The sequence below is a fragment of the Natrialba swarupiae genome (assembly GCF_008245225.1).
Classification (GTDB): domain Archaea; phylum Halobacteriota; class Halobacteria; order Halobacteriales; family Natrialbaceae; genus Natrarchaeobius; species Natrarchaeobius swarupiae.
On record NZ_VTAW01000001.1, the window covers coordinates 168980 to 224098 of the forward strand.

Annotated in this window: 57 protein-coding genes, 3 tRNA genes and 1 pseudogene (1 of these 61 running past the window's edge); 21 read left to right on the plus strand and 40 right to left on the minus strand. The window is 64.0% G+C overall.

Annotated elements, in window-relative coordinates:
- Positions 1-322: 322 nt before the first annotated feature.
- From FYC77_RS00820 to hemB, 4 genes are all read right to left on the minus strand, one after another.
- Positions 323-1009 carry a hypothetical protein gene (locus tag FYC77_RS00820; RefSeq protein WP_149079605.1) on the minus strand — a complete coding sequence of 229 codons (687 nt, stop codon included), beginning with the start codon at positions 1007-1009 and terminating at the stop codon, positions 323-325.
- An 85-nt stretch (positions 1010-1094) separates the two neighbouring features.
- On the minus strand, positions 1095-2369 hold the full coding sequence (gene hemL, locus FYC77_RS00825) for a glutamate-1-semialdehyde 2,1-aminomutase (protein ID WP_149079606.1): 1275 nt from the start codon (positions 2367-2369) through the stop codon (positions 1095-1097).
- Between the two features lie 145 nt (positions 2370-2514).
- A complete protein-coding gene (locus tag FYC77_RS00830) occupies positions 2515-4293 on the minus strand; it encodes an ammonium transporter (protein WP_149079607.1) in 1779 nt (592 codons plus the stop codon).
- A 421-nt stretch (positions 4294-4714) separates the two neighbouring features.
- Positions 4715-5734 carry a porphobilinogen synthase gene (hemB, locus tag FYC77_RS00835; RefSeq protein ID WP_149079608.1) on the minus strand — a complete coding sequence of 340 codons (1020 nt, stop codon included), beginning with the start codon at positions 5732-5734 and terminating at the stop codon, positions 4715-4717.
- Between the two features lie 114 nt (positions 5735-5848).
- On the opposite strand from hemB, the gene FYC77_RS00840 reads away from it, so the two are divergent.
- The gene (locus FYC77_RS00840; RefSeq protein WP_149079609.1) at positions 5849-7360 is read left to right on the plus strand and encodes a hypothetical protein; all 1512 of its coding nucleotides are present in this window, start codon (positions 5849-5851) and stop codon (positions 7358-7360) included.
- A 22-nt stretch (positions 7361-7382) separates the two neighbouring features.
- Here the strand turns inward: FYC77_RS00840 and FYC77_RS00845 are convergent, their stop codons facing one another.
- Complete coding sequence (locus FYC77_RS00845) at positions 7383-7664, minus strand: hypothetical protein (RefSeq protein ID WP_149079610.1); 282 nt, start codon at positions 7662-7664, stop codon at positions 7383-7385.
- 109 nt (positions 7665-7773) lie between these two features.
- Positions 7774-8790 carry an asparaginase gene (locus tag FYC77_RS00850; RefSeq protein WP_149079611.1) on the minus strand — a complete coding sequence of 339 codons (1017 nt, stop codon included), beginning with the start codon at positions 8788-8790 and terminating at the stop codon, positions 7774-7776.
- A gap of 373 nt (positions 8791-9163) precedes the next feature.
- Here FYC77_RS00850 and FYC77_RS00855 point away from each other — a divergent pair, with 373 nt between their 5' ends.
- Positions 9164-9487 carry a 4Fe-4S dicluster domain-containing protein gene (locus tag FYC77_RS00855; protein ID WP_149079612.1) on the plus strand — a complete coding sequence of 108 codons (324 nt, stop codon included), beginning with the start codon at positions 9164-9166 and terminating at the stop codon, positions 9485-9487.
- Positions 9488-9537: 50 nt separating this feature from the next.
- Here the strand turns inward: FYC77_RS00855 and FYC77_RS20280 are convergent, their stop codons facing one another.
- Together FYC77_RS20280 and FYC77_RS00860 are read right to left on the minus strand one after the other, a co-directional pair.
- Positions 9538-9702: a DUF6757 family protein gene (locus FYC77_RS20280; RefSeq protein WP_165875282.1), complete on the minus strand. Its 165-nt coding sequence runs from the start codon at positions 9700-9702 to the stop codon at positions 9538-9540.
- A gap of 44 nt (positions 9703-9746) precedes the next feature.
- Positions 9747-10538 carry a PHP domain-containing protein gene (locus FYC77_RS00860; protein WP_149079613.1) on the minus strand — a complete coding sequence of 264 codons (792 nt, stop codon included), beginning with the start codon at positions 10536-10538 and terminating at the stop codon, positions 9747-9749.
- 150 nt (positions 10539-10688) lie between these two features.
- On the opposite strand from FYC77_RS00860, the gene FYC77_RS00865 reads away from it, so the two are divergent.
- Positions 10689-10976, plus strand: a complete 288-nt coding sequence (locus FYC77_RS00865) for a DUF5789 family protein (RefSeq protein WP_149079614.1) — start codon at positions 10689-10691, stop codon at positions 10974-10976.
- On the opposite strand, the gene FYC77_RS00870 is transcribed toward FYC77_RS00865, so the two are convergent.
- On the minus strand, positions 10973-11167 hold the full coding sequence (locus FYC77_RS00870) for a hypothetical protein (RefSeq protein WP_149079615.1): 195 nt from the start codon (positions 11165-11167) through the stop codon (positions 10973-10975). The two genes, FYC77_RS00865 and FYC77_RS00870, sit on opposite strands and share 4 nt — an antisense overlap.
- A gap of 79 nt (positions 11168-11246) precedes the next feature.
- Positions 11247-12254, minus strand: coding sequence for a DUF5784 family protein (locus FYC77_RS00875; protein ID WP_149079616.1), 1008 nt, complete (start codon positions 12252-12254; stop codon positions 11247-11249).
- A 131-nt stretch (positions 12255-12385) separates the two neighbouring features.
- Here FYC77_RS00875 and FYC77_RS20285 point away from each other — a divergent pair, with 131 nt between their 5' ends.
- The gene (locus FYC77_RS20285; RefSeq protein WP_200840425.1) at positions 12386-12559 is read left to right on the plus strand and encodes a DUF5786 family protein; all 174 of its coding nucleotides are present in this window, start codon (positions 12386-12388) and stop codon (positions 12557-12559) included.
- Positions 12560-12658: 99 nt separating this feature from the next.
- Here FYC77_RS20285 and FYC77_RS00880 read toward each other — a convergent pair whose 3' ends face one another.
- Positions 12659-13612 (minus strand): YkgJ family cysteine cluster protein, encoded by a 954-nt coding sequence (locus FYC77_RS00880; RefSeq protein WP_149079617.1) that lies wholly within the window; start codon positions 13610-13612, stop codon positions 12659-12661.
- A gap of 170 nt (positions 13613-13782) precedes the next feature.
- Between FYC77_RS00880 and FYC77_RS00885 the strand changes: the two genes are divergently transcribed.
- A complete protein-coding gene (locus tag FYC77_RS00885; RefSeq protein ID WP_149079618.1) occupies positions 13783-14025 on the plus strand; it encodes a DUF7561 family protein in 243 nt (80 codons plus the stop codon).
- 184 nt (positions 14026-14209) lie between these two features.
- Here FYC77_RS00885 and FYC77_RS00890 read toward each other — a convergent pair.
- Positions 14210-14299 (minus strand) — tRNA-OTHER (locus FYC77_RS00890).
- 118 nt (positions 14300-14417) lie between these two features.
- Here FYC77_RS00890 and FYC77_RS00895 point away from each other — a divergent pair.
- Both FYC77_RS00895 and FYC77_RS00905 read left to right on the plus strand, forming a co-directional pair.
- Positions 14418-16292 carry a helicase C-terminal domain-containing protein gene (locus FYC77_RS00895; protein ID WP_149079828.1) on the plus strand — a complete coding sequence of 625 codons (1875 nt, stop codon included), beginning with the start codon at positions 14418-14420 and terminating at the stop codon, positions 16290-16292.
- 822 nt (positions 16293-17114) lie between these two features.
- A complete protein-coding gene (locus tag FYC77_RS00905; protein WP_149079620.1) occupies positions 17115-17333 on the plus strand; it encodes a HalOD1 output domain-containing protein in 219 nt (72 codons plus the stop codon).
- A 322-nt stretch (positions 17334-17655) separates the two neighbouring features.
- Here the strand turns inward: FYC77_RS00905 and FYC77_RS00910 are convergent, their stop codons facing one another.
- Together FYC77_RS00910 and FYC77_RS00915 are read right to left on the minus strand one after the other, a co-directional pair.
- Positions 17656-18792, minus strand: a complete 1137-nt coding sequence (locus FYC77_RS00910) for a class I SAM-dependent methyltransferase (protein WP_149079621.1) — start codon at positions 18790-18792, stop codon at positions 17656-17658.
- Positions 18785-20032, minus strand: a complete 1248-nt coding sequence (locus FYC77_RS00915; RefSeq protein ID WP_149079622.1) for a 60S ribosomal export protein NMD3 — start codon at positions 20030-20032, stop codon at positions 18785-18787. Before FYC77_RS00915 ends, FYC77_RS00910 begins: the two co-directional genes overlap by 8 nt.
- A 614-nt stretch (positions 20033-20646) precedes the next feature.
- Here FYC77_RS00915 and htpX point away from each other — a divergent pair.
- From htpX to FYC77_RS00930, 3 genes are all read left to right on the plus strand, one after another.
- Positions 20647-21531 (plus strand): zinc metalloprotease HtpX, encoded by an 885-nt coding sequence (htpX, locus tag FYC77_RS00920; protein ID WP_149079623.1) that lies wholly within the window; start codon positions 20647-20649, stop codon positions 21529-21531.
- A 90-nt stretch (positions 21532-21621) separates the two neighbouring features.
- The gene (locus tag FYC77_RS00925) at positions 21622-21882 is read left to right on the plus strand and encodes a DUF7472 family protein (protein WP_149079624.1); all 261 of its coding nucleotides are present in this window, start codon (positions 21622-21624) and stop codon (positions 21880-21882) included.
- A gap of 42 nt (positions 21883-21924) precedes the next feature.
- The gene (locus FYC77_RS00930; RefSeq protein ID WP_149079625.1) at positions 21925-22320 is read left to right on the plus strand and encodes a hypothetical protein; all 396 of its coding nucleotides are present in this window, start codon (positions 21925-21927) and stop codon (positions 22318-22320) included.
- A 25-nt stretch (positions 22321-22345) separates the two neighbouring features.
- On the opposite strand, the gene priL is transcribed toward FYC77_RS00930, so the two are convergent.
- Positions 22346-23431, minus strand: a complete 1086-nt coding sequence (gene priL / locus FYC77_RS00935) for a DNA primase regulatory subunit PriL (protein WP_149079626.1) — start codon at positions 23429-23431, stop codon at positions 22346-22348.
- 217 nt (positions 23432-23648) lie between these two features.
- On the opposite strand from priL, the gene FYC77_RS00940 reads away from it, so the two are divergent.
- Positions 23649-24518, plus strand: a complete 870-nt coding sequence (locus FYC77_RS00940; protein WP_149079627.1) for an alpha/beta fold hydrolase — start codon at positions 23649-23651, stop codon at positions 24516-24518.
- Between the two features lie 111 nt (positions 24519-24629).
- Here FYC77_RS00940 and FYC77_RS00945 read toward each other — a convergent pair whose 3' ends face one another.
- Complete coding sequence (locus FYC77_RS00945) at positions 24630-24941, minus strand: HalOD1 output domain-containing protein (protein WP_149079628.1); 312 nt, start codon at positions 24939-24941, stop codon at positions 24630-24632.
- 286 nt (positions 24942-25227) lie between these two features.
- Here FYC77_RS00945 and FYC77_RS00955 point away from each other — a divergent pair, with 286 nt between their 5' ends.
- Positions 25228-26574: a metallophosphoesterase gene (locus tag FYC77_RS00955; RefSeq protein WP_149079630.1), complete on the plus strand. Its 1347-nt coding sequence runs from the start codon at positions 25228-25230 to the stop codon at positions 26572-26574.
- A 46-nt stretch (positions 26575-26620) separates the two neighbouring features.
- Here the strand turns inward: FYC77_RS00955 and FYC77_RS00960 are convergent, their stop codons facing one another.
- The 4 genes and pseudogenes from FYC77_RS00960 to FYC77_RS00975 form a co-directional block, all read right to left on the minus strand.
- The gene (locus tag FYC77_RS00960) at positions 26621-27364 is read right to left on the minus strand and encodes a DNA polymerase sliding clamp (RefSeq protein WP_149079631.1); all 744 of its coding nucleotides are present in this window, start codon (positions 27362-27364) and stop codon (positions 26621-26623) included.
- Positions 27365-27444: 80 nt separating this feature from the next.
- A complete protein-coding gene (locus FYC77_RS00965; RefSeq protein ID WP_149079632.1) occupies positions 27445-27687 on the minus strand; it encodes a PRC-barrel domain containing protein in 243 nt (80 codons plus the stop codon).
- 84 nt (positions 27688-27771) lie between these two features.
- Positions 27772-28040: pseudogene (locus FYC77_RS20590) on the minus strand (hypothetical protein).
- 95 nt (positions 28041-28135) lie between these two features.
- A complete protein-coding gene (locus FYC77_RS00975) occupies positions 28136-28501 on the minus strand; it encodes a cupin domain-containing protein (RefSeq protein WP_149079633.1) in 366 nt (121 codons plus the stop codon).
- A gap of 472 nt (positions 28502-28973) precedes the next feature.
- Here FYC77_RS00975 and FYC77_RS20990 point away from each other — a divergent pair, with 472 nt between their 5' ends.
- From FYC77_RS20990 to FYC77_RS00990, 3 genes are all read left to right on the plus strand, one after another.
- Positions 28974-29120, plus strand: a complete 147-nt coding sequence (locus FYC77_RS20990) for a PGF-CTERM sorting domain-containing protein (RefSeq protein WP_394349009.1) — start codon at positions 28974-28976, stop codon at positions 29118-29120.
- Between the two features lie 66 nt (positions 29121-29186).
- Positions 29187-29570, plus strand: a complete 384-nt coding sequence (locus FYC77_RS00985) for a response regulator (RefSeq protein WP_149079634.1) — start codon at positions 29187-29189, stop codon at positions 29568-29570.
- Positions 29571-29742: 172 nt separating this feature from the next.
- Entirely contained in the window at positions 29743-31749 is a 2007-nt protein-coding gene (locus tag FYC77_RS00990) for a histidine kinase N-terminal 7TM domain-containing protein (protein ID WP_149079635.1), read from the plus strand.
- Positions 31750-32189: 440 nt separating this feature from the next.
- On the opposite strand, the gene FYC77_RS00995 is transcribed toward FYC77_RS00990, so the two are convergent.
- From FYC77_RS00995 to FYC77_RS20290, 3 genes are all read right to left on the minus strand, one after another.
- A tRNA-Lys gene (locus FYC77_RS00995) sits at positions 32190-32263 on the minus strand.
- An 81-nt stretch (positions 32264-32344) separates the two neighbouring features.
- On the minus strand, positions 32345-33031 hold the full coding sequence (locus tag FYC77_RS01000; protein ID WP_149079636.1) for a DUF7119 family protein: 687 nt from the start codon (positions 33029-33031) through the stop codon (positions 32345-32347).
- A 35-nt stretch (positions 33032-33066) separates the two neighbouring features.
- Positions 33067-33219 (minus strand): hypothetical protein, encoded by a 153-nt coding sequence (locus FYC77_RS20290; protein WP_200840424.1) that lies wholly within the window; start codon positions 33217-33219, stop codon positions 33067-33069.
- 666 nt (positions 33220-33885) lie between these two features.
- Between FYC77_RS20290 and rimI the strand changes: the two genes are divergently transcribed.
- The 3 genes from rimI to FYC77_RS01015 all read left to right on the plus strand — a co-directional run bounded on the left by rimI (position 33886) and on the right by FYC77_RS01015 (position 35919).
- Positions 33886-34362: a ribosomal protein S18-alanine N-acetyltransferase gene (rimI, locus tag FYC77_RS01005; protein WP_394349007.1), complete on the plus strand. Its 477-nt coding sequence runs from the start codon at positions 33886-33888 to the stop codon at positions 34360-34362.
- Between the two features lie 80 nt (positions 34363-34442).
- Positions 34443-35432, plus strand: a complete 990-nt coding sequence (locus FYC77_RS01010) for an aldo/keto reductase (RefSeq protein WP_149079637.1) — start codon at positions 34443-34445, stop codon at positions 35430-35432.
- Between the two features lie 199 nt (positions 35433-35631).
- Positions 35632-35919, plus strand: a complete 288-nt coding sequence (locus tag FYC77_RS01015) for a HalOD1 output domain-containing protein (RefSeq protein ID WP_162354462.1) — start codon at positions 35632-35634, stop codon at positions 35917-35919.
- A gap of 64 nt (positions 35920-35983) precedes the next feature.
- Here the strand turns inward: FYC77_RS01015 and FYC77_RS20595 are convergent, their stop codons facing one another.
- From FYC77_RS20595 to FYC77_RS01050, 8 genes are all read right to left on the minus strand, one after another.
- Positions 35984-36340 carry an ABC transporter permease subunit gene (locus tag FYC77_RS20595; protein ID WP_238386766.1) on the minus strand — a complete coding sequence of 119 codons (357 nt, stop codon included), beginning with the start codon at positions 36338-36340 and terminating at the stop codon, positions 35984-35986.
- 130 nt (positions 36341-36470) lie between these two features.
- Positions 36471-37388, minus strand: a complete 918-nt coding sequence (locus FYC77_RS20600) for a hypothetical protein (RefSeq protein ID WP_238386767.1) — start codon at positions 37386-37388, stop codon at positions 36471-36473.
- Positions 37385-38413 carry a signal peptidase I gene (locus FYC77_RS01025; protein WP_149079640.1) on the minus strand — a complete coding sequence of 343 codons (1029 nt, stop codon included), beginning with the start codon at positions 38411-38413 and terminating at the stop codon, positions 37385-37387. Before FYC77_RS01025 ends, FYC77_RS20600 begins: the two co-directional genes overlap by 4 nt.
- Positions 38410-39417 carry a SipW-dependent-type signal peptide-containing protein gene (locus FYC77_RS01030; protein ID WP_149079641.1) on the minus strand — a complete coding sequence of 336 codons (1008 nt, stop codon included), beginning with the start codon at positions 39415-39417 and terminating at the stop codon, positions 38410-38412. Before FYC77_RS01030 ends, FYC77_RS01025 begins: the two co-directional genes overlap by 4 nt.
- On the minus strand, positions 39414-40181 hold the full coding sequence (locus FYC77_RS01035; protein WP_149079642.1) for a hypothetical protein: 768 nt from the start codon (positions 40179-40181) through the stop codon (positions 39414-39416). Before FYC77_RS01035 ends, FYC77_RS01030 begins: the two co-directional genes overlap by 4 nt.
- Entirely contained in the window at positions 40178-40423 is a 246-nt protein-coding gene (locus tag FYC77_RS01040) for a hypothetical protein (protein ID WP_149079643.1), read from the minus strand. Before FYC77_RS01040 ends, FYC77_RS01035 begins: the two co-directional genes overlap by 4 nt.
- Before the next feature lie 11 nt (positions 40424-40434).
- Entirely contained in the window at positions 40435-41973 is a 1539-nt protein-coding gene (locus tag FYC77_RS20295) for a SipW-dependent-type signal peptide-containing protein (protein WP_202911744.1), read from the minus strand.
- Between the two features lie 178 nt (positions 41974-42151).
- Complete coding sequence (locus tag FYC77_RS01050; protein ID WP_149079644.1) at positions 42152-42964, minus strand: SipW-dependent-type signal peptide-containing protein; 813 nt, start codon at positions 42962-42964, stop codon at positions 42152-42154.
- A gap of 323 nt (positions 42965-43287) precedes the next feature.
- On the opposite strand from FYC77_RS01050, the gene FYC77_RS01055 reads away from it, so the two are divergent.
- Positions 43288-43884 carry a DUF7344 domain-containing protein gene (locus FYC77_RS01055; protein ID WP_238386768.1) on the plus strand — a complete coding sequence of 199 codons (597 nt, stop codon included), beginning with the start codon at positions 43288-43290 and terminating at the stop codon, positions 43882-43884.
- A 444-nt stretch (positions 43885-44328) separates the two neighbouring features.
- On the opposite strand, the gene FYC77_RS01060 is transcribed toward FYC77_RS01055, so the two are convergent.
- Positions 44329-45168, minus strand: a complete 840-nt coding sequence (locus FYC77_RS01060) for a hypothetical protein (protein WP_149079645.1) — start codon at positions 45166-45168, stop codon at positions 44329-44331.
- Between the two features lie 469 nt (positions 45169-45637).
- Between FYC77_RS01060 and FYC77_RS01065 the strand changes: the two genes are divergently transcribed.
- A complete protein-coding gene (locus tag FYC77_RS01065) occupies positions 45638-46210 on the plus strand; it encodes a DUF7344 domain-containing protein (RefSeq protein ID WP_149079646.1) in 573 nt (190 codons plus the stop codon).
- A 148-nt stretch (positions 46211-46358) separates the two neighbouring features.
- On the opposite strand, the gene FYC77_RS01070 is transcribed toward FYC77_RS01065, so the two are convergent.
- From FYC77_RS01070 to rpl18a, 6 genes are all read right to left on the minus strand, one after another.
- Positions 46359-46433: transfer RNA gene (locus tag FYC77_RS01070), tRNA-Arg, on the minus strand.
- Positions 46434-46526: 93 nt separating this feature from the next.
- Positions 46527-48353, minus strand: a complete 1827-nt coding sequence (locus tag FYC77_RS01075; protein WP_149079647.1) for a Coenzyme F420 hydrogenase/dehydrogenase, beta subunit C-terminal domain — start codon at positions 48351-48353, stop codon at positions 46527-46529.
- A complete protein-coding gene (locus tag FYC77_RS01080) occupies positions 48343-50028 on the minus strand; it encodes a nitrite/sulfite reductase (protein ID WP_149079648.1) in 1686 nt (561 codons plus the stop codon). Before FYC77_RS01080 ends, FYC77_RS01075 begins: the two co-directional genes overlap by 11 nt.
- A gap of 527 nt (positions 50029-50555) precedes the next feature.
- Positions 50556-51905 (minus strand): signal recognition particle-docking protein FtsY, encoded by a 1350-nt coding sequence (ftsY, locus tag FYC77_RS01085; RefSeq protein ID WP_149079649.1) that lies wholly within the window; start codon positions 51903-51905, stop codon positions 50556-50558.
- A 10-nt stretch (positions 51906-51915) separates the two neighbouring features.
- Positions 51916-52365: a prefoldin subunit alpha gene (gene pfdA, locus FYC77_RS01090; protein ID WP_149079650.1), complete on the minus strand. Its 450-nt coding sequence runs from the start codon at positions 52363-52365 to the stop codon at positions 51916-51918.
- Entirely contained in the window at positions 52362-52538 is a 177-nt protein-coding gene (gene rpl18a, locus FYC77_RS01095) for a 50S ribosomal protein L18Ae (RefSeq protein WP_149079651.1), read from the minus strand. The genes pfdA and rpl18a overlap by 4 nt, the downstream gene beginning before the upstream one ends.
- Positions 52539-52711: 173 nt before the next feature.
- On the opposite strand from rpl18a, the gene FYC77_RS01100 reads away from it, so the two are divergent.
- Positions 52712-53023 carry an ASCH domain-containing protein gene (locus FYC77_RS01100; RefSeq protein ID WP_149079652.1) on the plus strand — a complete coding sequence of 104 codons (312 nt, stop codon included), beginning with the start codon at positions 52712-52714 and terminating at the stop codon, positions 53021-53023.
- A gap of 244 nt (positions 53024-53267) precedes the next feature.
- On the opposite strand, the gene FYC77_RS01105 is transcribed toward FYC77_RS01100, so the two are convergent.
- Both FYC77_RS01105 and FYC77_RS01110 read right to left on the minus strand, forming a co-directional pair.
- A complete protein-coding gene (locus FYC77_RS01105; protein ID WP_149079653.1) occupies positions 53268-54074 on the minus strand; it encodes a DUF7847 domain-containing protein in 807 nt (268 codons plus the stop codon).
- A gap of 127 nt (positions 54075-54201) precedes the next feature.
- Positions 54202-55119, minus strand: the final stretch of a protein-coding gene (locus tag FYC77_RS01110; protein WP_238386769.1) for a GAF domain-containing protein. It continues 1086 nt past the right edge of the window; the window shows 918 of its 2004 coding nt (coding positions 1087-2004); its start codon lies off the right edge, out of view; the stop codon is at positions 54202-54204.

The following is a 55119-nucleotide window of genomic DNA, read 5'->3' on the forward strand; positions in this document are numbered from 1 at the left end:
CGTTGAAAGTCATTGTACACCCGGTCACGAATATCGGCGGCCAGCCTCGCCCTCGTTGCCGAGACTGGCCGCTCGGCTGTGACCGAGTGTAAATCGTTTCACCGAGTACGATAGTACCAATTGCAACGATTCACACACCCATCGCCGATCCGCCTGCCGATCAGGTCTGCAATGACGTGCAGTGGCTACTATACACTGTCTCGCTGTCTCGAAGACCCAGGACTGCTCGCGGTTGTCTCGCCACGTCGGGACGGCGGACCGTCCGCGCTCTCGCCGTGGGATCGGCTCACCGGGGAGTGGGGACTCGAGCGGAGGTGACGATTCACCGCCTCGAGACCCCCGAACGCTGCCGTCGGAGGAGATAATATCCCGCGAGCAACGGCTGTAGCGGTGCGACGGAGAGACTCAGGAAGGCCAGCCCCAGGTGGAGACCGGGGTTCGGCCGCCACGAGTCGCCGTAGGTGCTGACGTAGGCGGCGTCCCGGTGGATCGCGATCGGGAAGGTTCCGAACGCGACCGCGCCGGCCAGTCCGGCGGCGGTCAGAAACAGCCCTGGGATCGAGAGCGCGACGGCGATCGCCGCCACGGCGAGTCCAATCACGGTCGTCGCGAGCGACGCCGCGACGACGAGCCACCAGCCGGACCAGTCGGGTCGCGTTCCGAACCGTTTGTGACGGCGATAGAGGTAGAAAACGCCGGCGACCGGCGCCCACAGCAACGCGAATAGGGCGTTTCCCCACGGGCTCGGCCGCCAGTGCTCGCTCGCCGCGCCTTGCCGGCGGACTCGACGCGCGTCGGCAAACAGCGAGAGCGCGATCCCGGCGCTCAGAAGGCTGTAGCCAAACGTTCCGACCAGCACCAGTCCCGACTCGAGCAGCGGAACTCCCGGATCCGCTTCCTGAAGCACGCCGACGATACCGACGCCGATCACCGGCGGGACGAGGTACAACTGGCGCTCGACGAGGCGTGCCCACGCGAGTTCCCCGCGGATCGTCGCGACTCGAGCCATCAGTCGGCCGGTGTCACGGTTCGGTCCGTCTCAGCCGGTGTCACCGACGGTCCCGCCGCCCGCGCCGTCGTTCGAGCCGGTCCCCTCACAGCGCCTCTTTGTACGCCTCGAGCGTGCGGTCGACGTCCTCGTCGGTGTGGTCGTCGCTGACGAACTGACACTCGAACTGGTTCTGTGAGAGGAAGATTCCCTGTTCTTTCATCTGTCCCCAGAAGACTCGTCGCCAGCGATCTGTCTCGGCGTTTTTCACGTCCGCGCCGTTTTTCGGTGCCTTGCCGTCGCGGGTGAAGATCACTTTGTACATGCTGGCGGTGCCGGCGACCGTGTACTCCGGCGCCTGGTCGGCGACGATCTCGGAGAGGCCGTCGCGGAGTCGATCGCCGAGTTCGTCGACGTGATCGTAGACGTTGTGTTCCGCCGCAAACTGCAGGGTCTCGAGGCCGGCGGCCATCGTGACCGGATGGCCGGAGAAGGTGCCGGCCTGGAAGACGGGACCGGAGGGTGCGAACTGCTCGACGATCTCAGCCCGGCCGCCGATCGCGCCAACGGGGAAGCCGCCGCCGATGATCTTGCCAAACGTCGTCAGGTCGGGCGTGACGCCGAACTCGGTCTGGGCACAGCCGAGACCGCCGACGCGAAAGCCCGTAATTACTTCGTCGAAGATCAACAGTGAGCCGTGTTCGTCCGTGATTTCGCGGAGGAACTCGTGGTAGCCATCCTCGGGGTGGACGATGCCGTAGTTTGCCAGGATCGGCTCCGTGAGGACGGCCGCGATGTCGTCGCCGTGTTCCTCGAACGCTTCGCGGACGGCGTCCTCGTCGTTGAACGCCACTGGAATCGTGTGCTCGGAGAATGACTGTGGGATCCCCGCAGAGGACGGTCGGGGGTTCTCGGCGTCGCCTTCGACCAGCGTCGACTCCTGGGCACCGTGGTAGCCGCCCTGGTTGATGAGGATCTTGTTCCGGCCGGTGTACCCTCGAGCGAGTCGGATAGCCGACACCGTGGCTTCGGTTCCCGAGTTGACGAACCGAATCTTCTCGACGCTGGGGACGTGGCGAACGACGAACTCCGCGAGGTCGACCTCGATTTCGGTCGGGGTTCCGTACATCGGTCCCTCGCTCGCTTTCTGCTGAATGCTCGCCTGAACGGGATCGGGGAGGTCGTGGCCGAGAAGCAGCGGTCCGAGCCCCATCACCCAGTCGATATAGCGGTTCCCGTCGACGTCGATGACGTGGCCACCGTCGCCTTTCTGGACGAAAAACGGGTAGGGTTCGATGGCTGCGCGAACGGCGGAGTTGACTCCCCCTGGCATCACCGACAGCGCCCGATCGTACAGGGCACGCGAGTTGTCGTCGTTCATGTGGAGGGCGTTCGGCTTCGGGAGCCAAAGTAGTACCGAGGTCCGATCGACGACCCAGCTCGGTCGACCGGATGGGGACGATGGACGGCGTCGGATAGCCCGCCGAGTTCGAGACCTCGCTCGAGTCGTTACCGACCGTGTCGTCTTAAACTGCGTCCTGGCCGGTCTTTCCGGTTCGGACCTGGTAGGCGTCCTCGATCGGGAGGACGAAGATCTTGCCATCGCCGGGTTCGCCGGTGTTGGCGGCGTCGGCGATCGCGTCGACGACCTCTTCGGCCGGCACGTCGGCGACGACGCACTCGATTTTGACCTTCTGGTGGAGGTCGACCGTGTACTCCTCGCCGCGCCACTGTCCTTTCTTGGCGGGCTGGGAGCCACGTCCGGAGACGTTAGTGACCGTCAGCGACGGCGCACCGACTTTCGCGAGTGACTTTTTGATCGCGCCGAGACGGTCGGGACGAACGATCGCGGTGATCATCTTGATCTCGCCGTCGTTCGGCTCGCCGCCGTCGGATCGAAGCTCCGACGAGGACCGCGACTCATCGAGTCGCTCACCGCCGTCCGTACGGATGACGTCGTCCGAAGAGTGGCCGCCGTCGGTCGCCACGTCGGGACCGCCGAACTCGGGGTAGGTGTCGACGCCGTGTTCGGCGAGGTCGAGGCCGTCACGTTCGTGGTCGGGCGTGACTCGAGCCTCGCCGACCAGTTTGAACGCGCCCCAGACGGCCGCGGTCGCGAGCACCGTCCAGATGGTGATGACGACGACGCCGATGATCTGCGGTGCGAACGCGCTGGCTTCGATCGAGAGGATGCCGCCGGCGACCAGACCGCTGCCGATGGCCGTCCCTTCGATCGACCACAGCGGGAAGAGGATCAGGCCGAGCATCCCTGCGGTCCCGTGGACCGGGAACACCGCACAGACGTCGTCGATCTTGAGCTTTTCGTCGACGAGCTTGAAGACGATCGGGAGCTGTGCGCCGGCGATAAATCCGATCGCGATCGCACCCATCGGGGTGATGAGGTCGGTCGGACCGGTGACCCCGACGAGGCCGGCGAGCATGCCGTTTGCGACGTACAGCGTGTCGACTTTCCCGTTCATCGCGAGCGAGACCGCCGAGGCACCGAGCGCACCGAGGCCCATGCCGAGGGCGGTGACCATCGCGACGCTTCCGACGTAGTCGAAGTCGGCGAGTTCGAACGTCGCCGTGTCGATCACCGTCGCGGCGGTTCCGACGTTGAAGCCGAACCAGCCGAAACAGAGGATGAGCGTCCCGAGAACGGCGAAGGTCATCGAGTGGCCGGGGATGATGTTGACGCTCCCGTCCTCGTTGTACTTGTCCATGCGAGCGCCGAGAATCCAGGCCGCCGTGAGGCCGGCGACGCCGCCGACGCCGTGGACGACCATGCCGCCCGCGAAGTCGGCGAAGCCGAGCTGTGCGAGGATCGGCGTCCCGCCGGGGGCGTACCAGACCATCGCCGCGACGACCGGGTAGATCACTGCCGCGAGGACGAACGTGTACGTCACGTACGCGCGAAGCTTCGCGCGTCCGGCGACCGCACCCGAGACGATCGTGGCGGCGGTCATCGCGAACACCGCGCTAAAGAGCCACATCGCCCAGTCGAACGAGCCCTCGCCGAACATCGTCAGAGGGCTCGACTCGCCGCCGCCGAGTGCCGCGCCGACGTTGTTCGAGATACCCATCCCGATCACGAAGAAGACGAAGATGCCGACCGCCCAGGTCAGCATGTTCTTCGTCAACTGGTTCGCCACGTTCTTCGAGCGAACCTGCCCGGCCTCGAGCATCGCGAAGCCGGCGTGCATGAAGAAGATGAGGAACGTTACAGTGAGCGCCCACATCAGGTTCATCCCGGTCGCCAGCGACTCGAGGTCAGCTTCGGTCGCCTGGAGTACGAACGGATCCATTACCGGTGCACCTCCATCGATACGTCCGAATCATCGCGTATTGATTGACAAACGTCCATGCTTTCCCCAATAATAGGGTAGTTCGTGTTCTGAATCACGTTTGACTGGCATGGACCTGTTATATATAAGGCTTAGCGTTGGATAACGTCGAAAAACTGGATGTAATAGGTGAAAACGTGAAAATCTAGAGTTGATATAATGTGTATAAGGATAGAGCATCTTTCGGTCTTTCTATACTGTGGCTATATATTGGACGTTCGTAGACGGACGAACCGGCCGATGGTCGGTGAATATTGCCGTTCGATCCCTCACTCTGCGCGCATTCGAGCGGAGACTGCTCGCGCGCGGCAGATGTTGCCACCTAACCGACGGAGCGAACGACGAATGGACGCTCGTCAAAAACGGCCGAGCTCGACCCGGCTCAACCGAGTCGTTCGGCGACGTCCTCGGCGAAGTAGGTGAGAATGAGATCCGCGCCGGCCCGCTTGATCGACAGCAGTGACTCGTATGCGACCGCCTTGAGGTCGAGCCAGCCCTTCTCGGCGGCCGCGTGGAGCATAGCGTACTCGCCGGAGACGTTGTAGGCGGCGACGGGGTGGTCGAACTCCCGGCGAATCGCGCTCACGATGTCGAGGTAGGGGAGGGCGGGTTTGACCATCATCACGTCGGCGCCCTGCTCGGCGTCGAGGCGGACCTCCCGCACCGCCTCGCGGGCGTTCGCGGGATCCATCTGGTAGTGTCGCCGATTACCGAACGACGGTGCGCCGTCCGCCGCATCGCGGAACGGCCCGTAAAAGGCGCTCTCGTACTTCGCGGCGTAGCTCATGATCGGCATCTCCTGGTAGCCCGCGTCGTCGAGGCCGTTCCTGATCGCGGCGACCATCCCGTCCATCATCCCGCTGGGTGCGACCATGTGTGCGCCCGCCTCCGCGTGGGAGACCGCGATCCGCTCTAAGGACTCGAGCGTGGCGTCGTTGTCGACGGTCAGCGTCGGATCGTGCTCACAGCCGGGGCCGTGGTCGTGGTCCGTTTCACCCCGCAACTCCTCCTCGAGGGGTCCGCAGTGGCCGTGATCGGTGTACTCACAGAGACAGACGTCCGTGACGACGTAGGCGTCGGTCTCGTCGGTGATCCGCCGGGTTGCCTCCTGGACGACGCCGTCTTCGACCCAGGCCCGCGTCCCTTCCGCATCCTTCGATTTCGGAATCCCGAACAGCATCACCGCCTCGACGCCCGTCTCGAGCACCTCTTCGACGCGGGCGACCGATTCGTCGATCGGGACGCGCTCGTGGCCGGGCATCGACTCGATCGGAATCCGTTCGTCCGTCGTCGCGTCGACGAAGACGGGGGCGATGAGATCGCTCGGCTCGAGGCTCGTCTCGCTGACGAGTCCGCGGACGCCGTCGCGCCGAAGCCGGCGGGGGCGGTGTGTAAGGTCCATACGAGCACTACTCACGGGCCGTCCAAAAGCGGTGTGTTCGCGGCCGTTTTCCTGGTAACATGAACAGTTCACCTAACCGCAAGCTTATGCCGATCCCTCGACGTGTTTTCCGATATGAACCGCCGTCACTTCCTCGTGACCGCCGCCGGAAGCGCCCTCCTCGCCGGCTGTTCCGCCCTCGAGGATCCCGACGCCGAAGCTGAACGCCCTCCGTTTCAGGTCGACGACCCGGGGGAGTCGGCGACGGACGAGGACGCGGACGCCGACGCAGGCAAGAGCGCGTTCCCGTTCGACGAGCCGTCGACCGTCGACTTCGAGACGGCCCCGCTCACCGCCACCGTCGTCGGCGGTCGCGTCTCGACCGACGACGGCCTCTCGGCTCGCCTCGAGTTCGCCGAGCCGGCGACTGCGGACTCGCCCGCGACGCTCGTTTCGACCGTCAGGAACGATCGGCCGTACGAACAGACGTTCCAGCCCCGCCGGTTGCTGATCCTCGACGACCCGACGACGGGACGAACCGCGGACAACGACTCCGTCTATCTCGCGCCCGCGGCGGACCATCCACTCGCCGAGACGGAACCGGGCTACTACCGCGACGACGACGGCCGGTGGCGACTCGAGCGCGTCGGCGACGACTGGTTCCCCGACCGGCTCACGCTCGACGCCGAGCAAGAGGTCGTCGGCGAGTACTACCTGCTGGGACACCACCACCACGACAGGCCACCGATCGAAGCTAATCGGTACGAGTTCTCCTGGCGCGAGGGTTCCTTCGAGATCGTTTGCTGGCCGACCGACGAACCCGGCCCCGCCGGCGACTCGCGATTCGTCGGGGAGGTGCCACCGGGGTTTCCGGAGCCCGACGACGAGGTCCGGTGGTACCACGATGCGACCCCGGAGACGCCGGTGTTCCTCGAGCCGAGTGCAGAATCGGTCACCGCACCCGCGAAGATCGAGTTCGATCTCGTCAACCACGGCCGCGAGTCGCTGTCGGGCAACCCCTACTACTGGCGGCTGTACAAACTCGTCGACGACCGGTGGTTCCCGGTCGATCCCTGGGAGTTTCCGCTTCCACTGGGTTCCGTCCAGCCCGGCGACGTCGACGAGACGGAACTGTTCCTCTACGACGGCGATCCTGTCGACCGGCAGGGCAGTCGAACGGTCGGACACCTCGGCGGCGGCCAGTACGCGTACGCCGTCGGCTACAGCGTGGGCCCGGAGACGTACGCGGCGCGCTTCGACCTCGAGGCACCGAAACTCGTCGTCGAACCCGAAGACGACGTCGCGATCGACGACGAGGGCGATCGAATCGTCGTCCGACTGCCGAACTACGGGGACGCCCGGCGGCCGGCGACGGTCACCGTCTCCCGCCTCGAGTCCGAACCAGACCCAGCCGATTCGGACGAGACTGCCGTCGACGAACGACTCGTCGCCGAACAGCTTCCACGACGCCCCTTCCGTGCGCTTCGAAATTCGCTTCCGTTGTTCGAGGACGGCGTCGAACGGGTCGTCGTCGAGACCGATCGCGGAACCGCGCTTCGCCGGTTCGACTACGAGGAAGGCGAGCGCCTGACGTTCGCCTACGACGGCGACGCCTTCGAAGCGTCCGGCTCACTCGAGGAGGAGTGAGCGGCCCGTCACCGACGGACGACTACTGCGGATCCTCGCGAAGTACCGATTCGATTATCTCGAGTTCGGCCTTTCGGAACGGACGGTCGGCGTCGTCCGGATCGTCGTTCAGTTCGCCGATCGTCGAGCGGATTCCCGCACGCATCTGTGACTTCGGCGGGAGCGGGTTCGTCTCGATCTCGTCGCCGACGGCCTCGCAGATCGCGGCGAGCGATTCTTTCGTAAACGCGGTCGACTCGATGCGCTCGTATCTGCCCACGGCGAGTCGGATCTCGTTTCGGAGCTCGTCGACGGTTCGTGTCATATTGGACGAACGACCGGGGTCGTCGTGTAGGTTCCGGTCATCCGCTCTGTGACTCGGCTACTATCGCCACTCTCGCTGGCCGTCGACGGTGACGTCCGAAACGGATCGGTTACGTCGACCGTCCGAACGGATCCACGTCCTCGAAGGCGGCTCTGACGCGCTCGATCGCCGACGCCGACTCCCCGTCGGCGATCGCGAGAACGGTGCGAACGCGTGCCTTCCAGGGCGGGAGGTCGCCGCCGCCGATCGCGCCCGCTGCGTGGAGCGTTTCCCCGCCGCCGGGGCCGCCGTACAATCCGGCGGTCTCACCCTCGTAACAGCGAGACGTGAGCACCACGGGAACGTCGGCGGAGAGCGCCGCCTCGAGGGCGGACCCGAGTTCACCGGTCGTATTTCCGAGCCCGGTCCCGGCGACGACGACGCCGTCGACCGCGTCGGCGGAGAGCGCACGTTCGACCTGGCGTCCGTCGGTTCCCAGCGCGTTCGTCACGATCTCGACGCGGACGTCAGGATCGAGACGCGCGCCGGGGATCGGACTCGAGTACCGGCCCGGTTCGCGCAGGAGTCGTAGTCCTGCCGGGGTTCGCTGCGCGACCGGTCCCGCGCCGGGCGAACTGAACGTCTCGAGTTTGCTCGTGTGGGATTTGACGACCCAGCGGGCGGCGTGGACCGCGTCGTTGAACGCGAGATACGAGCCGCCGGCGTCGCGAAAGCGCTCGTCGACGGCGGTTCGAACCGCCAGCTCGAGGTTCGACGGGCCGTCGGTTCCGAGTTGATCGAACGGCCGCTGTGCCCCGGTGAAGACGACCGGGAGGTCGCGCTCGGCGACGACGTCGACGTAGTAGGCCGACTCGGCCATCGTGTCGGTGCCGTGGGTGACGACGACCCCGTCGACGTCTCCGGCCGCCTCGACGCCATCGACGATCCCCGTCGCGTTCTCGGCGTCCATCTGAAAGCCCGAGCGCTGGCAGATCGGTTCTACCGAGAGGGCGGCGTGGTCGGCGAGTTCGGGGACGGCGTCGACGAGATCCTTGCCCGTGACCGTGGGCGTTTTCCCGGTCTCGTCGGCGTTGTCGGCGGTGCTCGCGATCGTGCCGCCCGTCGTGAGGATGCGGACCCGTGCCATCGTGCTCGGATAGGTCTCTGCGAGGCCGTAAGTAACCGCGGTCTCGGTGCTCCGTCGCTCTCGATCCGTCTCGTCCCATCCGACGTCGAATTGCGCTGTGCGATACGGGTTACTGTCTGTCGGTACCGCAGAACCCGCGACCCGTCTGCGGATTCGCCGGTCCATCGGGACGACAATCCGTATGCGTCTCTGCCCGCGGATCTCGAGCCGAGCGTTCTCGTATATAAACTGCCGATCTCGGTGCGATCTCGGGATCGGACGGAGACGCCTGTTTCACACGAATTTAGGAGGACCTAGCTCGAGACGCCGTTCGCTCGAGTTTAAAAAGCGTCCGTACTTTTAAGTGTGCGCCACCCGTCCGTACCTGTTAGCAATGGCCATAGATCCACAGTTCCAAGAGAGCCGCGAGCAGGTCGGTGAAGAAAACGGTGTCGCCGTCTGGGGTCCCGTCGACGAACCCGAGGAGCTCGGCATCCGCGGGACCCACGTCGCGGTCGACTACGACCTCTGTATCGCTGACGGTGCCTGTCTCGAGGACTGTCCGGTCGACGTCTTCGAGTGGGTCGACACGCCCGGACACCCCGAGAGCGAGCGCAAGGCCGAACCGACCCACGAGGCCCAGTGTATCGACTGCATGCTCTGTGTCGACGTCTGTCCGGTCGACGCGATCGACGTCGACGCTGGCCGAACGGCTTAATCAGCGGAATCCGCGAAAAGACGGCGTTATACGAACGACAACTGGCCGTATTACTCCGCGCGATCGACGTCGACTTTCTCCTTGAGCGTCTCGAGCCCGTCGCTCTCGGCGAGTTCCTGCAACCGCTCGCGGAAATGTTCCTCGCAGAGACCGACCTTGACGCCGTCGGATTCGGCGGCGAAGGCGGCCGTGCGGTCGCAGTAGTGGCAGTTCATACCACCCCGTATGAACTCGGGTACATTGAACCCTCCGCTCTCGGTTACGATGGACGGTATCTTTGCGACAGTTCGAGTCGGTCGTACTCGTCCCGCGAGAGTCCGGCCAGACCCAGCGTACCTTCGTGAGCGTCCGAGCCACCGGTTACGAGCAGATCGTGTCGGTCGACCGTTTGTTCGACTCGCGCGAGATCGACCACACGGTCGTAGGGGTAGTGTACTTCGACCGCGTCTAACGTCGTCGCTCGAGCGAGTGCCCCCTCGAGGTCGTCGTACCGAAGCGGATGCGCCAGCGAGACGAGTTCGGCCGCCTCCGAGAGCACCTCGCGTCCGCGCTCGAACGAGGGGATTTCGCGGGCGACGAAACACGGACAGTCCGAGCCGATGAGGTGGTCGAACGCTTCCTGATAGTCGTAGTTGGCGTCGGGGTGGTCGTCGACCGCTCTCGCGACGTGAGGACGACCGAACCCCTCGTTCGCGGTCAGACGCAGATCGACGCCGAGGCGGTCCTCGACGCAGTCGACGATCGCCCGTCCGCGCTCGATGCGGTTCGTTTGAATCCGATCGGTTATCGCCGTGACCTCCTCGTTCGGCTCGATCCCGTACCCGAGCAAGTCGAGGCGCTGCCCGTCGTCGGCCTCGACGCGGAGTTCGATCCCGTGGACGATCGTCACTCCCTTACGCTCTATCAGTGGCTCGTCGAAGGGCTGTACCCGATCGTGGTCGGTTACGGCGACGACGTCCACTCCGGCGCGTCCGGCCGCCGCGGGGACCTCCTCGAGTTCCAGACTGCCGTCCGACCGGGTCGTGTGGACGTGCAGATCGGCGTAGGCCATAGCTCACCTGTATGCTGGGGGCGTATAGCGGTTTCTCTCCCGACCGGCTTCGGTCTCTAGAGGGATACTAGGAAACTAACCCCTACCCCAGCGCTAGTAATCCTACATGCACAATGTTTATAATCATTGTTCACCCAAGACAGAGATGTAATGCTGCTCAACGGCACCGGCGAGGTCATCGACGACTACGAGTATCCCGCAACGACCGAGGAACTGATGGCGGAACACGGGGACCGCGTCCTCGAACTCCCGAACGGAACCGAGACGGTCGAAGACGTACTCGCTCGCCTCGAGTCAGAAACCTTCCACTCCCCCGAAGACGCACGATTCGCCGTCTACTCTGCGGTCAGCGACAAGGCTATCGGCCGCGTCGGCTACAGCGATCGTGATCCGACTCCGGTCGGCAGTCCGTACACGCCCGACGCCGTGTCGTTCTAGGGACGGAACAGTTCTTTCTCGAGTCGGCGTCCGGCCGACTGCGTGGCGACAAAGCCGTCACGGACTCGGTTGTAGGTAGCGTCTCGCTCGAGCAACGAGTTCGACGAAACGAGGCCGACCGCGACCCACTCGTGTTCGGTGAAACCGCTCGGAGAGCAATCGACCGGATCTCGAAACCGAGTGGCCGTCATACGGATTACTGTAGCGATTTACCGGTGAGACCGCCGTCCGGGTCGCGGTCTCACCGGAAACGATCGACAGTAAACCGTATCAGTCCAGAAACTCGAGCGCGTCGGCGAGTTCGAGCGGGACCGCACCTTTTCGGTACCCTTCGACGTGACCGTTCGGGCGGGCGCGGTAGACCACTGCGGGGCGGTGACGGACGTCCGGTTGTTCGGCGCGGACGGCGTTCCAGGTGTCGTCGCGAAACGACGAGCAGTCGACGAACAGGACCGCGCCGCCGCCGTGTTCGGCGAGTTGGCCGTTGACTTTCGTCTCGGCGGTGTCGCGGACTGCGGCGACGGGGCCCGACGCCGCACGGTTTTTCGGCGGTTGCGGGCGGGTCACTTCGACGAGGACGTTCGTGTCACCGTTCCGGGCGCGGAAGTCGAGTGAGTGGCCGGTCGTGACCTCGATCTCGGGAACGACGTCGTAGCCGGCGTCGGTCAGGATCTTCGCGGCGACGAACTCGCCCATCGCGGCGCTCATCCGCACCCGATCGACGTGATCGCTCGTACCCAGCTTTCCGGCCATGACGTGTCTGTACTCGTCGAGGACGCCCGTCGAGAGGAAGTCCTCGAAAAAGCGCGTCGTTTCCCGGCGACCCGCGTCGGGGAAGCCAGCGGCGTGTTCGCGAAAGAACGACCGGGTCGACTCGCGGCCGTCCTTGGACATAAACACCGGCAGGAAAAACCACGAGATGTACGGATAGTCGGCGAGCCAGGGGTCCTCCTCGTGAAGCGTCGCGAGCAGCTCCCGCTGGGTCCACCGGGAGACGCGATACGGAATCTCCCGCCAGCCGAACTTGTCAGTCTTCCACAGCGCAGACGGCGTCTCCGTGTTGCCCATCCAGTAGGCCTCGCCGTCCGTTCGTGCGAACAACGCGAGGTCCTCGTTTTGCATCTCGAATCGGTGCGTCTCCCATCTACCCCCGATATCGAACTCAGGGCTCACCGACTGCGCGCCGATGTTCGACCGCAACGGCTGTAGAATCTTCCGTCGAACGCGTTGCTCGCTCCAGTCCGTGGGCGAATAGCGAAAGCGAAGCGGCTGAGCCACATCGGACCTACGCCGTAGGTCGGGATACGTGTTACGAGCGAGACGCCACCGTTTCTACCTGCTTCCGTCGCTGAAACCTGATGGACCGTTACATTGATATGCGTTACCGTCCTACAGTGTGTGTACCTACCATGTCAATGGGTGCCTATGACGAAGATGAACACGAGCGCCGCGAACAGCAGGCCTCGAGAGTAGATGCGGATTTCGACGACGAGCGGACCATCTATCACGGCCAGGTCGAGTACGACTCCGGCGACTCCGCGGAAGCGCTGCTGAACAAGTTCGAGGAGATCAAATCGGAGTAGTGGTTGCAGCCCCGATTTCTGTCGGTTCCCCCTCGCCGCGAGCCGGTGGCTTCTCCTCTCGAATCGACGGCCGTCGGACTCGAGGTGTCGGACACTACCTCACTCGTCATCGAGGGCATCCCATCCCGGCGTCTCCGGTGCACCGCGAGCGACCTCGACGTCGGCTGCGACCCTCGGCGACGGTACCGGTTCGTCCGCGTTCGCCCGACGCTGCTGCCACTCGGCGATCGCGGGACCGATCCACGACTCGCGTCGACTATCGCGGTCGTCTTCTCCCGGTGATCCACCATTCACCGTCTCGAGCGCTCGCTCCCTGGCCCGTTCGTAGTGGTGGTCCGAAATCGCGACCGTCCCGGGACTCGAGGCGGCCGCGACGGCGATCGTCTCCGCGCGGTCCTCGGCGGTCGTCGTTCCCGACGCCAGTCGCTCGATGGTGCCCTCGAGTGCCGCCGGTTGGGGGTGACAGAAGAGCTTCTCGCCGATCGCCGCGTTGCCGAGCACCAGTCCATCGAGGTCCTTCGTGACGCTCACATCGAGCAGGCGGTCGCCGCCGAAGGTCTCCTCGACGCGTCCACACTCCGTCGTCGCCTCAAGTGTGAGGGTGTGTGCCGGGTAGGCACCACACTCCTGGGGAAACAACGCGCCGCCGTGGACGCGACACTGGAGCGTCGTCGGATCGAGGAAGACACAGGCCGGCAGCCACGACGGCTCCTCGCGGCCGAACGGCGCGACGGGTTTGGGCGGTTTTCGGAGGCCGACGAAGAAGACCGGACGACCGGCGACTGCGGCCACCTGTCGGCCGTCGATCTCGACGCCTTCGCGCTCGTCTCGGGCATCCCAGAACCGTGGCGTCAGGGCGTCCGCGACGCCCTGATCGAGGTACGTCCGCACCGTCTCGCGGGTGAGCGCGACGAAATTCGGATCGTCGTCGATCGGATCTCGATTCCCGTCCCCGTCGCGAATCGATCCGCGGGCACGATCGTAGGTTCGGTCCTCGAGCAGCCTTCGCCAGTCGAGACAACAGCCCGCACAGCCCTCGCAGTTCACCTCCATACTCGTCGCTATCACGTCGATCGATTTATACTATCGGCCGGTTCGACCGACCCGGCGACGCTCGCTCGCTTTCGAGGGAGGACTGACCGGCACGGATCGGCGTCGAGTCGCCCGGAACTCGACTCGTTCGTGGGACAACGACTTTCACCGTTCGGAACCGACGTCCGGCTATGGCAACGGACTCCTGTGACGGCTGTGGCCGATCGGTGTCGCTCGCCGGCGGTATCGCCAACATCTGGACCTTCGGCGAGGACGACGGCAGCGACGGCACCGCGATGACACTGGAGTTCGAAGACGGGACCTCACACTTGCTGTGTTATCCCTGCATTGGGGCACTCCCGGACGATCCGACTGCCGCGGACGTCGACCGACTCGAGCAGGTCGACGAGGAAACCTCTCGGCTCGCGGAGTGACCGCTCTCTTCGCTCGAGGACGACCGAGGACGACACCAGCGACGTCGAATACGGTCACGCTTGCGTAGGTGCTGGGTGACAGGAACGAGTTGGGTGACGAGGATGGACGGCGTGACGAGGTCGGGGAGTGGTGACGAGGATGGGGTGACAGGGCTGGATGGCGTGTCGAGAGACGACACTGGAGCGGAAGGGGTGGGATTCGAACGCCACGAGGCAGTGATGCCGCCGCGGACCCGGAGGGCACCGCGGTGCTCTCCCGCTGAGCGACCCTTCCGCAGTAGATCTATGGCGCGATTCGGTGTTTGTAATCGGCCGGCTACCGCCGGGTAGCCGGTCCCTTCCAGCGTGGCGGTCCGTAGCCTTTAGGGTGTGACCGCGCCGTGACTCGAACGGTGAACCCCGAGCGGATCTTCGAGGCGTTTCCCGCGCCGACCTACCGCGGGAACCAGGAGCAGGCCCTCCGAGACATTCGAGACGCCTTCGCGGCCGGCAACGACGTCGTCCTCGTGCGCGCGCCGACGGGGAGTGGCAAGTCCCTGCTCGCTCGAGCCGTCGCCGGCTGTGCCCGGACCGTCGAGGAAGCCGAGCCGAGTGAAGCGTCGGGGGCGTACTACACGACGCCGCAGGTCTCACAACTGGACGATGTGGCGTCGGACGACCTGCTCTCGGATCTGAACGTCATCCGCGGGAAGTCGAACTACAGTTGCATCCTCCCGGAGGAGCGAAACACGCCGGTCAATCAGGCCCCCTGCGTCCGCGAACGTGGCTACGACTGTTCGGTCAAACACCGCTGTCCGTACTTTTCGGACCGGGCGATCGCCTCGAACCGCGAAATCGCAGCGATGACGCTCGCGTACTTCATGCAGACCGCGGGAAGCGAGGTCTTTCGCAGACGCGATGTGGTCGTGATTGATGAGGCCCACGGCCTCGCGGAGTGGGCCGAAATGTACGCGACGATCCAGTTGGGTCCTCGGACCGTACCGTTCTGGGACGAGCTTCGCGTCCCCGAGGTCGACCGCGTCGAGCGGGCGGTGCGCTACGCCGAGAACCTCGCCCAGACCTGCGGCCGCCGGAAGGACGACCTGCTCGCCCAGGAGGCGCTTTCGCCCGCGGAGGTCCGCGAGCGCGACCGCCTCCAGGAGCTCATCGGCGAGCTCGAGTGGTTCGTCTCGGACTACCGCGACCCGGAGAGTCCGACGACGTGGCTCGTCGACCAGTCCGAGCCTGCGGGGAGCGCTCGAGGGCGGGACGGCGACGGAAGCGAAGGCGACGATCGAGAAGGCGAGGACGACACGGGCGGCCCGCTGACGATCAAACCGATGAACCCCGAGAAGTACCTCGCCCACACCGTCTGGGACCGCGGAAACAAGTTCGCCCTGCTGTCGGCGACGATTTTGAACAAGGAGGCGTTCTGCCGGCAGGTCGGCCTCGAGCCCTCGGCCGTCGCCCTCGTCGACGTCGGGCACACGTTCCCCGTCGAGAACCGGCCGCTGTACGACGTCACGCAGGGGAAGATGACCTACGAGCACCGCGGGGAGACGATCCCGAAGATCGCCCGCACGATCGTCCGGGTCATGCAGGCCCACCCCGACGAGAAGGGGCTCGTCCACGCTCACTCCTACGACATCCAGGAGCAACTCGCCGACCTCCTCGCGGATTTCGGCGTCGGCGACCGGATCCGGACCCACGACCGCGACGGCCGCGACGCCGACTTAGAGGAGTGGAAAGCCAGCGACGACCCCGACGTCTTTCTCTCGGTGAAAATGGAGGAAGCGCTCGATCTCAAAGGGGACCTCTGTCGGTTCCAGGTCATCTGCAAGGCCCCGTTCCTCAATACCAGCGACTCCCGCGTCGCCCACCGACTCGAGGAGGGGCAGTGGGCCTGGTACTTCCGGTCGGCGCTGCGGACGGTCATCCAGGCCTGCGGCCGCGTGATCCGTGCCCCCGACGACTACGGGGCGACCTACCTCGCGGACTCGAGCCTGCTCGATTGCTTCGAGCGCGCGCGGACGGACATGCCCGACTGGTTCGCCGACCAGGTCGATCGGATGAAACGGCCGTCGCTTCCGGAGTTCGAGCCGCGAGCGGCGCTCGAGGCGACGTCGACTCGAGGCGGACGGGGTCGCAGTACCGGAACGAGCGCGAGTGCAGGCAGCGCAAACGGTGATTCCGGATCGTCGGACGGTCGCGGCGGGCGCTCGCGGCGTCGATCCCGTCGGTCCTCGGGCTCGAGTCCGCTGGCGGACGTCTGGGACACCGACGGATAGCGGTCGCTGGCAAAGCGGCGTCGTGGGTGTGATCGACTCGTCGCTCGCACTTGTCACTCGTACTCGCACTCGAGCGAGAGTGCAATTGCGAGGAACGGTGTGTTATCGTGGCGACGGGTATTGGTGGACGATTGATGGGTGATCGATTTCGACGTGAGATCGACGAGGAGTACGCTGCTTACACTGGCGGCGAGGATTTCCACAGCCTCCCCAGCCGACTCGCTCGCTTCGCTCGCTCGTCCCTCGCGTGACTTCGAGCCGCGTTCTCACTGGTTGTTCGCCGCGGATCAGCACGCGCCACCGCGGCGGTGAATTGGTTACTTCGAACGAAAGGTGGTAGAAGAGGTTCATGGCAGGCATCGCGATCACCGACGTTGCCACGAGGACGGCGAAGACCACCGCGATGACCGTCTCTCGCCTCTGGCACAACCGGTCCAACCGGTCAGTATCCTAACGTTCTTTACGGATGATTGCGTACCCAATGAATGCGCACGAAAGTGCGCTGAGCCGGAGTGGCAAGCGTCCAACAAGCACTCCGGCTCGTAACACCGCCCCCGCGTCGCGGGAGCAATCCATCATTGACGTTGGCGAAATAAAGATGTGCCGACGTCCCGCCGGACCAGGAGCGTTGCATCCGGTTTGTCGCTGGGTTGCGTTCCGCCGCGTCGGGGTCTATAGAGCAGAGAAACATGGCCTCGAGAATAACCATTCACTGCGATTGCGGAACCGACCTCCGCGCGACGACGACCGACGGACCGGTCACCTGTCCCGATTGTGAGTCGACGTTCGCCGCGAGAATCATCCACCTTCCCGACGATCACGATGCATCCAGCTATTTCAACGGTACTCACACGTGTCGCGGCCCGTGATGAGTGTGACCGAACGGCGTTGCCGCCGCTGTACGAGGTCGTCGACCCCGGCGCGCTGACCGCGGTGATCGAGTCGGACGCGGCCGTCACCGTCCGCTTTGCGTACGCCGGCTACCGCGTCGTGATCGACACCGAGCCGCTCGAGGTGGAGGTGATCGACGAGGAACGCTGACGACACAGAACCGCAGTGTAGCCGATTCGATGGCTCCCAGTACACCCGTCAATGCGGACTGGAGAGTACACTCGTGAGGGTCGCGCTGTACGCCGACGAGCGCGGACCCGACTAGAAGAGATGCATCGCGGGCATCGCGATCATCGACGTCGCCATGAGGACGGCGAAGATCACCGCGATGAACTTGTTCCGTCTGTTCATACAGCCCCCTTGTGTCTCCGGGAGCATGAATCTCACGACCGCCGGCCTGTCGCGGTGGCGGTCCGCTTCCCTGGAGCAACCCCGTAGTCCGCCCGTCGAACCTCGCGTCTTCCCGTCGCACTCACTCGAGTCGCGCGTCGATCACGCAGTGGGCCACGCCGGCGCTGTGACTTTTCACCCGGCGCTTCTCGAGCACCTCGAGCGTCCGTCCCGCGTCGGCGGCGTCGACGGCCCGCTCGAGGCGCTCGAGTGGCCGCTCCCAGAGTCGTGACTCGGGGGTCGCCTCGTGGTAGTGGACGACGCCACCGGAGACGAGCGCCTCGAGTGCGTGGGGGAGAAACTCGTGGGCCTCGGCCGTACGTTCGCCGTGGCCGCGTTCGTCCGTCCCGTCCGAACTACCGTAGTAGCCCATGACCACCCGGTCGGCCTCCACCCGCTCCGCGAGGTCCCGACAGTCGGTCATGTAGGCGTCGACCCGGTCGGGAACGTCGTTCAACATCGCGTTCTCGAGGAGGTAGCGAAACGCCGTCGGGTTCAGTTCGGTTGCCGTGACCCGTGCGCCGGCTCGAGCCATCGGGAGCGTAAAGTAGCCGATACCGGCGAACATGTCGAACACCCGTTCGTCGGCCTCGACGATCTCGCCCATGCGAGCGCGTTCGGCCTGATTTCCGGGCGAGAACATCACCGCCGCGGGATCGAGTCCGTAGCGCGTGCCGTGTTCGGTGTGAATGGTCTCCGTATCCGACTCGCCGGCGAGCAACCGCGTCCGGGGCTCGCGGTAGGTACCCGCCGTCCCGTCGTTTTCGATCCCCTCGTCGGCCAGCACGCTGTCGGCCTCGCCGTGGAGTTCGAGCAGCGCCTCGGCGAGCCCCGTCTCGTCGGGGCAATCGTCGGGAACCGAGACGACCACGACGGAGCCGATCACGGCCCACGATCCCGGCGCGGCGGCCAGAGCGTCCTCGTCCCAGCCCCGCTCGGCGAGCAGGTCCTCGAGATCCGAACTTCGGGGCTCGGGATCGACCTGCCGGACGACCTCGAGCACCTCGGTTGCCGCCGGCGGGTCCGTCACCGGGAGCGCGACCCGGTCGGGGCCGTCCTCGCGCACCCGCCTCGAGTCGTCGTAGATCCCCTCGGTACGGAGCGATTCGATCGCCGCCTCCGCGCGAGGTTTGCCGACGATGGCCGCGAGCGGGGCATCGATATCCGCGTCGGACGGCGACGACTCGAGTCGATCCCCGTCAACCGCCCCGTCACGCATCGCTTTCGTCACCCTCGGGCGGGTTCGCGTACGGATCGTAGGGCTCGTTCGCGTCGGCATCGTCGCCCGCGCCCGGATCCGAATCCGGGAGGACGTGCAGTCCGACGCGACTCTTCAGGACGGGAACCGTCTCCGCGTCGGGATCGAAGTACTCCGGTCGGGCAACCGTCTTCGCCTGATACGTCTCGGGGTCGAGTACCTGAACGGCGTTTTCGTCCTCGACCGTGACGACCGTGGTCTCGACGCCATCCTCGCGTTCGCCGAGCTTTCGTGCCTCGGGTGCGTTCCCCTCCTCGTAGCTCGCCTCGTACCGTTCGCCGGTGCGCACTCGAGTACCTTTGAGATTGCCGCGGGCGCTGCGGACGAGCACCGGGCCCTCCTCGTCGTCCGCGAGATCGATGACGTCGCCGGGTCGATACGGCGGGAGACGGACGGCGAACGTGACCCGGTACACCTCGTTACCGTCCTCGTCCTCGGTGACGAGCGTCTCGGCGTCGTTGACGGTGCCGCCGAACTCCTCTACCATCTTGTTCGAGATCTTCTTCCCGATCTTGTTGGTCGAAACCTTGATGTTCAGCCCGTCGTCGACCTCGCCCATCTCGGTGACGAACGCGTTTCGGTCGCCGGTTGCCTCCATCTCGGCGACGGTCGTGTTCGCGATCTCCTTTGCGCGATCGATCTCCTCGGTCGTTGGCGTCCGTTCGTCGGCGCGAATCTGGACGATGCTTGCGTAGTAGTCGCCGGCGATCCGGCCACAGCGGGTACAGGTCTGGCGTGCGATCCTGACCGGGACCGTCACCTGTTCTTCGACTGGCGTCCCGCGGGCGACGCCCGTGAAATAACAGTGCATCCGGATCGTGTTCTGGTCGACCTGTTCGGGTTCGACCTGCCAGGCGACGTCCTCGACGTCGACGTGGACGCCGAGGGCCTCGCTGACCTCGTCGATCGCGATATCGGTGTAGTCCTCGGCGCCGACGTCGACCCATCGGTTACCCCGGTGGACGGCCCCACACTGCGCGCAGACGCGGACGTCGATCTGGTCGGGTGCGTCCACGAAATCGAAGTCATCGAAGTAACACGCATCGCAGATTTCGACCTCCGAATCCGGTCGGAGTGGGTCGGCGACACCGTCGTCGTGGTGACCGTCCGAATCGGCCTCCTCGTTACCGCTCGCGTCGCTCGCCGACCGATCGGGCATCGGTTCCCCACACCGGGGACAGAACGCACGAGACTCCTTCATGATACCCCCGCTTGGGGTTTGGACGTGTTATACTGTTCGCTGTGGCGACGGACTCGAGGCCGATTGCGTCCGCCGGTCACCCGCGAAACAGATCGCTGGTCCCCGACCGTATCTCCGGCTTGCTGTCTGCTGTTTCCGACGCATCCGTCCTGGGGGTCGCGGGTCCGCCGGGAGATCGGGGCAGCAATCCGTATCGGACTCGGTTCAGACGGACAACAGACCGTATCAGTATCCCATCGCTCGTATCGGTGTTTTTCAGAAATTGACAACTCCAGGCGAAACGAGGGGGTTCGATCGGGTGTGTGTGAGCCGACCCGTTCCCAGTCCGGTCGAACCGCCACGATCGAGTCGTGCGATTCCCTTCGTGGGCGAGTGTCATCTCGGCTGGGCCCCCTCCGCTTCCACTGCGTCGATCCCCGCGAACGACGTCTGTCAGACGCTCGTCAGACGACCGATTTCGCGACTGTGTCAGACGTCCCCACGTGCCGTGGTCTCCATGCGAAATGAAGGGGTTCGACCACGGCCTCGAGAGAACTTTCAAAATTATGTCAAAATGGTTCGACCTACGGCGCGTCGTCACGTCACTTATCTCCGTTCAGACCATACGCGAAGGTATGAACTGGCAGGCGGACTGGGGTCTTCGGTTCCGGATGTTCCTGACGATGTTTCTGTTGTTCGCGTTGTACATCGTCTTTGCGAGCGCGATTACGCTCTATATGGGCGGTGGAATGGTCGTTTTCGCGCTCATCTTCGGTGGCTTCTCGCTCGTCCAGTACTACTTCAGCGACACGCTCACGCTCAAGAGCATGGGGGCCAAGGAGGTCTCGGCCGAGGAGTATCCACAGCTTCACACGTCGGTCGAACGACTCTCCCAGCAGGCCGACCTCCCGAAACCGAAGGTCGCGGTCATCGACTCGAACGTTCCGAACGCGTTCGCGACCGGACGTAACCAGAAAAACGCCGCCGTGGCGGTGACGACCGGACTCATGCGAACCCTGAATCAGGACGAACTCGATGGCGTCGTCGCCCACGAACTCGCCCACGTCAAAAACCGGGACATGATGGTGATGACCATCGCCTCGTTCCTCTCGACGATCGCGTTCATGATCGTCCGCTGGGGCGCGTTCTTCGGCGGGGGTGGCCGTGGAGGGAATCGCGGCGGTGGCGGGGTTATCGTCGCTATCCTCGTCTCGCTGCTCGTCTGGATCGTCAGCTACCTGCTCATTCGAGCGCTCTCACGGTACCGCGAGTACTCCGCCGATCGCGGTGCGGCGGCGATCACCGGCAACCCCTCGGCGCTGGCTTCGGCCCTGCTGAAGATCTCCGGCGAGATGGATCGCGTCCCGAAAGACGACATGCGCGAGGAAGCCGAGATGAACGCATTCTTCATCATCCCGATCAAGTCCGGCGTCGTCGGCCAACTGTTTAGCACCCACCCGCCGACGGAAAAACGCGTCGAACAACTCCGGGACCTCGAGCGCGAGATGACGGCGCTCTGATCGGCCGGCTCGAGATCCGCTCTGGACGCTCCCCGTCTCTCGCCCGCCCTTCGAAGCGCTTTTGACCTGACCGACGAAACCGTCTTTGTAATGCTCGACCGTGAGCAACTCATCGAAATCGTCGTATCCGTCTCGTCTATCGTCGTGATGCTCGGGGCGATGATCTACATCGGGACGGAGTACGGCACCGACACCGGTGTCCTCCAGCCCGACGGAGCCGAGCTGCTCGTTTGGACCATCGTCGGCTTCATCTTCCTGCTTACTGCCGTTGGAATCGCTCTCGCGTTCGTCCTCAACGATCCCGAAGACGGACTCGAGGACGAGGACGCCGACACACAGAGTGCGGCCTGACGCCTGCGCCACCTTTTTTACGTTCTGTGCGCAATATGACACATGAGCAGTGCTGACTCGAGTGTGAGTGACGACACCTCTCGTTGGTACCTCCTCGGCGTCGCCGTCGTCTTCGTTCTGCTCGGCTCCTCGGCCCTGTTGCGTACGCCGTCACTGGTCTCCCCGACGACTGCGGTCGGTGTGGTAGCGGTTCTCGCCGGTCTCGTCGCGGTGTTGCTGTGGCGACGTCCCGGACCGGGTGCTGGCGTCGACTCCGCCGGGACAGACTCGAGCGACGATGACGCCAGCGACTCGGGCGTCTGGAACGCGATTCCGCGCTGGCAGTACGAGGGTCGCCACGTCGAGTCGGGCGGACTCGCCCGCGGTGAACAGGAGCAGGCGCTCGCGGACATCCAGCGACAGGCGGACGAACTCTCTGACGATCCGGATCGGAAATAAGCCGATCTCGAGCCGACCAAACGGCTTAGTCGCCTGCCGACTCCGCCTCGTCCGCCTCCCCCTCGCGCCAGTCCTCGAGTTCCTCGTCTTCGGCGTCGTCGATGCGCTCCTCGTAGTACGCCATCGGGTGGGGAATCCGTTCACAGAGGTCGTCTTTGTTCACGCAGTCGCCGTACGATTGCATGGTCGCACACGAGGGCGGGGAGTACTCCGTCGGCGAGGTGTCGCCGCGGATGTGGTCGGTCTGGTAGCGGGTCATCTCCTCGCCGAACGACGAATTGACGCGGTAGAGGTCGACGATCTCGTCGGTCGTCATCCCGATGCTTGCCAGGAAAGCGGTGATCGCAAAGCGCGAGTGGTGTGGGAGGTGTTCGCCCTTCTGGATCTGGTCCAGCAACGCCTTCATGCAGGGCGGGAAGAGGTCGGGAACGACGGTGTCGATCTCACGGGTCAGATCGAGGTCGGCGAGCACTTCTCGGATCTCTGCGGCCTCCGCCTCGAGGTCGGCTGCGATCGTCTCGGGGACGTCGAACGGTAAGCCGTCCTCGATCCGCTCGCGGATCCCCTCCCGAAGGAGCGCGAGGAGCTCGCCCTCGTCGACCGGCACCTCGCCCCGTTCGAGTGGCTGGTTGACGAGCCGCCACTCGTCGTCCCACAGATCGGCGGCAAGCGGAAGATAGGTGCCGACGTCGATGCGGTACTCGCCGTCGACCGGGCCGTGGATCGCCTCCCGAAGGTCGAACTCCGCGAACAGCGCCTCGAGGTCGAGTCCCGCCGTCTCCACGCTCTTCAGTTCCGTCGTGTCTTCGATATCCTCGATGAACCGGTCGTACGCCGTCGCGGCCTCCGCGCGGGCGTACTTCCTGACGAGCACGTTCTCACCGACCATCGAAACGAGGACGCGCGCGACGGGATAGGAGAGCAACTCGACGCGGTGATCGCGATGGGGTTCGCCGGTGTCGCCGTCCTCGAGTGCGGTAATCACGCGTTGTGTGGCACGGTCGACGACCGCCTCCTCCCGCTCGACGACGGTCGCGAGATCGACCGCCTCCGTCGCGACGGTCTCGCGGGCCGCCTCGAGGAACGGGTACCGGGCGTGCAGTCGCTGCATCGGTAATGGGATGTTACTCCGTCGGGATAAACACGGTGGTTGCTCCGTTCGGTCCCCCGAACCCGTCAGGACTGTCTCGAACGGCCGCCCTCGGCTTTTCGAACGGTTCACCGCGAGTAATACTGTGTTACTCCCGTCCACGATCGACGGGATTGCGCCGGCGGCGGGATCCGCCTCGAGGGTCGATTTCAAGGGGGTCCGACACGTCGGTTCGGGTATGCCACGGGTTTCGGGTGACGGCGCGTCGATCCACTACGAGTACGACGACCGGGGTGGCGACGGCGAGCCGGTCGTCTTCGTTCAGGAACTGGGATACGGCCGGTGGATGTGGCGCTGGCAACGGGAAGCACTCGCCCCGGACCGCGACGTGATCGCCCCCGACACTCGCGGAACCGGCCGCTCGACGGCCGGCCACTCGCCGCTCGTGTTACGACTCCCCCGGCGACTTCGCTCCCCGCTCCTCTCGGGTCCCGCCGGCTACTCGGTCGAGGGTCTCGCCGCGGATCTCGAGGCGGTACTTTCTGACGTCGGGACGCGCCGCGTCCACCTCGTCGGCGCGGGACTCGGTGGGATGGTCGCCCAGCAGTACGCCATCGAGTACTCACGCGCCGAGTCGCTGACGCTGTGTTCGACGAGCCACGGTGGACTGGATGCGGTTGCGATTCCAGACGACGTACGGGCACAGATCGTCGGTGAGTCGGGCACGAACGAACGCGACGCGCTCCGCCGGCGACTTCGCCCCGCGTTCTCCGAGCGGTTCGTCAACCGCAACCCGCACCTGCTGGATCGGATCATCGAGTGGGGCCTCGAGCAGAACGCGGACGAACCGGCGCGGGAGGCCCAGTCCGCCGCAATCACGAACTTCGACGTGAGCGACCGACTCGAGCGAATTCGCGTTCCGACGCTCGTGGTTCACGGGACGAACGACCGCGTGGTTCCGCCGGGCAACGCACGACTGCTCGAGGAAGCGATTCCCGACGCGCGACTCGAACTGATCGAAGACGGTTCGCACTGTTTTTTCGTCGAAGAAGCCGAGCGGACGAACGAACTGTTGCGCTCGTTCATCTCGACGCGTCTCGAGGCGTAGCCGTCCGATGTCGACGGTCCGTCCGTCGGCTCACGACGACGCTCGGAGCTACTCGTCGACGATCATACGCGTAGGCCCGTCTGCGATGCTCGAGTCGGGTGCGAAATCGAATCAGGAAGGCGAACTCGCGGCGACGTCGACCCGAATTTCGCCGTCGCTTCGCACCCCGACGTCGACCCCTTCGTAACTGAACCATACTTCGTGGGTGGCGGTATCGTCCGTGCGGTGGGCGTGCTGGAGGAGCGAATCGAGGGCGTCCGGATCGACCGTCTCGTACAGCGGCGGCAGTTCCAGTGGATCCCGCTCGAGAACCGACGCGACGGCTGTCACGATCGCCGTGCTCGGTCGTTCGCCGTCGGCCGGGTCGACGGTCGTGACGTAGTTCGCATCTTCGGTATCCGTCGGATCGTTCGCGGAGGGCATACACTGCTGTACTGCGGTCGGACTGGTATGTTCGATCCTTACTATGTCGCACCATTAAATATCAGTTGCCGACGAACGACGCCGGATGCTCGATCCGCGGCGGACGCCGGTAACAAGGGACAGCAATCGGACGAAAGCGACGGCACTCTCGTTCGGGCGATAGTAACAACTGAACCGATGTACACACCGATCGCCGATCTGTCTGGCGATCGGGTGTACAATGACGTTCAGTGGCTACTATAGAAGAACGGAACACCTTTTTCGGTGGCAAAACAGAGTGATGTCGATGGCCGACGACTCCGACGATCGGGTCTACTACGTGATCAGCGACCTCCACATTGGCGGCGACGAACAGCTCGAGGAGGTCGACTACCTCCCGGAACTACTCGCGTTCCTCGAGGAGCTTCGCGAGAGCGACGAGGACGTGGAGTTGATCATCAACGGCGACGCGTTCGGACTCTGGGAGTTTACGACGGTCGAGGGGATCGAGAAGTTCGAGGTGCTCGAGGAGACGTATCCGACGCTGTTCGAGGCGTTGCGGGAAACCGGCGAAACAGTCCAGATCACGCTGTTACCGGGGAACCACGACCACGAGCTCGCCGCGTACGACGAGTACGCCGAGCGCTTTGACGCGTACAACGTCGACCTCGTTTCGGAGCAATCGATCGACAGAGCCGTCGGCGACCACGTGGTCCACTTCGAACACGGCCACCAGCGGGATCAAAACAACCGAATCGAGGACTGGGGCAACCCCCACTCGACGCCGCTTGGCTACTACTACAACACGCTCGTCACGAGCCGCGCGGGTCAGCTCTCCGACCGCGGGCGGTACAACTGGCTGAAAGACGTGCAGGCGGTGACACCGACCGAACGGATGCCGATCTGGCTCTTCTCGAAGTACTTCTACCGGGAGATGAATCCGGTGTTGCGGTACTCGCTGGTCCCGTTTCTGTTGTTGTTCAACATCAGTGCGATCGTCGCGATCCTCGCGGGGCTCGATCTCCTCGGCGTCTGGTCGATGCCGATCGACCGGACGGAGGCGTTTCTCGGCCAGTTCGGGATGGCCGGGACGGCGGCCTGGTTCCTGCTCGTGTTCAACGTCTCCCTCGCCGGTCTGTTGCTTCTTGTCGCCGTTCCACTGCACTTCATCCGCCGGGATATTCGCAAGACCGTCGACCGCTTTGGCGTGTTCGAGACCGAACTGACCGTCGATCCCGAAGCTCCGTACGAGGGTGCGGCGACCGAAATCTTCGCCGACCAGCCGGCGACGTCGATCTTCTGTTACGGCCACACGCACCGCCCGACGCTCCGCGAAGTCGACGGCGGAATCATGGTCAACACCGGCACTTGGCTCAAACGGCTTCACCGTCGGGACGGCATCATCGGCGTCCTGCCACCGGTGTTTTACCCGTCGTATCAGCTCGCGTCGGTTCGAATCGCCGCCGAACCCGAGGGCGTCGCCGTCGAGTTCGAACAGATCAAGAAACCGAGCCCGGCGACGGAAGAACTCACGTGGACGGAACGCTTTTTCACCGCCGGGAGGGAGCCCGAACCCGAGTTCCCCGACAGATATCTCCTGGAGACGGAGCCGGAAGCGAAAGCGGTGACTCCGGAGCCGGGGATAGAGTCGTGACGGCGCTCGAGATAGCGCCGATTTTTCGCTCGCAGTCGGAGGCCGGTCAGTCGCTCTGGATGCGCGGCGCGAGCATGTAGGTGACCTGTCCCTGTCCCTCACCGAAGCCGAAGTAGATCTTGACGGGGAACTCCTCACCGAGATCGAGTGTGACCTCCGTATCCGAAGGAATCGCCTTGTTCATATCTTTGAGATAGTCGAGTGAGAACAGCGAGTGGGCGGGGCCAAGCTGGAGGTCGATCAGGTCCTCCTGGGTGAGTTCGAGGTGGACGTCGTCGGTGTCACCCTCCGCGTCGACGTAGAAGAACTCCTCGCCTTCGTCGACGCCGAGTGCGATGTGATCGGAGACCATATCCGCCGCCGTGACGGAGCGGTTGACGTCTTTCCCTTCGAGGATGACCTCCGCGGGGAGATCCAGGTCCGGAATATCGGGCTCCTGGCGGATCGAGTCGGGATCGATCAGCGCGAGGGTGTACTCGAGCCCGTCGATCTGGATGTGCAGCTTTCGGGTCTCCTCGTCGAGTTCGAGCTGGATGAGCTGGCCGGACTCGGCCATCCCCGCGATGTCCTCGAGTCGGGAGAGGTCGACCCCGATCAGCCCGCCGTCGGCCTCGTAGGATTCGAACGCGGCCGCGTCGAGCGAGAGGTCGACCATCCCGACGTTCGCGGGGTCGACAGCCCGGATTTCGAGCCCGTCTTCCTCGAGGTGGATCTTACACTCGTCGACCAGCACGCTTACCGAATCGAGCGCGCTGGTGAGCGTTTCCGCGCTCACGATGGCCTTGAACATATGCGTCGGGATACGAACGGTCGCCATAAAAAGCCACCCTTTACGCGCGGGAGACCCCCTCCCGGCCGCTCGAGCGTGGATCAGTACTTCTCGCGCAGGCGGATCTCCCCGTCGGTTATCTCGTCGATCGCGTCGAGTCGGAGCGGGTACCGGCTCTGGGCGTCCCGTCCCCAGCCGAGTCGAGACTTGAGTTCGCCGCCGATCTCTTGGTTCGGCTCGACGTAGGCCGTCCCGTCGTCGACGTCGACGACGACGCCGACCTCGTCGCCGCTGCCGTCGATTACGCGTTTTCCGTCGTCTTCCGCCGTGGGTTCTTCGCCCATGGTCCGGCCTCCGCTTCTCGTTCGGATAACTGCTCACCTGGGCGTTGCAACCCGTCGGTTATCGGCGCGCTCGGCCGATCGGGGTCAGGATTCGATCTTTTCGACGAGTTCGCGCGCTCGTTCCTTGGCGGTTTCTTCGTCGACGCCTTTCTCGATCAGGACGCTCGCCACCTCCCAGTCGTCTTCACCCTCGAGTCGGCCGGTTCGGACCTCGCTTCCCGCCGAAACCGAATCGGTGCGGGGTTTTCCGCCCAGTCGGGCGTTCGAATCTCGTCGTACCGGTCGGGGTTGCCAAACCTGACGTGTACGTACTCGTTCTCCGATTCGACTACAGTACCAACTGGAACGATCACACACTGATCGCCGATTCGTCTGACGAGTAGGTGTGCAATGACTTTCAACGTGTACTACAACGGTGTGCCCTGCGAGTGTCGGATTCCGTGGGTGTTCACCTCTCGTAGACGTGCCCGTCGCTGATCGGCGGTGCTCCCATTCCGATTACTTTCGTTCGGGCTTCGGAGTCGTTGTGTGCCCGGTGTGGGCTCTCGGCGTCGGCGACGAAGAACTCTCCCTGATCGACGCGGTAGACGCGGTCGGGCGTCTCCACGCTCAGTTCTCCCTCGAGGACGTAGAACGCCTCCTCCTGTGTCTCGTGGTAGTGCAGGCCCGACAGCGGAATCTCCTCGCCGGGTGCGACGTCGTACACCCGGAGCCCCATCTGCTCCATGCCAGCGGCTTCACTAACGTAGCGCATCTCCGAGGGTCGGTCCGGCTCCGGCTCGAGGTTGTCCGGATCGACGATGTGGTATCCCATACCAACCCATCGTCGGCGGGACGTGGTGAACGCTTTGGTGGTGTGTCTGGGAGGTACATTCGACGACGGTCCGGTCGGCCTCGAGTGTGGGCGCGTTCGGCTGGCAACTGATAGGGAGTATTGTCGACACGCAGCGAGTCTGCACACGGAACCGAGCGACCTGAGCGGCGGGTGCGCCGGGACATCGGTACAGCAATCCGTATGAATCGACGCTATAGTGTCTGTAGTAACGAACTCCGGCGTAACCTGGATGATTACTGATGGGTTAGTGTGTGCTTATTTATGACTACTTCTATCCAACTCTCATGTATCCAGTCCGCGACGACCTCTACGCGCTTGAGGTCGCCGACAACGTGTCGCTGCCGTCGACGAACCGGACAACGAACTGCAATTCGAGATCGATGGATCGCGTTCCACTGATATCAGCGGTTCTTCCGGCTCCGGCGGTGGCGTCGGACCGGCGGACGACGGAATCTCTGGTGATGTCGAGACTAGAAACGATCGGTCGAACGAATCCACCGATGACGACGTTCCTGGCTTCGGCGTCCTGATCACGATAGTCGCGATACTCCTCGTGGTCGTGCGCTTTCGCGAGCACGTCGATGATCGGCTTCCCTGACGGCTGTTCCGGTCTATACCATCGAACGATCGAGTATATTACCTAGCAGGTGGATGAAATAAACAGATGGCGGACGACGAGAGAACCCATACCGTGACGGGCTCACACCAGCGGACGATCGTAGTCGCCGACGACGAGCCGCTGTACGCCGACGCGCACTCGCGAATGCTCGCCGATCGGTACGACGTGAAAACGGTCTACAGTGGAGCGGCGGCCCTCGAGGCCGTCGACGATTCGGTCGACGTCCTCCTCGTCGACCGACGGATGCCTAGCCTCTCGGGCGACGAACTGCTCGAGACCCTCGCAGAGCGTGGCGCGACGTGTCGAACGATCGTGGTTTCCGCCATCGACCCGTCCACGGATGCCCTCGAGGTGAAGACCGACGGCTACCTCACCAAGCCCGTCACCCAGCGCCAACTCGCGGACTGCATCGAACGGGTCCTCGAGTAGGTCTCTCGCTCGTCGATGTTCGAACAGTCGCATCTCCGTCGGCATCGGTCCACCCCAGCCATCGATCCAACTCCGGAACGGATTCACCCTCGCCGTCATTCAATCCAGGCACCGGTCCACAGCGCCGATCTCGGACCGAACGTATTTGACCTCGCTGTGCAATCGAACGGACGTGGCTCAAGAGTTTACCGCGATACACGCCATCTCTCTCGTGCTTATCGGCCTCTTGAACCTCGTTCTCGCCGTGCTCGTTCCGCGGACCCGACCGAAAACCGACGTCCTTCCGCTGGCGGTCTTTCTCTTTGGAATCGCACTGTGGACGATTCCGCAGGGGCTTCTCCTCGTCGAGACCGATCCAACGGTCGGGTTTGCACTCGCGAAGACCGTCGACTCCGGCGCGGTCGTCATGTCGACTGGACTGTTTCAGTTCGCGATGGCCTACGCCGGCCGCAAACTCCGGAAGCGCCAGTTGGCGATCATCTACGCCGTAACCGGCGCGTGGATCGTCCTGACCTGGACGAACCCCGCTCACTTCCTGATGCACGAACCGATGCAGTTCACCGAGGTTCTCCTCCCCGTAGAGGAGTACCAGAATCCGATCTACTGGCTCTACGTCCTCTACAACTGGGGGCTCTCTGGTGGCGGAATCTACGTTTTCTTCCTCGAGTATCTCGACTCCCGAGGAAGCGGCGTCTACCACAAGCAAGCGAGGCTGGTCGTGCTCGCACCGTTGATTCCGGGGGCCGCCAACGTCCTCGCTCACAACGGAACGACAGAGATCAACTACTCCGTCTGGGGGTTCGGCGCGACCGGCATCCTGATCGCGGTCGCCCTCTACCGGTATCGGTGGCTCGATCTCGTTCCGATCGCGCGTGATAACGTTATCGAGGGAATGCGCGACGGCTACCTCGTCGTCGACGACGAACGACGGGTCGTTGATCGGAACCCGGCCGCTCGATCACTGCTCGGCGACGAGAAGATCGTCGGACAGTCGGTTACCGACGTTCTCCCGGAGAGCCGACGACTGCTGGCGGGAACCATCCAGGAGTTGACGATCACCAGAGACGGGACGACGGTCGATGTGACCGTCTCCGCCGTCCGCGACGAGAGAACCGAAGGGGCCGTGTTGATGCTCAGGGACGTTACCGACCAGCGTCGAGCAGAGAAGCGCTTTCAGGCGCTCATCGAGAACGTCTCCGACGTCGTCACCGTCGTCGACGAGGACGGGACCGTTACGTACGTCAGTCCGTCCGTGCGGTCCGTTCTCGGCTACGACCCGTCCGACCTCGTCGGTGAATCGCTGTTCGAACTCGTTCACGCGGACGACCGCGCCGACGCAATCGACGAGTTTGCCGGGCTCGTCACCTACTCCAACACCGAAGCCCGGTTCGAGTATCGCGTCCGTCATCGGGACGGCAGCTGGCTCGTCTTCGAGGGGATTGCCGTCGACTTGCTCGACAACGGCATCATCGACGGGGTCGTCATCAACTCCCGCGACGTGACCGACCGCATCGCTCGCGAACGGGAACTCGAGCGAACCAACCAGCGCTTAGACGAGTTCGCGGGCGTGATCAGCCACGACCTGCAAACGCCGCTCGGGATCGCACAGACCTACGCACAGTTCGCCGAACGCTCCTCGAGCGAGGACGACTTTCAGACGCTCCACGACGCACACGAACGAATGGAGACGATGATCACGAACCTTCTGACGATGGCCAGGACCGGGACGACGCTCGAGGAACCATCCCCGGTCTCGATTCAGTCGGTTGCGGAGGAGGCCTGGAGTGGGATCTGGGCTCGCGAGGCCACCCTCGAGTGCGATCTCGAGGACGGCTGGACGGTCCCCGGCGATCACGACCAGTTGCTCCACGTGTTCGAGAACCTCTTTCGGAACGCCGTCGAACACAACGACTCACCCATAACCGTTCGAGTCGCACACATCGACGACGATCCCAACCAGGGGTTTCTCGTCGAAGACGACGGGCGAGGGATCTCCCCCGAGAACCGAGAGATCGTGTTCGACCGCGGACACTCTACGACCGAAGGCGGGGCTGGATTCGGACTCGCGATCGTCCGTGACGTGGTCAAGGCCCACGGGTGGCAGATCGCCGTCCGTGATCGCCCCGACGGCGGTGCTCGATTCGAAGTCGATCTGAATTCGCGGTCGGATCTCTCGTGAGGCTGTCCGGGTTTGGCCGTCGCCGCCGACTCGATTACCTGTATTTGCCCAAGTCCACTTGCGAACTCTCGAGGTCGATGTCGTCCACTTCCGCCGTTCGCTCCACGTTACTCCACTCGTCTCGAGTACAGTCCCGCCAGCAGTCTCGTCCGTCTCGGCTTTCCCTCGAGTTTCACGACATCGTTTGCGATGCAGCGTGTGTTGGGCGCGATTTGAACCACGCGAAGCCGTTTCGGATCACTCGCTTCCAGAGCTATCTCCCTCTTTCGAGCCGTGCCGGTTCCGTCAGCCGTCGCTTGCGGAGTTGTTCGTCGCAAAAGCGGGCCGGGCGCGGTTATGAACTACGCCCAGAAATGCTCGCTTCGCTGCGCTTTCTGGTCTACTTCAAATCGTGCCTGCCGGTTCGCTTACCGATTCGCTCCGCTCATCGGTTCGCTGCACGGGCCGGGCGCGATTTGAACACGCGACCGTCTGGTTAAAAGCCAGACGCTCTGCCGGACTGAGCTACCGGCCCTGTACTGTAACGTATCGGTGAGCGGTGGTTAAACGTTTTCTTTCTCTCTCCGCGGACGTTCCGGGTGTCCCCTCGGGCGGACTAGTCTTCGAAGTACGTTTCGAGCGCCTCCGTGACGATTTCGCCGGGTTCGACGTCCTCGATCGATGCCCGGCGACGGAGGTCACGGTAGGTCGGCGGTGAGAGAGTGAGCTCGAGTTCCCCCAGTCTGGCGTCGTACTCGGCCAGCGCCTCGTGGATCGGTGTGTCGTCGTTGAGCGAACTCGCGATGCTTCGGACCTCCCGAACGGTGAGATCGCCGTCGATCGAAGCCCACGCGAGCAACAGTCGTTCCTCGCCGCCGACGCGGGCGATGTGTTTCGCCGCTGTGGGCGCGATTTTCCCGAGCGCGACCTGCTTGCGGACCGACCGCGGAAGATCGTGTACGCGCGCCCATTTGCGGATGAACGAGACCGTCGCGTCGTCTCCTGCACGCTCGGCAGCGGCCTTGTACGATCCTTCTCCGCGAACGAGTGCGGCACAGGCTGCCGCGCCGCGCAGCATGTAGAGGTGATCGTCGTCGCTCGCACCGCTTGCGAACTCGGCGACCGTCTTCGCGGCCTCCTCGAGACTGTCGGGATCGTCGGGATCGAACTGGACGGCCTGGCGGGCCCGCGTCCCGGTGACCGATTCGTCGCCTCGGATAACCGGCGCACCGACCGGCGATTCGCGGTCAGTCGGGATCGATCGACCACGTTCGCCGTGGCCACCGGGTCGATTGTCGGTCATGTGTTTCAGTACGAACTTCGGTGTGAAAAAGATCGCTACCTGCTGTCGTTTTCCTTTTCACGTTTCTCGGCGAGGTGCTCCCAGATCTCCGTACACCCTGCTCCCTCTTCGACGTCCTCGAGGTGGGCGTCGTCGCGTTCGTCGCCCTGCTCACTCCGCTTGGCTTTGCACTCGGCCGAGTCGGTCATTACCCTTCGTTCGAATTCGACTTGCATAAACGTCGCTTCGGCCGCAAACGATACCCGTGCTCTGCCGTATCGGATACTGCTGCCGCTATCTCTGACGGATAATTCGTCGGGACCCCGGAGCACTCTCGTGGTTTCGGTTCGGCCGCCCGTCACAGCTCGAATTACGGCGATCTATCGCGCTGGCGTGTCGGCGAATCCACGACGCGCCCCCTCCTCCGCGTCGGTTGCCGTCTCTCCGATCGCCGACCGTTATTTGCCGCTCCGACGGGGACGAGACGGTGTCGCAAAAACGGCCGGTAGATGGCACGGTCATCACGACGCTATCGATCGCCCGCGACGAACCCATCGTCGGTCTCCGACAGTTTCGTTCGACCGCTCTCGAGTTTCCGATCGGCCGTCGGTTCGTGATCTCTCGCTATCGAACTCGGTGATGGTTCGGCGGTTGGGAGCATACGGACCGCTATGGGCTCGTTCCGGCCGACCGCAGAACGGTGAACGATCGATCGGCAATCATACGGATTGCTGTCCCGATTTCCCGAAGACCGCACGACGGCTCGAAGCAGTATCGGAACCAACCGGTAGCAGGTCGTATCGCCGTCGGTAAGCAGGATCTCCGTTTCACGGTCGACGCGATTGCTTTTGGTACTGGAGATCCAATCTCGTCGCGTGACGATTCGGGTCTCGGCCGGGGACGACGGAAACGTATCGATCCGGCCCGCAGAGCGTGCTGATCTCCTTGCGGTCGTACACATCGAAAACGCGTCGTTCTCACAGCCCTGGCCGTACGACGCTTTCGAGGGGTTTCTCGACGAATCCGGATTTCTGATCGCCGAACACGATGGCGACGTCGTCGGCTACGTCGTCGCCGACGTCTCTCGGAATTTCGGCCGCCAACTCGGTCACGTCAAAGACGTCGCCGTCCACCCCGAACGGCGCGGACTCGGCATCGGCTCCGCGTTGCTCACTCGCGCTCTGGCCGTACTCGTTGCCCAGGGCGCCGACACCGTCAAACTCGAGGTCAGGCAGTCGAACGACGGGGCAAAACGGCTCTATCGGAACTTCGGTTTCGAACCGCTTCGACGCGTCCCCGGCTACTACGAGGACGGTGAGGACGCCATCGTGATGATCCGCAAACTCGAGTGAGTTCTCCGGCGTCCGACGCGGGGACGACCGTCGCGAACCGGACACTACGTTTTAGTAGCCACTCCTCGATTCCGTCTTGCATGGAGTATACGACACTCGGTGACACGGGAATGACCGTCAGTCGAATCTGCCTGGGCTGTATGAGCTTCGGCTCGAGCGACTGGCGCGAGTGGGTGTTAGACGAGGAGGAGAGTCGTCCGATCATCGAACGGGCGATCGATCTCGGGATCAACTTCTTCGACACCGCGAACGTCTACTCCGACGGGGAGTCCGAACGCGTCCTCGGGAACGTCCTCGCTGACTACGACCGGGACGAACAGGTGGTGGCGACGAAGGTGTATCATCGGATGGACGAGGACGATCCCAACTCGAGTGGGCTCTCGCGAAAGACGATCGACCAGGAACTCGAGGCGAGTCTCGACCGGCTGGGAATGGAGACGATCGACCTCTACCAGACTCACCGCTGGGATTACGATACCCCGATCGAGGAGACGCTTCGTGCCCTATACGACGCCGTCCGTCGCGAGAAGGTTCGGTACATCGGCACCTCCTCGCAGTGGGCCCACCAGTTCGCCGACGCGCTCTACGCGAGCGACCGCCTCGGCCTCGAGCGGTTCGTCTCCATGCAGAACCACTACAACCTGGTCTACCGCGAGGAGGAACGCGAGATGCTTCCACTCTGTGCGAAAGAAGGTGTCGGCGTCGTCCCCTGGAGCCCGCTCGCACGCGGCTATCTCACCCGCCCCCACGACGAGTTCCTCGAGACGGTTCGCGGCGAGTACATGGACGATAGCTGGGCCGCCGACCGGATCGACATCTACCGCGCGAACGGCGGGACGGAGATCAACGGCCGCGTCGAGGAACTCGCCGCCGAACACGGCGTCACGATGGCCCAGATCGCCCTCGCCTGGGTGCTTCACAAAGACGTCGTCGACGCCCCGATCGTCGGCACGACGAGTATCGACCACCTCGAGGACGCCGTCGAAGCTCTCGAGATCGACCTCTCCGACAGCGATCTCGAGTACCTCGAGGAGCCGTACGAACCAGTGGCGATCAACGGTCACGAGTGACCGATGACGACCTCGAGCGATCGGTGACGGTGTCGACTGCGAGCGAGTCGTCCACCCGTTCGATTCCCGTTCTTTCCGAATATATCGGTTAAAGTAACGCCACATGTTGTCTGACAGTAGACCTATGTCTGACGCACGGACGACGTGCGTCAGAGAAGAAACACCGGTCTTTATATATGCGAATATGGCAGAGGCGAGCATGAACCGAGAACAGCCAGTCAGTCTCGCCGTCGTCGAAGCTGTCGCAGACCGTGAGGGGATTCCCCCAGAGGAACTCGAGCCCCCGCTTCACGACGCGATCCAGACCGACGCACTCGACGCCCTGTTCGACCCCGTCGACTCCGACCGACTGCCCGCGAGTCTCGAGTTCACATACAACGGCTACGTCGTCAGTGTCGAGGGGTCCGGGGAGGTATCGCTCGAGGTCGCCGAGAACGAGGACGCGTCTCGAGTCGATCCGCGACCGAACGACGTTTCGTACTGCTGATCGGCGACGGGTTCATTTGATCGACCGTATCGGCCGCAAGCTGTACGGACCGTCCGTCACTGTTTCAACTCGTTTTCTTCCTGGCGAACGCTGAAACACCTTCGCTGAACAGGACGATAGCGAGGATTGCGAGCAGGATCGTCGCGACGGCGCGCCAGTTGAACGTATCGAGCTGGACCATCAACTCGGCGCCGATTCCGCCGGTACCGACGATGCCAACGATCGTACTCACGCGAATGTTGATATCCCATCGATAGATCGTGAGGCCGACGATCCGGGGGAGTATCTGGGGTAGTACGCCGTAGACCATCACCTGGAATCCGTCCGCGCCGGTTGCCCTGATCGCTTCCATCTGCGCGCGATCGATTTCTTCGATGTCCTCAGCGAGGAGCTTCGAGTAGAAGCCGACGGTGCCGAACACCCGCGGGTCGTTCTTACTCGAGGAACGAACGCGAAAAAGTCGTTCCGTGCTGTATCGGAGAGCCGTTCCGTGCTGTATCGGAGAGCCGTTCCGTGCTGTATCGGAGAGCCGATGGGTGCAACTCGAGCGTTTAGGCTGATTCGTCGGCGTCATCGTTCGAATCACCGACTTCGTCGATCTCGTCTGGGTCGCTGTCTTCGTCGATCTCGTCTGGGTCGCTGTCTTCGTCGATCTCGTCTGGGTCGCTGTCTTCGTCGATCTCGTCCGGGTTGTCGGTCCCATCGCTCACATCGCCACCCTCACCGACTTCCGTGTCGTGACTGTCACCGCTCTCACCGCCCTCTTCGTCGCTATCGCCAGCATTGCCGCCGTTGCCAGAATCTTTGGCGCCGATCTCGGGGTCCCCGCCCCCATCACCGTCGCCCTGTCCGTCGACGCGACTGTCACCAACAGAATCGTCGTCCGAACTGTCGCCGTCGGCTCCGTCGTCCGAACCGCTCTCGGTCTCTCCATCGTCGCCAGGCCACTCTCCGGGATCGTCGTCTGTCCCATCATCGTGGCCGTCGTCCTCCGACACGTCGTCGCTCGAGCCGTCTGTTTCGTCCGAATCATCCGTTTCGACCGATCCGGCCCCGATCTCCGCTCCCAGTTCGTCCTCGAGAACATCGTCGAGGCTCTGGTCGGCCTCCGTCTCGTTGCCCTCATCATCAGCGGGATCGAAGGCGTCATCGTCCGCCGAACTGCCCGGTTCGCCGCTTGTCGAGTTCTCATTAGCGTTCCCCGGAGGCGTCTCTGTGACGTTCCCCGCGGTCTCGTTCCCGGCTTCAGTGCCGGCGAGTCCCGGCGGACCACCGGGGCCGAACACGTCCGAGCCGTTGCCCTCGAACTGTTCGAACGCGAGGTCGGTCTCGGAGAACGTCTCATTCGTCGAGAACGTCCCCTCGACCGACCCCGTATCCGAGAACACGGCGACCGTCCCCACGCCGCCGGCGAAGCTACTCGCCGCCACGATGAGACAGACCAGGCCGACGACGAGCGGTCGGCTCATCGGCCCACCTCCGCTCCGTCTCCACCGTCAGTTGCGGCGTCTATCCCCTCCGTTGCCGGCACGAACGCCTCGAACGTCTCCTCGCCACCCGGTGGGCCACCGGCGGCGAGAACGTCGCCGTCCCGACGACTCGAGTCGACCCCGTCCAGGTCGTCGCTCGAGTCGATCTCCGCTTGGGGCCGCGGCGTCGGCGCACCTCGACGCGCAGAGAGCCACAGCCCGCCGACGGCGAGCAACGAGAGCGCGGCGGCGACCGCAACAGAGATCGACAGCGCCGTCCGGAGTTCGAACGCGACGTACGCGACGTAGGGCACAGTGAGAGCCAAGATCGCACTCGAGAGCACCAAATCCGACGCCGAGAGCGTGATCGCGTCGTTCCCCTCGGCGGGCCCCGTCGGCGTCCCGTCCGACGTGGTCGCGGCGTCGCTGGAGTCGAGGGCGCGTTCGTCGTCGGCGACCGCCTCCGACTCGAGTGGGACGCCGTCGGCGGCGTCCGAGTCGGTCGCGGATCGCGTCTCGCCCCCGCCCCTTCGCGCCGATTGGAACAGTGCCCACAGCTCCGAGGCGACGAAGAGTACGATCGGAACGACGACCAGCAGGAGGAAGCCGGCAGTCGAGTTCGTCATCTGGATCACGTAGCCGAGATAGGGTATCGTGAGGACGACGACGCCGAGGACGTTGCCCGCCGGAACCACTCCTGCATCGACTTCGCTGTTGGCGTCGCCTTTCGTCTCGAAGGCGAGTTCGCCGCCAGCATCGGCCACCCCGACGACCCGATGGGTCACCGGCGTATCGGCCCCATCCCGGACGAACGTGATGACGTCGCCCGACTCGATCGTTGTCGGTTCCGTCTCGCCGACGATGACCACGTCGCCGGGGTCGATCGCCGGCGCCATGCTCCCGGTGAGGACGACGAAGCTGTACTCCGCCCCGATCACGCCGGGGACAGCGTAGATCACGAACGGAACGACGATGGCGATCAGAACGAGCAATCCGAGGACGTTCGCCGTTTTTCTGTAGTTCATCGTCGGCTCACCTCGTCCGCACAGACGTCGACTTCGACGTTACTGATCGCCGGCAGCTGGCCGCCCGGATTCTCGAGCGTCGACAGCAACGTTCCCGTCGAAGCGCTCGGCGGCGAAATCTCGACTTCGTTCGTGTTCGGGCCGCCTTTGATCCGAACCGCACAGAGTTTCGGACCCGGATTGCCGTCGCCGTCGACGAGTTCGAACTGGATCGCCGTCGTCTCCGCGCCGTCTTTGATCTCGGCGTCCTGGACGAACAGGAAATACTCACCGCTTCCGGGCCCCTCGTCGATCGGGAGCCAGGTCGCGCGGTCGGCCGTGCTCGGCTCGATCGGCATCCGCTCGTCTAAGTCGTCAGCCTTCCCGAGGGAGACACACGCCGGACAGCCGGCTGCGTCCTCGCACGGCTCCGCGCCCGCAAACGGGTTCGAGACGTCCGCCTCCTCCACGTGGCGACACTGCTCGGCGACGAGTTCGGCAGAAAACGCCGCCGTCTCACCCGCCAACTGCTCCGGGGCGGTCTCCGACAGCTCCCACGTCAGTTCGATCTCGACCGGCGTTTCCGGCTCGAGACAGCCGTCGTCGAGTCGGATTCCGGTCGCGAGCGAGCGCGCGACCGACGAGAGGCTCCCGTCGGCGACCGTCTCGCCGGCGACGGCGAACTCGACGGCGAGTGCGTCACCGAGCGGATCGAACGCGGGCGGACAGTCGCTTCGAAGCCACAGCCGCGCCGGATTCGACCCGACGGCGAGATCGATGACGATCGAGTCGCTCGCTCCCCGATCGATCCCGTCGAACGCGAACGTCAGTCGGTCGTCGGCGATCGAACAGGAGTCACAGTCGTAATCGATCTCGATCGTTCCCGCGGTGATCGCGTTCGTGAACCGCTCCCGATCGGTGAAGTACGCGCCGGTGCCGACGCCCGCCGTCGCGCCGACGGCTCCGATCCCGCCCACGGTCGCCAGCAGCCGCCTGCGGCTCAGCCGGAGCGAATCGCGGCTCATACGACACCCCCACAGCTCTCGGCGGCGAACGCGAGTCCGAACTCGAGGGACTCCCCTTGCCACTCGTTGCCGACCGATTCGTCGATTTTCCAGGCGAATCCCAGACAGAGGCGCTCCCCCTCCGGGAGACAGCTCCGGACACCGTTGCGAAGCGCGAGACCGTCGCCGGTCGTCCCATCGATAGCCTGGCCGTACGTTTCGCCGAACGCCGCGAGCGTCGACTCGAAGGCGGGGTCGTCCGGGATCGTTTCGCTTCCGCGACAGCCGCCGATACCGAAGAGGCCGGTGTCGTACCAGAGCGCGATGTCGACGATCTCGCTCAGTCGGCCGGAGACGGTCGGAATCAGCCGGACTCGAGCGTCCATCCGCTCTGCGAACAGTCCGATGGCGATCGTCCCGGAGTCACCCGGCAGGACGTTCGAGGCTGCGATCAACGGCCCGTGCGTTTCGGCGTTGCCGCCGTCGGTGAAGCCGTCTGAGGGATCTTGACCGGTTTCGTTTGGTTCGGTGTGACCGGGAACTGTCCGACCATCGCTCGAGTCGAGACTCGCAGAAACCGTTCGGTCGTTGTACGTACTGTGCCAGGCCACCCGCAGTGACAGCCCGTCGACGTCAGTTTGGGCGTACGTGGTGTCCGTATACGGCGGCGTATCGCCGGAGACGGTCGCCGGCCGGAAACTCAACCCGGCGAGTACGGCGATTCCGGCGGTACCGGTGCTCGCGAGCAGTCGCCGTCGAGTGATGTTGGGAATTCGTTGTGTCACGTTCGTTCCTCCGCGTCGAGGCGCACGTCCGCGGTCTCTCCGAAGAAGCCGCCGCGGCGTTCGTAGTCGCTGGCCGCCAGTCGGTCCCCAGCGACGATATGAATGATCGCCCTACCGTCGGTGAACGATCGTGGTAGGACGATACTGCCGTCCGAACCGTCGCGGCAGGCAGACGCTGCCATCGTTCGATGCCAGGAGACGCCGATCTGGGAGCGTCCAAATCGGGTGAGTGATGTCGTCAACGGACCACGGCTCAGGCGACGTTCTGGTCGTTGTGGCGACACTGTTCGGCGTAGAAGCCGACGTCGAACGAGACGCTTTCACCCTGTGCGTCGTTGACGTTCTCCTGGCCGATCGGGAACCACCACTCGAAGGCGACACACGTCGAGTCCGCGATCGGATCGAAGCAGGCATCGCCGTCCTCGGTCGTGAGCGCAACGCCCTGGTAGGCGGCGTCCGCGAGCGCGGCGAGGACCTCGTTGAGAGTGCCCTCCACGACGACGTCCCCGTCGTAGCCGTCGATGGCGTCGAATCCGTCGACCTCGTTCAGACAGCCGGGGACGAGCCGAGCGCGTGCGCGGACGAACTCCCCGAGGACGCTCTCGGCGTCGAAACCGGTCGCCCCCATCCAGATGTATGCCGGGTTGTCACAGACGTGAAGCGAGAACGTCACCTCGCCGCTATCGCCGGGTTTGACGTCGTCGAGTTCGATGAGGCTCTCGGCGTTCGGTCCGAACGCGGCCGTCTCTTCGCCCATCTCGAGTCCACACTCGCTGTGGATGACGATGTCACCGAGGTCGTCGTCGGCCATCGGTCCGCCGAGATCGTCCTCGAGGACGATCTCGGTTTCCGGATCGCCGCTCAGGACGACCAGGCTGGTGAGGCCGACGTCGACGGTCGGGTCGAACGTCGACGTTCCGCCGCTCAGGGCGGCCGCGCCGTTCAGGTCGGGGTTGATACGAAGGGCGAAATCCTCGGTGAGCGAGCCGAGCACGCCGCCGTCGGTCCGGTTGTCTCCCCAGATCCAGCTGGCGGTCGCCTCGGTCGAACTGATCGAGTACTCGTCCGCGCTGTCCGCACCCGGGTCGTCTTCGATCTCCCACTCGAGATCCTCCCAGACGACGTCCGTGAGGTCGCCTTCGACCGTGAACGTGGCGTAGCCGCCGCCGTCGTCGTTTCCGAATTTGTCGAGGACGAAGAACAGGCGAGGTTCGCCGAGTTCGCTGCCGCCAAGGTCCTGACGGTAGAGGAAGAGCACGGCACCGTTTTCGCGCTGGATATCGAGAAACAGCGATGAGACGTCGTCTCGACTGTCGTCGTAGAACTCCTCGGCCGTCCGCTCGTCGACGATCGGCTCGATACAGTGAGAGTCTCCCCCGTAGGTGACGTAGTACTCGCCGTCTACACAGTCACAGCACGCCGGAATTTCGGCGGGGCTGAACACCGCGTTCTCGCCGGCGTAGACGACCCCGCCGAGATCCTGTTCGCCGTCCCCGGAGTCGTCCGGAAACGCGTTGACGTGTGGGTAGTTCGACACCGTCTCTCCCGCTTCGTTCGCCGTGGTCGCGTAGTCCTGTGGACGCACCTCCGGTGGCGCGCCCCAGTAGCGCTGTTGCCAGTCGACTTTGATCGCGAGCGTGCCCGCAGTGAGCGTGTTGCCCGTGAACTCCTCCTGGTCACTAAAGTACGCCGTCGTCCCGAGACCAGCGCCGACGGAGGCGACGCCGATCGCCCCCATACCGCCGAGGATCTTTCGCCGCGATAGGCCGAACGGTTCGTTGTTGTCAGTCATGATGTGTTCCCCCTCCGGGGATTTCCACCGGCGGCATCGAACCGCCGAGCCGGCCGCCACGCTGGCTCCGAATGGAACTGGACACCTCCGTCCGGGATGTCCACCGCCCAGTACGCAGAAACGCCCGCCGAACGCGAGCCCGGCGTCTCCGGTCGTCACTGCAGTCGGTGCTCGAGGCTTACGCCGGGCCGGGTTCGTCGGGGGCCACCACGGTCGTGTTGCCGAACTGCTCGACGTCGTTGTGGCGACACTGCTCGGCGTAGACAGAGAGGTCGAAGCTGGATTCCGCTCCCTGTAACTCGTTGCCGACGGTCGTCGGAATCTCGATCTCGATGCAGAGCGTGACCGGACACTCGACGTCGTGACAGAACGCTCCGTCACCTTCGACGGCCTCGCTCGAGGGGACGACGAGGCCCTCAGAGAGCGCGGCCAGCAGATCGTCGAGGCCTCCCTCGAATACCTCGACCTGTGCGCCGACCTCCTCGCCCTCTTCGGGACACAGCGTCAGCGTCGCGACGGCGGTCGCCGCCTCGCCGATCGTCACCATATCGGCGTCGGTGTCGACGTCGTAGAGATCGTCGGCGGAGACGGTCTCCACCTCGGCACCCGTCTGCTCCGAGACATCGCCGACGGCTACCATCGCGAATCCGGGATTCCCCTCGAGTTCGACCTCCCAGCAGAACTCGTACTCGTCGCCGGGTTTTGCGTCCTCGATGACGATCGGGTCGGTCGTGACGCCGGCCTCGCCGTCGCCGGCGTCGGCCCAGGCGAGCTCGTCGGGACCGATGCCGTCCTGGTCGACGTGTGTGATCTGTTGGGTGACGTTCACCGCGAGCGTGCCCGCCGTAAGCGAGTTCCCTTCGAAGCTCTCCTGGTCGCTGAAGTACGCCGTCGTCCCCAGGCCTGCGCCCGCGGAGGCGATCCCGATCGCGCCGAGTCCGCCGAGGACGCGTCGTCGCGACAGTCCGATGTTCGTGTTGTCGTCGGTCATGTTGATTTCACCTGAACGATCGAGGTCGGCCACGGGCTGGCGTCGATCACTCAGTTATCTACTCCCGGCGCTGGCGACCCACGTAGTTACGAACGAACACGTCAGAACCGAACGAAACCATCGGCGATAGGGTGTTCCATCAAACCGTCCGTTTGGTGCTTGTACGGTTACCAAACCGATGTTCTCGGGTCGAATCTACCGACATTCAGCCGGCCGAACGGCCCGTTTGGACGCCGGTTGGCTCGACGTACCACCAGAATCCTCACCGGATCGCCGGGCTTGCCGTTCGGCACGGTTGGTCGACCGGTGGTGGTACGCCCTTCATGCTGACGTGTCCACGAACCGAACCGTCGGTCGACGTTCGAGCAGTCGACGTCACCTCACCAGCAATGTCCCGATCGACTACACTCTCTGAGGGGGAAATATTCGAGATTCTCGCGAACGGACGACGGCGCGAGACGCTTCGCCACCTGACGGAGACCCGTGACGGTGCTGTAACGCTCAGAAGCCTCGCGATTGCCATTGCGACCGCCGAAAGTGGCCAATCGCCGCCGCCACCGCCGGTCCGCGAGAGCGTCTGGAGCTCACTCCACCAGACACATCTACCGAAACTCGACGAACTCGGTATTGTCCGTTACGACAGCGACTCCGGGACCGTCACGATGTGTGATTCAGCCCCGGAAATCGACACCCACATGGAGGTCTTCGTCTGGAACGGTCTTTCCTGGAGCGAACTCTATCTCGCTCTCGGAATCGGCTCGTTGTTGGCCGTCCTCGCTGTGTTGCTCGAGGCCCCGTTCGTCGGTTCGGCCGATCCGATACTCGGGGTGAGCATTTCGCTCGCGATGTTCGCCGTGGCCGCCGCCGCACAGCTCTGGCCGAACCGTCTGGACATGCTCCGGATGCTTCGCCGGTCGTGACTCTCACCGCTACGCTGATTGTGAACGTGATCTCCCGTCGTCGAAACGATTCTTTCCGCTCGCACTCGGGCAACCAGCACTGGTCGTGCTGGCCGCTGATTCGCGAGCACGAGTGAACGACGAAAAACGACTCCGATAGCGATCCGACGATCGGTTTTCCGCGACGTGATGGCTCGTCGAGCGCAACCGGGGTTCCGATCGAACACCCTGGCAGGCGCGACTGCGTTTCTCGAGGTCGACACCTCGGACAACCACTTACGAACCGATGCGTGTTGTCACTATGCGACGTGACCGATCCGACCAATCCGCTCGTCACGGCTCGACGACAACGCATCGCGTCGATGCCGGTCTCGAAACCGTTCGGCTATCGGTGCCACTGCACGTCACTGCATACCCACTCACACGGCAGTCGTGCCATCACCGCGTCCGTCGGTGCAGTTCGCACTACTCCATCGCGAGATCAATGTCCATCTCGAACAGTCTCGCGTCACAGTCCCGGCAGGTCGCCGCGGCGACGTCCCGCCGCCGACAGCACGACTCGACGACGTCCTGGGAGAGCATCACGTCCCCGTCGCAGGTCGGACAGCGCTCGAGAAAGAGCCGAAGCACGGCGAGCAGATCCGCCCGCACTGCGACCGGCCGCCGATCCCAGTCGGGATCCCACTGCGGGAGGACGACCGCACCCGCGGCGTCCGCGACACAGGCGGCCCGGGAGGGCCAGTTCGCGAGGTGTCCGTCGCTCGTCTCTGCGGCGAACACGTGTGGCCCATCCCGGAACTCGAGATCTGACCTCTCTACGCCGGACAATCGGGCGAGCGAACGGCGGAGTTCCGACTCCTCCGTCCGGTGGATCTCGATCGAGCGATTCCAGGCGTCGACGAACGCGGGATCGAGCACCAGATCGTCCATCGTCGGATCGTCGACGACGACGCCGAAGGCAAAGAGCAGTTCTCGAGGGTCGATCTCCCCCCAATCGGTCCGTTCGGGGGCTTTATCGAACGCCGCAAGCACTCCCTCGGGAAGGTATCGTTTCGTAAACGTCGGCGTACCTGGGATCAGGTAGCCACGAAAGTAGATCAGCGCGGCGGCCGCCGCGAACGTTGCGACGCCAGCGGGGGCCCCAACGGAGGTGTCGATCGTGCCGACGAGGGCCATCACTGCGATCGAGAGGACGGCTGCGAGGACGACGTTGAGTAGCGTACAGGGAATGCATCTGTTCTCCCCCGTGTACGTCGGGTTCTTCATCACCGCCAGAGACGATCGGAGTCTCGGTACCAGGTGCATACGACCGATCGGCCGTTGAGTCGGGTAGTTGTACGCACCCTACCGTTTTCGTTCCGACGATTCGGTCGATACGGACTGCCGTCACCGATACTGACTGACGACAGCCCGTATCAGGACCCGATCCCGGACGAATTTTCCCACCGACGAAGGGTACCCTGTCGGCAGTCGCCCCCCCTCGGAAATTTGGACCACCGTCGCTCACACACGATCGTCGATACAGCCAGGATAGAGCAGACGGGAAAGTGACACCCCCTCCGCCGATATACCAGTCAGCCACTCCTACCACCAACGTCAGCGAGCGAGAACACCGTCAACGGCGGCTATCCGTACACAGGGTGTCCTCGAGTCGAGGTAATTGTCTATGATTATTTCGATTGCCGCCCAACATTTCTACAGTTGGTCGGAATTTCGTCTATGAACTCCAAGTAGTGAGAAGATTTATGATATTACTATCCGAGTATCCGTCTCTATGGGGGGGCCGCAGTCAGCGATCGAGCAGGGTTCCGACCGGGGGATCGACACCGACTCGCTCGAACGAGACGAACTGTCGAGAGATACCGTCTTCCAGACGCTCTCCAACCGACGTCGGCGACTCGTGCTGACGTATTTGGGTCGCCATCGCGAGCGTACCGTCCGGTTGCGAGATCTTTCGGAGTGGATCGCCGCCGAGGAAAACGGCGTTCCGATCGCCGAGGTGAGCTACAAACAACGGAAACGAGTCTATACCTCGCTCTACCAGTCACACCTGCCGACGTTACACCGCGACGGAATCGTCGAATACAATCAGGCCCGCGGAACGATCACACTCACGCCCACCGCGAGCGCCTTGGACGTCTACCTCGATCCTCCCTCCAAGAAGGCACTCCCCTGGACGCGCTACTGGCTCGGCTTCGGACTCGTCGCGGCGACGGTCAGCACCGCCGCCTGGCTCGAGGTCTTGCCGTTTCTCACCAGTCTCGGCCACCGGCTTTCGATAGCGCTCGCAGTCACGGTGCTCGTACTCGCCGTCGCCTTTACCATCACAAGCGACGACGGCGAGTGATACTGCCGGACAGAACGATAGGAACAACTGAACCGATGTACACATGGATCGCCGATCCGTCTGGTGATCGGGTGTGCAATGACGTTCAGTGGCTACTTTTTCTCTCGAGCGTTCGTGAGCGCGATGGAATTTGCTCGTCCCAAAATCACGGGCGCGATGGGATTTGAACCCACGACCGTCGGATTAGAAGTCCGACGCTCTTTCCGGACTGAGCTACGCGCCCTCGAGTACGATTGAACGACGGATCGGCATAAGCAGTGTGGATTTCCGTCCGCTCGAGACGCCGAAACGACGATGGGCGGGCCGAAATCCGTCCTTAGTGTCCCTTGTCGTGGGGGTTCAGCGCCGTGCCGTAGTTCTCGGCGTGGTCGGTGTAGTCGATGAATCGGGGCGCGTCAGGGTCGAACGGCCGCTCTAAGCTCTCGAAGGCCTTCTTTTTGTCCCAGCCCTGGAGCTTGCCGACCGCCGACTTGTCTTCTAGGTCGTGATAGTCGAGTTTCGGCTCGGTGAGATCCCACGCCTTCATCCCCTGGTCGGTCCGGATGATGACGCTCGAGTACTCGTCGGAGGAGCCGACGGAGCCGACGGTGACGTCCGAACAGAAGCCGGTGAAGTCGGCACACTCGTCACAGCCTTTCAGCGCGGCGTCGTGGAAGTTCTCGACGTCCTCTTCGACGATCATCTCGCCGTCGTGGTCGTAGACCATCATCTTGCCGTGGAGGACGTCCATCTTGCCGATCTCCTCGGGCGAGATGTTGCGTTTTTCCTCCAACTGCTCGCCGATGAGGCTGTAGTAGTTGAAGTTTTTCGTACACATCAGCGAGATTGTGTAGTCGACGGCACGGATTCCCTCGTTTTGTTTCTGGTAGTCCCAGTCGAAATCCTGCAGGGCGCGGACCCCCTCGATCTCACAGGGCGTACCGACGAGCGCGAGCGAGAGGTCCTCCCAGTCCTTATCGGGGAGCTTGTGCTCCCACTGCGCTACGTCGAGGTTGCCGAGTGCCAGCGTCTGGTTGTAGACGGTCCCGGCGTTCGCGATGAGTTCTTCCTCCGTCGTGGCGAGGAAACTCTCTGCCTTCCAAGGCTCTTCGTCGCTTTCGGTGGCGATCAGCGCGCCGTCGATCTCGCCTTCCTCGAGCAGCGTCGCGAGGATGCCGGTGACGACGCCGCCGTCCTGAGCGCCGTCGGTCCAGTCATCGTCGACTTTCGCGGAGAACTCCGTGATCGGGTCGCCCGCACCCTTGACGTTGTCCTCGCCGCCGGTGATCTTCCACTGGCGCTCGTAGCGCAGGCCGCCGCGGGGACAGAAGTCCCAACAGAGCGAACAGCCGGTACACATCTTGACCAGCTTGGGCAGATCGTCCTCGCCGACGCCGATGGAGTCGGAGGGACAGGCGGCGACACAAGTCCCACACTGGATACAGCGACCCTCGTCGATGACTGCCTCGTCGAGTTCCATGAACCAGGTCTTCTCGTCAGGCGTCTCGATATCGTTCATCTCCGAGCGAATCGAGTACTCGGGCGTTTCGAGGTCGACGCCCTCTGGAATTCCGACGCGCGTGTCCGGCGCGTCGTCGTAGACGTCCTGGCTTACGCCTTCCGCGGGTTCGGTGAACTCGAGGTCGCCGAGGTTGCCCTCGCTGTCGACGTTGCTCACGCCCGCGCCGTCGGTCGCGACGCGCCTGTCGTCGGCCGCTGGCGCGGGGTCGGCGGTCTTCTCGCCACAGGTACAGGTCGACGGCGAGCAGGCTTCCTCGTCGTCCACAGGGCCTACGCCATCCGTCCGGATCGTGTCGTCTCGAGTCTGGTCCGCTCTCTCGCGGGATCGGGGCGGGGTGCTTCCGCCTTCGGGAACCATCACGGCTTCGTCGTCGTCCGTGCTCGAGTCGGGGACGCCAGGGAAGACCAGTTCGTCGTCTTCGCGGCTCGCGGCTTCGCCGTCTTCTCGCGGGCTTCGCCCGCTCGAACGGTCCGCAGAGCTTCGCTCCGCGCTACTCGCTCGGTCCGAGGCCTCGCTTTGCTCGGCCTCGCGGCTCGCGGTTCCACCGCTCGCGTTCTCGGGATCCTCACGTCGTTCGGATCCCGCCGCTCCCGCTCGCTTTTTCGAGGACTCACTGCGTTCGTCCTCGCTATCAATCCCCATGGGCAACACCTCGAGCGACCGGTGCGTCGGCGCCTTGCATGATCGTCCGCAGTCGCGCGTTGTCGATCCGCCGGCACCACGCGTAGAACGCCTCGCCGTCCTCGCGATCTGCGTTGTAGGCCTCGAACAGCTGCTCGAGTGCGGGGATGACGGCGTCGGCCGGTACGGCGCTTTCGATCCAATCTAAGAACTCGTTGTCAGTGCCGAGCGAGCCGCCGAGGCCGAAGTCCATCCCTTCGACGATGTCGGAGCCGTCCTCGTCGTCCAACTTGACCGTCTCGCCGCGGAAGCCGATGTCTGCGATCTGTGGCTGGGCGCATGAGGCCGAACAGCCGGACATGTGCATTCGGATCGCTTCGATGTCGTCGGGGACGTCGATGCGGTCGTCGAGTTCGCGCGCCCAGCGCTTGGTGCGCTTTTTCGTCTCGATGATGGCGTAGTTACAGAACTCGTTGCCCGTACAGCCGACGGCGCCCCGCGAGAACGGCCCCGGATCGGGCTGATACTCCTGGGCAAACGGCTCCGCCAGCAGATCGTCGACGTTCTCCTCGGGGATGTGGCTGATGAGGAAGTTCTGATCCGTCGCGAGACGAACCGAGGCGTCCTCGGTGCCGTACTTCTTCGCCGCGCGAGCGGCCTCGGCGAACTCGTCGCCGCCCATGCGGCCGGCGATGACGTTGAAACCGACGTATGTGAGGCCGTCCTGTTTTTGGTCGTGGACGCCGACGTGGTCGCCACGGTAGCCTTCGGTGAGGCCGTCGCCCGCGCTCGGAAGGTCGATCGTACACCGGTCGCGGATCGCTTCTTCGAACGTCTCGTGGCCCATCTGCTCGACGAGGTAGCGCATGCGGCAGACGCCGCGGTTGTTGCGATCGCCGAGTTCCTTGAACGTCTGGGCGACGGCGCGACAGAACTCGATGGCGTCTTCGGGCTCTATGAAGACGTCGAGCTCCGAGGCCATCCGTGGTCCGTCGGAGAGGCCGCCGCCGACGCGGGCGTGGAAGCCGTAGAGAGACTCGCCGTCTAGCTCCTTCTTCGCCGGGACAAGTCCGATGTCGTTGATCTGGGACTGGGCACAGTCGTGCTTGCAGCCGGTGATCGTCAGCTTGAACTTCCGCGGCAGGTTCGCGTACTCGCGATTGCCGGTGAAGTACTCGGAGACGGCGTCGATGACCGGCTGGGCGTTGAAACACTCGTGGTCGTCCAGGCCGGCCGCCGGACAGCCTAGCACGTTTCGGGCGGAGTCGCCACAGCCCTGGACCGTCGTCAGCCCGACCTCGTCGTACCGTTCCCACATCTCGGGGACGTCCTCGACGCGAATCCAGTGTTTCTGGATGTCCTGACGGGTCGTGATGTCGACGTAGGCGTCGCCCCAGAGTTCGTTCTGTTCTTCGCCGCCGTACTCCTCCGGTGCGACGGCGTACTCCTGGGCACACTCGCCGATGACCTCGGCTTGCTCGGGTGTGAGCTTTCCGCCCGGGACCTTGGTCCGGATCATGAAGTAGCCCTCCTGTTTCTGGGCGTACATACCGGCCCACTTCAGGCGCTCCCACTCGCCGTCACCGGCGCGGTCTTCGATCTGTTCGAATGTCAGGCCGTCCTCGGCGTACTCGTAGACATCGTCGATGACGTCGAGGGGGTGTTTGTTCTGCTTGTACTGTTCGGTCGTGTTCACGCGAGACCACCCCTGTGATCGAGTGTGAACCCGAGTGAACTCGCTCGCTCGTTGTTCATTCGTCCCACCGCCGGGAAGTGTCGCGATATCGGCCGCCGATCGTACCGGTCTCTTCAGAGCCCATCGTTTAGCGGCTAAACACACCTCGGCGGTATACCTCCCCGTAATGTGGCGAAAGCTGACGTCGGTCCCTCCATACGGAAAATATTGCCTCGAGACGTCCCCCACCTCGGCCGTGGCTGTGCTGAGATCGGTACACAGCTCCTCACATGCGTCGGTTTTCACCACGGCCGATTCGTAACTGTCACTGGTATCGGCAAGTATCTCCGGCGAGGCTCCCTGTGGCCCACTCTCATTCGTGCCCTCGAGGCGATGGGATCGATTTCACTCGGCTCCGTCACGTCCCCGTTACAGTCGATCCGCTCGGGTCGACGGTCGTTCCGGAGAGTATCGTTTTCTCGTCCGATCGACTATCCGTCTCACTCGGGGTGATCTCCTGCCGTTAACGAGAAACGCGTGAACCGACGCTACTCTTCGTCGGCGAGCAGTCGATCGACCATCTCGTCGGGGTCGAACCGCTCGAGATCGTCGTAGCCCTGGCCCACACCGAGAAACAGGATCGGCTTTCCGGTGACGTGGGCGACCGAAATCGCCGCGCCGCCGTTGGAGTCGGCATCCGCTTTCGTCAAAACTGCGCCGTCGATTTCGGCGGCCTCGTCGAACTCTCGGGCGCGGTTGACGGCGTCCTGGCCGGCGACCGCCTCGTCGACGAACAGCGTCATGTCCGGGTCGACGACGCGGTCGATCTTCTCGAGTTGGTCCATCAACCCCTCGTCGGTGTGTAGCCGTCCCGCGGTGTCGCCGAGCACGACGTCGATGTCGTTTGCCTCGGCGTACTCGACGGCGTCGTAGAGGACGGCAGCGGGGTCGCCACCTTGCTCGTGGCTGATGCACTTCGTCTCGAGTGTGTCGGCGTGTTCCTGGATCTGCTCGTTCGCGCCGGCGCGGTAGGTGTCCCCGTTTGCCATCACGGTCGAGTATCCCCGTTGCTCGAAGTAGCGACTCAGCTTCGCGATCGACGTCGTCTTCCCGACGCCGTTGACGCCGGTGAAGACGATCGTGACGGGCGTGTCCTCGACGGCGATGCGCTCATCGAAGTCGAACTGCCCGACGCTGATGACGTCGTAGATCGCGTCGCGAAGCGCGTCCTCGACGACATCGCCCGTCGAGGTCGTAAACGTCCGCGTCTCGCCGACGAGTTCGTCGCGGATGTTATCGAGGATCTCCTCGGCGACGCCCATCTCGACGTCACTCGAGAGAAGCGCCAGTTCGAGTTCCTGGAGTGGCCCCTCGAGATCGTCCTCTTCGATGACGAACTTCCCTTTGACGAGCGACTTCGCCTTCCGGCCGAAGCCGGTCGAGCCGTTGGCGTCGTCTTCGTTCGAGTCGTCGTCCTCGACTGGCTCGTCCGCCTCGGCGGCGTCGGCCGTATCCGGCTCACCGACTGCGGCGTCGATAGCGTCGGTCTCGCGGGCCGAATCGGACTCGAGGCCTGGGGCGTCTGCCTCTCGTCGGTCGGCGTCCGCCTCGAGGACGGCACCGGACTCGGCGTCGGTTGTGGAACCCTCACCTGCTGGGGTGTCCGCGGTCGGCGCTGTCCCCGTGTCGGAACCGGTTTCGTCGGCGGGTAGTTCGTCCTCGGGAACGTCCGTCTCGCCTTCGCTTTTCCCCTCGAGTTCGTCTTCGTCGACGTCCTCGAGGCTGTCTTCGTCGACGTCCTCGAGGCTGTCTTCGTCGACGTCCTCGACGTTTTCCTCTGCGGCTTCCTCGGCGTCCTTGCGGAAGCTCCCGAGTTTCTCCTTCAGGTTGTCGAACATGGGGGTCGCCTTACTCGTCGAGGCCCTGCTCTTGACCCAGTTGCTGCATCTGCTGTTGCATCGCCTGCTGTTGGAGCTGTTGTGCCTGCTGTTCGAGTTCGGAGCTCTCGGACTCGAGTTCGGCTATCTGCTCGTTTACCTCGCTGATCTGCCCGTCGAGGTTCTCCTTCTTGCTCTCGAGGGCCTCGACTGCGCCGTCCTGTTCGAACTCGGCCGCGTAGTCGGCGCCGAGTTCGACGATCGCCTCGTCGATGTCCTCGACCGTCGCGCGGAGGTAGGCGCCGCCGCCGATCGGCACCTGGACAGTGGAGCCGGTCTCGAGCGTCTCGAGGGCGTCGATCGCCTCGTCGGCTTCGGACTTCTCGGTCTGGAGACCCTCGACGTTGTTCTGTAGGGCTTCGATCTGCTCCTGGATTTCCTGGAGCTCCTGGGAGAGCTGCTGGAGTTGCTGTTGGCTCATCGCTGCTCGACCTCCTCGAGGTCGATCTGGGTTCGTTTGAGTCCGTGTCGACTGCCGAGCTGCGAGAGGGCGTGCTCGCGGGCGACGTCCTCGTTTTCGGCGTCGATCGTCGTCTCGAACTCGGCGAAGTCGTCGCGGTTCTTGAACCGACCGGTGACCGTAAATTGACTCATGGCTCTCACTCCGGCAGGCAGTCGGAAGAATCTTCCCTTCCGTCGGAGCGCTGATCGGTGGTCTCGTCGATTCCCTCGGACGGGTGGTCCGTCGGCTCTCGTCGCCGGTTGGTGGGGCGTTCGCGTCTGACGTTGGCCAAACGGTTTTGTTCGCCGCCACCGACGACCTCGGTATGGGCGAGATCGATCCCGACGACCTGTTGCCGAGTCCGCGGATGCGTGAGGGCGTCCTCGAGGGAGACGTTACGCAGATCCATCGGGGCCACCAGTACGCCGAGGTGGGCGAGACGTTCGTGATCGACGACGAAACGTTCGAGGTGACCGACGTGACAGAGCGCACGCTCGGCGATCTGACCGACGACGACGCACGGGCGGAGGGAATGGAGAGCCTCGAGGCGTACGAACGCCTGCTCGAGCGCGCCCACGAGAACTTCACGTGGGACGACGACAGCGAGGTCGTCCGCCACCGGTTCGAACGTCGGTAGTGGCGTTTCATACGGACTACTGTACCGATGTACCGCCCCAATCGCCACACGGGTCGCGGTTGTGCCGGAGCTGACGGACAGTAAACTGTCTCACTCGTCAGTCGATGCGTCAGATACACCAGCCCGCGGTGGGGAACCGAACCCGCAAAAAAGCAGGAACTCGTCTCGGTGTTCGAGCCGAACCGCGACGATTCGAACGATCGTCGTCTCGAGGCCCCTCTCTTGGATGGCCTATCTTCGGCGCTTACTGCGCCCCGGTTCCCTCGGGAATTAGCCGCCTGTAGTAGGCGGTGTGGACCGTATAGAGGTACGAGTAGACGAGGCCGGTGAGGACGACTCCCGCGAAGAGCGTGATCGCGTACCCGACCGACTCGCCGACCCCGTCGACGAGACCGGGTTCGACCAGCGCGAACTCGAGGCCGATGAGCGGCATGAACGCGACCATACTGACTCCGATCCAGAGGATCGAGTAGCCGACGACGCTCAGCAGGTTCGATCGGACGAGATCGACGCTTCGCGAGAACGAGTCGAACGCCCGCCTGTTCTCGACGACGATCGCCGTGTTGTAAAACTGCAAGAACAGGAACACGGCGAAGACGAACAGGAAGATCGCAAGCATCCCGAGGATTGCGAGACCGACCACCACCAGTCCGGCCGCTCCAGCGTCCGCACCTCCGACGCCGATCCCGAGTGCAACGCCGAAGATCGCGACGAACATCCCGACGAACGCGATGGTGAACACCATCACTCCGAACAGAATCGATGCGCCGAGCAACGAGATGTAGTGTGCCTTTCCGGTCTCCGTGAGCCGTGAAAGCGTCGTCGTCGACCCCTCGAGCGCCTCGAGGGCCATGCCGATGATGCCGCCAAGTAGAAACGGCGACAGGAGGAGCGCGACGACGAAACCGACTGCCATCGCGATCCACGAGTCGATGAGTCCGCCTGCGGACGCCAGTTGACCGGCGACTGCGAGGAGCAGACCGCCGAGCAGTATGACGGGGTTCTCGCGGAGGACGGTCCAACCGTCTCGAAACGCGGGGATTACTGCCATTGCACTCGAGGATACGCAACCCGTCTACATAGCCGCGACGAAGACTCAAACTCCGTTTTGAGTCACGAACGGTGGGTAGCTCGTCGGGTTGCCGGAGAATCGTCCGTTGGAAATCGCGACACCGATCTCAGGTATCGATGGCGTCGACGCCGCGGAACGCAAACGCCGTCCCGTCCTCGTCCTCGGCGACGCCGAGGTCCCAGCCGTGGGCGTCGGCGACGCGTTCGACGACCTCGAGTTGGGTGCCGGTGTCGTCGGCGTCGACCAGCAACTCGGCATTGGGGTCGGTTCGACCGTTCTCGTCGGAGCTAGGCCGGTGTCCGGCGACGTAGAAGCCGTCGTCCGTCGCGCCGACGGTGACCGTAACGGTACCCGCGGCGTCCGCGCTCACCCACGACGGCGTGTTCGCGTGTTCGATCTCGATCGCCGCCTGGAGGACGTGTTCGAACAGCTCTCGCATCTGCTCGCGGTCGGCCGCGACGAGGAGGTCGTCTTCGGTGACGAGTTTGGCGTCCGCGGTGTCGGCACCGATCCACGCGCGGTGTGCCATCTCCCGGATCCCGGCCGGCTCCGTCTCGAGGTCGGTCCCGGCGACGTCGGTCAGCGCCTCGAAGAACTCAGAGAGTTGTTCGTGGGCGTTCTCGACCATCTCGAAGTGTTCGCGGCTGCCGGTCTTCTCCGCGAGTTCAAGATATCCTCGAGCGGCGTTCAGCGGCGTCCGCGTCTCGTCTTCGACCAGTTCGGCGATCGTCTCGAGTCGATCCGAGATGGCCGCCAACTCCCGTCTTCGACGGCGCGATTCGGTGACGTCCTCGTGGACCAACAGCCCGTCGCCCGACCCGTCTCCGTCATCCGTCTCGAGGGGAACGACCGTCAGGACGAACTCGCGAACGCCGTCGACGGTCTCGCGTCGACACGAGAGTCTGTGCTGTTCGTTCGCCTGGACCGCCTCGCGCAACGAGGTTCGCTCCTCTATGAGGCCGTTCGGGATCGCGTACTCGGCGACCGGAACGCCCGTGAGCGCCTCGGCGTCGTCACCGAAGAC

What these genes read in the sequence shown, in the direction of transcription:
- FYC77_RS00965 (WP_149079632.1), bottom strand. Translation starts at nt 27,687, where the DNA reads ATGGGCGAAGAACCCACGGCGGAAGACGACGGAAAACGCGTAATCGAC.
- FYC77_RS01100 (WP_149079652.1), top strand. Translation starts at nt 52,712, where the DNA reads ATGGGCGAGATCGATCCCGACGACCTGTTGCCGAGTCCGCGGATGCGT.
- FYC77_RS20600 (WP_238386767.1), bottom strand. Translation starts at nt 37,388, where the DNA reads ATGAGCCGACCGCTCGTCGTCGGCCTGGTCTGTCTCATCGTGGCGGCG.
- FYC77_RS00850 (WP_149079611.1), bottom strand. Translation starts at nt 8,790, where the DNA reads ATGGCACGGGTCCGCATCCTCACGACGGGCGGCACGATCGCGAGCACC.
- FYC77_RS20295 (WP_202911744.1), bottom strand. Translation starts at nt 41,973, where the DNA reads ATGACTGACAACAACGAACCGTTCGGCCTATCGCGGCGAAAGATCCTC.
- FYC77_RS00880 (WP_149079617.1), bottom strand. Translation starts at nt 13,612, where the DNA reads ATGGAGGTGAACTGCGAGGGCTGTGCGGGCTGTTGTCTCGACTGGCGA.
- FYC77_RS00885 (WP_149079618.1), top strand. Translation starts at nt 13,783, where the DNA reads ATGGCAACGGACTCCTGTGACGGCTGTGGCCGATCGGTGTCGCTCGCC.
- hemB (WP_149079608.1), bottom strand. Translation starts at nt 5,734, where the DNA reads ATGGACCTTACACACCGCCCCCGCCGGCTTCGGCGCGACGGCGTCCGC.
- FYC77_RS01000 (WP_149079636.1), bottom strand. Translation starts at nt 33,031, where the DNA reads ATGACCGACAATCGACCCGGTGGCCACGGCGAACGTGGTCGATCGATC.
- FYC77_RS01065 (WP_149079646.1), top strand. Translation starts at nt 45,638, where the DNA reads ATGGGGGGGCCGCAGTCAGCGATCGAGCAGGGTTCCGACCGGGGGATC.
- FYC77_RS00905 (WP_149079620.1), top strand. Translation starts at nt 17,115, where the DNA reads ATGCATCCAGCTATTTCAACGGTACTCACACGTGTCGCGGCCCGTGAT.
- FYC77_RS00930 (WP_149079625.1), top strand. Translation starts at nt 21,925, where the DNA reads ATGAGCAGTGCTGACTCGAGTGTGAGTGACGACACCTCTCGTTGGTAC.
- FYC77_RS00830 (WP_149079607.1), bottom strand. Translation starts at nt 4,293, where the DNA reads ATGGATCCGTTCGTACTCCAGGCGACCGAAGCTGACCTCGAGTCGCTG.
- FYC77_RS20290 (WP_200840424.1), bottom strand. Translation starts at nt 33,219, where the DNA reads ATGACCGACTCGGCCGAGTGCAAAGCCAAGCGGAGTGAGCAGGGCGAC.
- FYC77_RS01015 (WP_162354462.1), top strand. Translation starts at nt 35,632, where the DNA reads ATGAACCGAGAACAGCCAGTCAGTCTCGCCGTCGTCGAAGCTGTCGCA.
- ftsY (WP_149079649.1), bottom strand. Translation starts at nt 51,905, where the DNA reads ATGTTCGACAACCTGAAGGAGAAACTCGGGAGCTTCCGCAAGGACGCC.
- priL (WP_149079626.1), bottom strand. Translation starts at nt 23,431, where the DNA reads ATGCAGCGACTGCACGCCCGGTACCCGTTCCTCGAGGCGGCCCGCGAG.
- FYC77_RS00960 (WP_149079631.1), bottom strand. Translation starts at nt 27,364, where the DNA reads ATGTTCAAGGCCATCGTGAGCGCGGAAACGCTCACCAGCGCGCTCGAT.
- FYC77_RS01050 (WP_149079644.1), bottom strand. Translation starts at nt 42,964, where the DNA reads ATGACCGACGACAACACGAACATCGGACTGTCGCGACGACGCGTCCTC.
- FYC77_RS01075 (WP_149079647.1), bottom strand. Translation starts at nt 48,353, where the DNA reads ATGGGGATTGATAGCGAGGACGAACGCAGTGAGTCCTCGAAAAAGCGA.
- FYC77_RS00845 (WP_149079610.1), bottom strand. Translation starts at nt 7,664, where the DNA reads ATGACACGAACCGTCGACGAGCTCCGAAACGAGATCCGACTCGCCGTG.
- FYC77_RS00975 (WP_149079633.1), bottom strand. Translation starts at nt 28,501, where the DNA reads ATGGGATACCACATCGTCGATCCGGACAACCTCGAGCCGGAGCCGGAC.
- FYC77_RS00925 (WP_149079624.1), top strand. Translation starts at nt 21,622, where the DNA reads ATGCTCGACCGTGAGCAACTCATCGAAATCGTCGTATCCGTCTCGTCT.
- FYC77_RS00870 (WP_149079615.1), bottom strand. Translation starts at nt 11,167, where the DNA reads ATGACGGCCACTCGGTTTCGAGATCCGGTCGATTGCTCTCCGAGCGGT.
- FYC77_RS01055 (WP_238386768.1), top strand. Translation starts at nt 43,288, where the DNA reads ATGCTGACGTGTCCACGAACCGAACCGTCGGTCGACGTTCGAGCAGTC.
- FYC77_RS00860 (WP_149079613.1), bottom strand. Translation starts at nt 10,538, where the DNA reads ATGGCCTACGCCGATCTGCACGTCCACACGACCCGGTCGGACGGCAGT.
- FYC77_RS00915 (WP_149079622.1), bottom strand. Translation starts at nt 20,032, where the DNA reads ATGAAGGAGTCTCGTGCGTTCTGTCCCCGGTGTGGGGAACCGATGCCC.
- FYC77_RS00985 (WP_149079634.1), top strand. Translation starts at nt 29,187, where the DNA reads ATGGCGGACGACGAGAGAACCCATACCGTGACGGGCTCACACCAGCGG.
- FYC77_RS00840 (WP_149079609.1), top strand. Translation starts at nt 5,849, where the DNA reads ATGAACCGCCGTCACTTCCTCGTGACCGCCGCCGGAAGCGCCCTCCTC.
- FYC77_RS01105 (WP_149079653.1), bottom strand. Translation starts at nt 54,074, where the DNA reads ATGGCAGTAATCCCCGCGTTTCGAGACGGTTGGACCGTCCTCCGCGAG.
- hemL (WP_149079606.1), bottom strand. Translation starts at nt 2,369, where the DNA reads ATGAACGACGACAACTCGCGTGCCCTGTACGATCGGGCGCTGTCGGTG.
- FYC77_RS01030 (WP_149079641.1), bottom strand. Translation starts at nt 39,417, where the DNA reads ATGAGCCGCGATTCGCTCCGGCTGAGCCGCAGGCGGCTGCTGGCGACC.
- FYC77_RS00945 (WP_149079628.1), bottom strand. Translation starts at nt 24,941, where the DNA reads ATGCCCTCCGCGAACGATCCGACGGATACCGAAGATGCGAACTACGTC.
- FYC77_RS00855 (WP_149079612.1), top strand. Translation starts at nt 9,164, where the DNA reads ATGGCCATAGATCCACAGTTCCAAGAGAGCCGCGAGCAGGTCGGTGAA.
- FYC77_RS01025 (WP_149079640.1), bottom strand. Translation starts at nt 38,413, where the DNA reads ATGAACTACAGAAAAACGGCGAACGTCCTCGGATTGCTCGTTCTGATC.
- FYC77_RS01010 (WP_149079637.1), top strand. Translation starts at nt 34,443, where the DNA reads ATGGAGTATACGACACTCGGTGACACGGGAATGACCGTCAGTCGAATC.
- FYC77_RS00820 (WP_149079605.1), bottom strand. Translation starts at nt 1,009, where the DNA reads ATGGCTCGAGTCGCGACGATCCGCGGGGAACTCGCGTGGGCACGCCTC.
- FYC77_RS00865 (WP_149079614.1), top strand. Translation starts at nt 10,689, where the DNA reads ATGCTGCTCAACGGCACCGGCGAGGTCATCGACGACTACGAGTATCCC.
- FYC77_RS00940 (WP_149079627.1), top strand. Translation starts at nt 23,649, where the DNA reads ATGCCACGGGTTTCGGGTGACGGCGCGTCGATCCACTACGAGTACGAC.
- FYC77_RS20285 (WP_200840425.1), top strand. Translation starts at nt 12,386, where the DNA reads ATGTCAATGGGTGCCTATGACGAAGATGAACACGAGCGCCGCGAACAG.
- rpl18a (WP_149079651.1), bottom strand. Translation starts at nt 52,538, where the DNA reads ATGAGTCAATTTACGGTCACCGGTCGGTTCAAGAACCGCGACGACTTC.
- FYC77_RS20280 (WP_165875282.1), bottom strand. Translation starts at nt 9,702, where the DNA reads ATGAACTGCCACTACTGCGACCGCACGGCCGCCTTCGCCGCCGAATCC.
- FYC77_RS01060 (WP_149079645.1), bottom strand. Translation starts at nt 45,168, where the DNA reads ATGCACCTGGTACCGAGACTCCGATCGTCTCTGGCGGTGATGAAGAAC.
- pfdA (WP_149079650.1), bottom strand. Translation starts at nt 52,365, where the DNA reads ATGAGCCAACAGCAACTCCAGCAGCTCTCCCAGGAGCTCCAGGAAATC.
- FYC77_RS00955 (WP_149079630.1), top strand. Translation starts at nt 25,228, where the DNA reads ATGGCCGACGACTCCGACGATCGGGTCTACTACGTGATCAGCGACCTC.
- htpX (WP_149079623.1), top strand. Translation starts at nt 20,647, where the DNA reads ATGAACTGGCAGGCGGACTGGGGTCTTCGGTTCCGGATGTTCCTGACG.
- FYC77_RS00910 (WP_149079621.1), bottom strand. Translation starts at nt 18,792, where the DNA reads ATGCGTGACGGGGCGGTTGACGGGGATCGACTCGAGTCGTCGCCGTCC.